Below are 57,671 nucleotides of genomic sequence, written 5' to 3' on the forward strand. Positions count from 1 at the left end.
GATAATGAAAATCAGACCCTTGTGATGCCGCTAGTTCATATTGAATTGCATAATCGGCAAGAACTCGACGCTCTTGAACACCTTGTTGAGGTAGAGCAACTTCCATTGCATCCCCTTTTGCTTCAACAAATGCAGCTAATAATCGCTTCACCCATTTTGCGGTCAACTTATAACGACCAGGATGAGCAAGTACAGCTGTTCCTCCCGCGTTATGAATGACCTTAACGGCTTCTTCGATTGAACACCATTCTGGTGGAACATAGCCTATGTTATTGCGTGTTAAGAACTTTTTGAATACCGCTTGCATCGTTTTCGCATGGCCTTGGTCAACTAACCACTTGCCAAAATGAGCTCGGGTTAGTGAGCCTCCATCAGCCAGTGCCATTGCGCCTTCTAACGCCCCGACATAACCCGCTTTTTCAAGACGTTCTGCCATTTTTCGAGCGCGATCATCTCTACGTTGCGCTTGTTCTTCTATCAATGCAATTAATTCAGGGTGATTTACATCAATATTAAGGCCAACAACATGAATATCCTTGTTGCTCCATAATGTTGAAATTTCAATACCATCAATTAAATGCATTGGTAATGCTTTTTCTTTAATCGTTTGATGCGCTTCAGCTAATCCTGCAACGGTATCATGATCAGTAATAGCAAGTACTTTCACATCAAAAGTAACCGCTCTTTCTACTAATTCAGCAGGAGACATGCGTCCATCTGACGCTGTTGTGTGACTATGTAGGTCTATTTTCATAATAATTCTTGACTTTTACCTCTCGCACTAGTTTACTAGTACGCAGTTAAACGCTTTCTCACCAAATTTAATATTGGTCTTTGTTTTAATAGTAGGTACTTTATGTCACAGCTTAGCAAACAACAAGCATTCTTAAAAACTAGCGTGATGACAAAACGATGGTGGCACTACTTCGGGTAGTGTTTTTGTGCTGAATTAACGATTTTGACATAAAAATTATTACCCGCATTTAAGCGGGTTTTTTTATGCCTAAATGTACCAGCACCCTCAATGATAGATGAAAATCTAAACAGTCAGTCATTCAGCTCTCACAAGTTTTAAGAAAAGAGTGGCAACAAAAGTGAAATATGCGACTATGAAAACTAATAAAAATGTAACATCAATTCAACGCATTAGCATGGAGGCTGGAATGCAGTCAGTAATATCCAATGATGGTCAGCTAGAAGTTCTTTCCCTTGACGTTCCATACGTTTCCGATCCAACCCAACTTTACTCTACGTTGTGTGAGAATAAAGAAATGAGCTTGTTGCTCGAAGGGGCTGAAGTAAACTCTAAGCAAAACATTATAAGCTTAATGCTGATTGATGCGGCGGTACGAATTCATTGTTTTGATAAAGACGTTACCTTAGAAGCCCTAACAGTGAATGGGGAACGTTTATTACAGACCTTAGCGCAATCTCTCCCTTCTTCTTTGATCACTCTTTCTTCTCAAACGCTACTCACGCTGCACTTTCCAGAGATTAACCAAGATCTTGATGAAGACAGCCGTTTACGTGAGCTTTCTTCTTTTGATGCTCTGCGTTTTATTCAAAATCACTTTGATGTAACAGGCTTACCCTCTAATGCACTATTTTTAGGCGGTTTATTTGCTTATGATTTAGTGGCAAATTTTGAAAACCTTGGTAATGCAGAAACAACCAATAAGTGTCCTGACTATGTGTTTTATGTAGCGGAATCGCTTTTGGTTATCGACCATCAAACAGAGTCTTCAGTACTTCAAGGCTCACTGTTTAATTCTGATGAGGCTATCAAAAGCAGTGTTTCTGATCGACTCATTGAAATTAAAGAGTTTTGCTCAGAGCCACATACTGTTCCTGCTGCCCCAACACTAGAAAATTGTGAAGCGGTTCCAAGTGTCTCCGATGAAGATTTCTGTCAAACCGTATTAGATTTAAAAGAATTTGTTATTAAAGGCGATATTTTCCAAGTTGTTCCTTCTCGTCGATTCACTCTTCCTTGTCCTGCGCCATTGGCGGCTTACCGTGAACTAAAAATTGGCAATCCTAGTCCTTACATGTTTTATCTGCAAGATCGTGATTTCACCCTGTTTGGTGCCTCACCTGAATCAGCATTGAAATACGGAAAAGACACAAATCAAGTCGAGATTTACCCAATAGCAGGCACACGTCAACGTGGTAAAAATAGCGATGGGTCTATCAATAATGATTTAGACAGCCGCATTGAATTAGAACTGCGTTGTGATACCAAAGAAAACGCAGAACACATGATGCTCGTTGACTTAGCGCGTAATGATGTAGCTCGTATTTCAGAAGCAGGCACTCGCTATGTCGCTGATTTATTAAAAGTCGACCGCTACAGTCATGTTATGCATCTAGTTTCTCGTGTTGTAGGGCAGCTTCGAGGGGATCTTGATGCCCTTCATGCTTATCAAGCTTGTATGAATATGGGGACATTAACTGGCGCACCAAAAATTCGTGCGATGCAACTTATTCGTGACGTAGAAAAAACACGCCGCGGCACTTATGGCGGTGCTGTTGGTTATTTAACAGGCGATGGCAACATGGATACTTGTATTGTTATCCGTTCAGCCTATGTTGAAGACGGTATTGCTCAAGTTCAAGCCGGAGCTGGTGTGGTGTATGACTCTGACCCACAAGCTGAAGCGGATGAAACTCGTGGTAAAGCCCAAGCGGTGATCTCTGCAATTCAAAAAGCGCACTTAGCTCAACCAGCAAGCACTAAGGAGAAAAACTAATGGCTCATATTGTATTACTCGATAATTTCGACTCCTTTACTTATAACTTGGTTGATCAATTTCGCTCTCTTGGCTATCCAGTTACTATTTACCGTAATAGCTTATCGGCAAGTGCTTTTGAAGAAGCGGTAAACAAATTAGATAACCCGGTAGTTGTACTATCTCCAGGACCAGGCGCACCATCAGAAGCCGGCTGTATGCCTGAAGTCATTCAACGCTTAAAAGGTAAAGTACCTATGATTGGGATTTGTCTTGGTCATCAAGCGATTGTAGAAGCGTATGATGGGATAGTTGCAGGTGCGGGTGAAATCGTTCATGGTAAATCTGCAATGATGAATCATAACCAGCATGCTATTTTTGATGGTTTACCAAACCCACTCTCTATTGCCCGTTACCACTCTTTAGTGGCGACGAAGGTAACAGAGCAATTAACCATTACTGCTACCGTTGATGATTTAGTCATGGCGGTGATCCAAGAAGAAGATAAGGTTTGTGGATTCCAATTTCACCCTGAATCTATCTTGACGACTCAAGGCGCTGGCCTATTAATTAATACGTTGAATTGGGCTTTAGACTCTACTTCAAGCCATTCAGATAATAAAGAATAAGGATATTCTCATGACTCAAATTGAAGCCATTTTTAATAAATTATACGATCAAGTTTCTCTTTCAGAAGCTGAGAGCCAAGTCCTTTTTGATGCCATCATTAAAGGCGAGTTAGATCCTATTCTACTTACCGCCGCACTGACTTGTTTAAAAGTCAAAGGTGAAACACCAAACGAGATTGCAGGTGCAGCAAAAGCATTGCTTGATAACGCCAATGAATTCCCTCGTCCTGATTACGATTTCGCCGACATTGTAGGCACAGGTGGTGATGGTTCAAATACAATCAATATCTCCACCACTGCAGCATTTGTAGCAGCAGCCTGCGGATTAAAAATCGCAAAACATGGCAATCGCGGCGTATCAAGTAAATCAGGTTCATCTGACTTATTAGATTCATTTGGTATTAATTTAGCCATGTCAGCAGAAGACACACGAAAAGCGGTTGATGATTTAGGCGTTGCTTTCTTATTTGCGCCTCACTATCACGGTGGTGTTCGTCACGCGATGCCAATTCGTCAAACCATGAAAACACGCACCATCTTTAATATTCTTGGTCCTTTGATCAACCCCGCTCGTCCAAACATTGAATTAATGGGTGTATACGATGAGTCTCTGGTTCGCCCTATCGCAGAAACCATGGTGAATATGGGAATGAAACGCGCAGCGGTTGTCTTTGGCTCTGGTTTAGATGAAGTCGCGATTCATGGTCCAACAACCGTTGCTGAAATCATTGACGGTAAAATCAAAGAATACACATTAACGCCTGAAGACTTTGGTTTAAACACGCACCCGCTTGAAGCAATTAAAGGCGGAGAGCCAGAAGAAAACAGAGCGATTATTACAGATATTCTAACAGGTAAAGGCACAGACGCCCAACTGGGTGCAATTGCAGTTAACGTTGCTCTATTAATGCGTCTGTTTGGTCATGAGGATTTAAAAGCCAATGCACAAAAAGCAATCGATGCGATGAACTCAGGTAAAGCATTTGAGTTAGTTCAACAACTAGCGGCACGAGGATAAGAAAGATGACACAACAATTGTCTGAGCACATCTCAGTAGAAAATACCCAAATGGCTGAAGTGCTTGTAAAAATTGTCAAAGATAAAGCGATTTGGATAAATGAGCGTAAAGAAACACAGCCTCTTGAGACCTTTAAGAATGGCCTAACCAACTCTGACCGCAGTTTTTACCAAGCATTAAAAACGGGAAAAACTGAGTTTATTCTTGAGTGTAAAAAAGCATCGCCATCAAAAGGATTAATCCGACAAGATTTTGATCTTAACTACATTGCTTCAGTCTATAACAAACACGCCAGTGCGATTTCTGTGTTAACGGACGAAAAGTATTTTCAAGGCAGTTTTGATTTCTTACCAATTATTCGTGACCAAGTTAATCAGCCTATTCTGTGCAAAGATTTTATGATTGATGCGTACCAAGTCTATTTAGCTCGCCATTACGGTGCTGATGCCATTCTACTCATGCTTTCAGTGCTTAACGATGAAGAATACAAAGAGCTTGCAGAAGTCGCTCATTCATTTGGCATGGGTGTACTTACTGAAGTCAGTAATGAAGAAGAGTTACACCGAGCGGTCGCATTAGAAGCGCAAGTGATCGGCATTAACAACCGTAATCTACGTAATTTATCCACTGATTTGAACCGCACTAAAGAGCTTGCACCACTACTGCCAAAAGGCACAACCATTATTTCTGAGTCTGGTATCTATAACCATCAGCAAGTAAAAGATCTAGCAAAACATGCAACGGGATTTTTAATTGGCAGCTCATTAATGGCAGAAGAAAACCTAGAGCTAGCAGCACGAAAAGTGATCCTAGGTGAAAACAAAGTATGCGGCTTAACGTCTGTAGAAGATGCAAAAGCAGTTTATGACTCTGGTGCCGTATATGGCGGACTTATCTTTGTTGAAAAATCACCGCGTTTTGTTTCATTAGAGACAGCAAAAGCCATCACTCAAGCCACCACATTAAATTATGTAGGCGTTTTCCAAAACGAGACTGTATCTACGGTTGCACAACGAGCGAATGAACTATCTCTTGCGGTGGTTCAATTGCATGGTTCTGAAAGCGAAGAATACATTACAGAGCTAAAACTACTGCTACCAGCGGGCTGCCAAGTGTGGAATGTTATTTCTGTGTCAGGTGACGCACAAAGTATTTCCCTTCCTCAAAGCCTTGCTGATAAGGTATTGGTAGATTGCAAAGTTGGCTCACAAGAAGGTGGCACTGGCGTAAGTTTCGATTGGAGTAAACTACCACATAACGACATTATGCTAGCTGGTGGCTTATCACTCGACAATACCAAACAAGCCGCGCAACTTGGCTGCTACGGATTAGATTTCAACTCTGGGGTCGAATCGGCACCAGGAAAAAAAGATCATACAAAATTACGCGCCGTATTTAGCGCATTACGAGATTATTAAGGAAAATATCATGGCAAAATTAGATGCCTACTTCGGCGAATATGGTGGTCAATACGTTCCACAAATCTTAGTTCCTGCTCTTGATCAATTAGAACAAGCATTCATTGATGCACAAGCAGATGACGATTTCCGCGCTGAGTTTATGACGTTACTGCAAGAATACGCAGGTCGTCCTACTGCCCTTACCCTTTGTCGTAACCTAACCAAGGGCACTAAAACGAAACTGTATCTAAAGCGTGAAGACTTACTGCACGGTGGCGCTCACAAAACTAACCAAGTATTAGGTCAGGCGCTACTTGCAAAACGCATGGGTAAAAACGAAATTATCGCAGAGACTGGTGCAGGCCAACATGGCGTTGCGACTGCTCTTGCTTGTGCTCTACTTGGCTTAAAATGTCGTGTTTACATGGGCGCTAAAGATATTGAACGTCAAAGCCCGAATGTATTCCGTATGGAGTTAATGGGTGCAACAGTGATCCCTGTTCATTCAGGTTCATCAACGCTAAAAGATGCGTGTAATGAAGCACTACGTGACTGGTCTGCAACTTATGAAACTGCGCATTACCTATTAGGTACAGCCGCGGGCCCTCACCCATTCCCAACGATTGTTCGTGATTTCCAACGAATGATTGGCGAAGAAACAAAAATGCAGATCCTTGCACGTGAAGGTCGTCTACCAGACGCGGTGATTGCTTGTGTTGGTGGCGGTTCAAACGCCATTGGTATGTTTGCTGATTTCATTGAAGAAGAAGATGTGAAATTGATTGGTGTTGAGCCTGCCGGTAAAGGTATTGATACCGACCAACATGGCGCGCCACTTAAGCATGGTAAAACGGGTATATTCTTTGGTATGAAAGCGCCATTGATGCAAGATGAACATGGTCAAATTGAAGAGTCTTACTCTGTATCTGCTGGACTTGATTTCCCATCAGTTGGTCCACAACACGCACATTTGAATGCCATTGGCCGTGCAGAATATGGATCAGTTACCGATGATGAAGCGCTAGAAGCATTCCAAACCTTAGCAAAAGGCGAAGGTATTATTCCTGCATTAGAATCGTCTCACGCTCTGGCTTATGCACTTCAGCTAGCCCATGCTGAACCAGAAAAAGAACAGCTGTTAGTTGTTAACCTATCAGGCCGTGGTGACAAAGACATCTTCACTGTTCATGACATTCTAAAAGAAAAGGGAGAAATCTAATGGATCGCTATCAAGACCTATTTGCTAAATTAGCAGACAAAAACCAAGGTGCCTTTGTTCCTTTTGTAACCATTGGCGATCCAAACCCAGAGCTTTCTTATCAGATCATGGAAACGTTAGTTGAATCAGGAGCAGATGCACTTGAATTAGGCATTCCATTTTCAGATCCTCTAGCGGATGGCCCGACAATTCAAGGCGCAAACATTCGTGCATTAGACAGTAAAACAACACCAACAGTTTGTTTTGAATTAATCGCTAAAATCCGTGCTAAATACCCTGAAACACCAATTGGTCTATTAGTTTACGCTAACCTAGTGTTCGCTAATGGCATCGACACTTTTTATACTAAATGCCAACAGGCCGGTGTAGATTCAGTGTTAATTGCTGATGTACCAACCAATGAATCAACAGAATTCAGAGCAAGTGCACTTAAACATAATGTTCACCCTATCTTCATTGCTCCACCATCGGCATCAAATGAAACATTAGAAACGGTGGCGAAACTAGGTGGCGGTTACACCTACCTTCTTTCTCGTGCTGGTGTTACTGGCGCAGAAACTAAAGCAGGTACGCCTGTTGCTCAACTATTAGAACGCTTAAACCAATTTGATGCACCACCTGCTATCTTAGGTTTTGGAATTTCAGAGCCAGCACAAGTTGAAGAAGCGATTAAAGCCGGCGCAGCAGGCGCTATTTCTGGCTCTGCGACCGTAAAGCTCATTGAACAACATCAAAATAATCCAGCCGCTTTACTTAAGGCTCTTTCATCGTTTACTTCTCAGATGAAATCTGCAACACAAAAATAACATTTAACATATTACCCCACTCCAAAAGAGCTCATCACGAGCTCTTTTTTTATTCCTCCCTTTCTCTGTTCGCTTTATTACGTTAAATGTTAATTAGAGTTTATTTATCGCATAAGTAATAACAAAGCATTGTAATGCACAAAAAAGAAACAAACCTCCTACACAAAACCACATAAGTTGAGATCTATTTAATAAAAACGTTGATAGATGTAAACATTACGTGTAAAAAGACCCCCAATACATTTAACTAACAAATGCATATTTAACAAGACATAAGAACTACAACGTATTATAAAAACAATACAGAGGTAATTAAATTGTTACAAAAAAAAGGACTTCTCAACAATATCGGTATTCAAGTCGTTATTGCTATGATCGTAGGTACGATGGTTGGTGCAACAATGGGGCAATCTGCCGCGATGTTCGCACCTTTAGGCACCATATTTATTAACCTAATCAAAATGCTAGTAATCCCACTGGTTGCTGTTGCTCTAATCTCTGGTGCTGCTGGACTAGGTAATAGCAGTAACGCAGGTAAAGTGGGGTTAACTACTTTAGGTTATTTTGGTATCACTTCAGCACTTGCTGTTGCACTTGCACTCTTCATGGGAGAGGTTTTTGAGCCGGGTAAAGGCATTGACCTCTCTGATGTTGAAGGAATGTTTTCATCTGCTTATGCCGCAAAAGGCGAACTTCCAACCTTTTGGGCTACCATTACAGGAATGATCCCAACCAACGTTTTCCAATCACTAAATGAAGCAAACATCCTTCAAATTCTCGTTTTCTGCTTATTTTTTGGTATTGGTCTTTCTAAACTAGAAAAAAAGCGTCGTGAACCAATGCTCAATGCGGTTAATAGCATTGTTGATATTATGGTTTGGATGATCAATAAAGTAATGATCATCGCTCCTATCGGTGTATTTGGCCTAATGGCTGAAGCGGTAGGCACGTTTGGTTTTAGCGCACTGATGGTTGTATTCAAACTGTTCGTTATTTACGTTGCTGCAATTCTTGTATTTGGTTTTATCGCTTACCCGTTAATGGTAGGCCTATTAACTAAAACCTCAGCCAAAAAATTCCTTATTGCAATGAAGAAACCACAAGCCGTTGCTCTATCTACTGCCTCTTCAATGGCAACGCTACCAGTTACAATGGAAACCATTGAAAAAGAGTTAGGTGTTCGTAACTCTACCGCTTCGTTTGTATTGCCTCTGGGTGCAACAATCAACATGTCTGGTAACGCGATTTACTACGGCTTAGTCGCTATCTTCTTTGCTCAACTATTCAACATTGATTTATCAATTGGCGCTTATGTTGCGATTATTGTTACCTCAACGCTAGGCGCTGTAGGTCAAGCTGGCGTACCAGGCCCTTCTTTCCTTGTTGTTGCGGTTCTGCTTGCTGCAGGTATTCCAATCGAAGGTCTACCACTTCTATTCGCTCTAGACCGTATCTTTGACATGATCCGTACCGCACTAAACATCACTGGTGATGCTGCGTGTGCTGTGATTGTTGATGCTATAGTTGAAGAAAGCTCTATTAAAGAAAAACCAGATTCAGAACAAAAACACGCTTAAAATTAAGCTTATCTAAAACTAAAAAGCCTGCTTTCTTATCTATTAAGAACAGGCTTTTTTATTTAATAACCTCCAACCAATTATCTCTTACAAAAAGAAATGAATAGGTAAAATGTAACAAGCAATTTTTAGCGATTCCCTCCCCTACAAATATTAGTTACACTCGCTGCATAATTAACTATTTGGCTCAATATATAAACATGAAACAGATTTTAGATTTTATCCCACTGATTATCTTTTTTACATTGTACAAAATGTACGATATCTATACAGCAACGGGCGCTCTTATCGTAGCGACAGCCATTCAACTTGTTGTGACTTATTTACTTTATAAAAAAGTAGAAAAAATGCAGCTAATCACCTTCCTTATGGTTACTGTATTTGGTGGGATGACCATATTTTTACACGATGATAATTTCATTAAATGGAAAGTAACCATTGTTTACTGTGTCTTTGCTGCTGGTTTAATGGTTTCTCAGATCATTGGAAAGCCTGTAATCAAAGGTATGCTAGGCAAAGAAGTGACGCTTACTGACTCCCAGTGGAACAAGATCAACTACGCTTGGATCTTATTTTTCACCGTATGTGCAATTGCCAACTTATACGTAGCATTTGAAATGCCTCTTGATGTATGGGTTAACTTTAAAGTATTTGGCTTACTTGGTTTAACTTTCTTATACACTCTATTTACTGGTATGTACGTTTATAAACACATGCCAAAAGAGAAAAAAGAAGAGCAGGAATAGTCAAAAGCTCAGACAAAAAGACATAAGCCGTGCTGTTTTATCGCACGGCTTTTTTATATCTGTTTTTTTGTGATAAACTCGGCATAATTTCATTTTTAGTTGTATTGGAAATCAATTTGACAACTCCATCACCTCTTGGACAAGCGCCTAAAGGCCAACTCCTCTTACGTACTCTTTCTATGCCAGCAGACACCAACGCCAATGGTGATATCTTTGGCGGATGGATCATGTCACAACTGGATTTAGCTGGTGGTATTCTAGCCAAAGAAATTTCTGGTGGTCGTATTGTGACCGTTTCAGTATCTAGTATTACCTTTAAAAAACCGGTTAAGGTTGGCGACGTCGTATGTTGTTATGGCGAATGTATCAAAATTGGTCGCACTTCAATGACAATAAACCTTGAGGTATGGATCAAGCCTGTAAAAGAACACGGTATCGGCGATCGCTTCATGGTATGTGATGCCACTTTTAATTATGTTGCGATTGATGCGAAAGGAAAACCTCGACCAATACCTAAAACTGCGTAGTTATTACAATTTTTCTTATTAATTATTAAAAAGCTCTGGTTTATCGCTAGGGCTTTTTTTATGATGGCTATATCAATGATGATAAAGAATAAAAGGATTCAACTATGTGGTACGTAATTTTTTCTCAAGATGTTGAAAATAGCTTAGAACGTCGTTTAAGTGTTCGAGAAAAGCATCTAGAGCGCCTTACTCAACTACAAAATGAAGGTCGTTTATTGGTAGCAGGACCAATGCCTGCAATTGACTCTGAAAACCCAGGAGATGCTGGATTTACAGGCTCAACAGTTATTGCAGAATTTGATTCTTTGGATGCTGCAAAAAAATGGGCTAACAATGACCCATATATTGATGCAGGGGTTTACGCTAATGTAATCGTAAAACCATTCAAAAAAGTACTTCCTGCTTAATATTAATGATATGAATTTATAGTAAATATAAGCTCAAAAACCATAAAGAACTATAATGAAAAAACTTATTATTACTGCGTTAAGCGTACTTGCTCTTTCAGGGTGTGCTTCTAACGAACAACAACAAGAAATAGAGATGCTTGCCGATTATCGTGCGAGTATCCTTGCAAGTTCACTCCCTCTTGAAATGGGACAACTTACCTTAATCCAAGTGAAAGAAAAACAAGGCGTGGTTGAGATGGTATTTTTAGATAGTGGTAACGGTGAAGTTAGCACAAACCAACTCATTGAAAAAAGCATCACTACTTATTGTGGAAGCAAAGAAATCCGCCCAGTGTTAAAGAAAGGTGTCGCTTATCGCTACCTTATTCGTAACGCTCGAGGGCAAAAGCAGAATGATATTTTTGTTAATGAGCAGTCTTGCATAGATCGTGAACCAGCCGAAGAAGAGTAATACAAATACAAAATGGCCTAACATTTATTCAAATGTTGGCCATTTAAGTTGCGACTTTAATTTCTTTACTACCACCGCTCCCTTTGTACATATCAATACCAAGTCATATCAATAACATTACCTATATATTTTCCATAAATAACAAGATCTAACACCTATTGTTAAAATACTTAATGACAAGATTAATAATAAGAGTTACCGTTAATGAAAATGAAAATGATTATCACTAACAAGAATTCATGACTATAACACACAAAAATTATTCTAAAATTGCTTTTCCATTCATTATATCAACCGTCACTCAACCTTTATTAGGTGCTGTTGATACGGCTGTTATTGGGCAAATGGGCATTGCTGAGTTAATTGGAGGTGTAGCCATAGGTACGGTTATCATGAACACCATCTATTGGCTATTCGGATTTTTTCGTGTCAGTACGACAGGACAAAGCGCAATAGCTTTAGGAAAAGGATGCCAGTCAAGTTTAATCAATAGCTTAATGAGACCGTACATTCTTTCGGCATCTGTCGGCCTTATCTTTATGATTTTCCAATCATTCATTTGGCAAGGGGCACTTTGGGTAATATCACCAGACCCTATTGTTGCAGAACAAGCTCATTTGTACTTTAGTATTCTGATTTATGGCGCCCCTTTTGTGTTAATGAACTATTCAATTATCGGATGGTTAATGGGGCAGGCAAAAGCAAAAGAGACTCTTTACACGCAGGTTTTCGGTAACATATTAAATATCGTTCTTGATGTGATCTTTGTTTTCTACTTTGACCTTGGGGGCGCTGGCGTTGCTTACGCTAGTTTAATTGCTCAAATCACAACCTTTATTATTGGAATAACCATCGTACTAAAAACAAGCAAAATCCCGGTATCTGCATTTTTACAATCCACAAAGCTCAGTAAACAAGATTTATCCGTCATTATTTCATCTAATTCTGATTTATTAATACGTACTATATGCATATTAGTCTTCTTTAATATGATCGCTCGTATAGGCTCGCAACTTGGTACTGACGTACTAGCAGCCAACGCAATTTTAATGCAGGTTACTTTTATTATTAGCTATATGTTTGACGGTATCGCTAATGCCTCAAGTGTATTCGCTGGTAAATCCATCGGACAAAAAGATAAAACAATGTTCAACCAAGTAGTAAAACTCAACGCACAATGGACTACTGGGCTCATAATTACTCTTACACTGGTGGTCATCTTATTCAAAAATAGCCTTATTTTACTCTTTACCGATCAAGTTGAACTCATCACTATTTATGACAATATGACACCGTGGTTAATCGTTTTTCCACTCGTTGCAGGATTTGGCTTAACTATCTATGGCATTTTTACTGGAACAGGAACAACCCGCCCAGTGAGAGACTCTAGTCTAGCCACGCTATTATTATTTTTGATTACACAAATATTCACCGTCAACTGGTGGAGAAATCATGGTCTATGGCTAGCATTTACCATTTTCTACCTTGGCCGAATCATGTTTTTATACCCATTTATTTATCAAATAAAACAAAAATTGCTTTAATTTAAAAATACGAGACAGAGTCTAATCACTAAATTCCGCCAGATTGAACTGTCTGGTCGACTTTTGGTTGATTTAATGTTAAATCAATCAATTGTTACTCTTCGACACTTTTCATTATTATTTCAAAATGATAGCATTGTTATGTTATAACATACCATTGAGTGAGTTAGTGTGAATTTACCTATCGTTTCAGTTAATCAATTAAGTGTATCAACGTCTTCAAGAGTATTATTTAACGATATTACTTTCGACGTCTCTCGTGGTGAATTATTAGCAATCATGGGGCCTTCTGGTATAGGTAAATCGATGTTATCCCGCGCTATTGCCGGTTTTACTTCAGATACTGTTCAAGTTAGAGGCCATATTTCTCTTTCTGGTTATGACGTATCTAATATTCCTTTACTAAACAGACCTGCAGCCCAACGCCCTGCTTTTATCTTTCAAGACGCTCTTCAAGCCCTTAATCCTTTAGTCTCTGTTGAAGGACAGCTATGTCTTGCATTAACAAGTTCTCAAACGAAGTTAAATAAAGTCACAAAAAAAACGATTATAGAACTTCTTAATAAACTTGAATTTTCAGATCCTGAATCAATTCTCCCTCTCTACCCAGGTCAATTATCCGGAGGTCAACGTCAACGAATATGTATCGCAATTGGCCTTCTAAGCAATGCTGAAGTTTTAATCGCAGATGAGCCAACGAGCGCCTTAGATCCCATAACAGAACAAGAGATCCTAACGTTAATTCGAGAGAATATTAAAGAGAAACAGCTTGCAGGGATATTAATTACTCATAATATTCAAAGTGCTCTTGCTTGTGACAAATTACTCGTCATCGATGAAGGAAGAATGGTTGCGTATGGACCACCTAAAGAAGCTTTAAACGCCAGTCCTCACTCTTTTTGTTGCTCATTAAAAGCGCTCATCGCATGAATAAAATAATCACATCGATTCAATTCGACAGCGTCTCTGTCCATCACTACTCTTTGCCTCGTTGGTTAGGAGGTAAGCCCTTTAAAGCTCTTAATAATATAAACTTATGTATTAAAGATAAAAACCTAGCTATTGTTGGTCCTTCAGGAGCAGGGAAATCAACCTTAATTGAATTATTATTTGGACTACGTAAAACAACGAGCGGCCATATCACACTCTTTGGGAATTCTTTGCCAATAAGCTCACGTAAAGCTCAAATCAGTGTATCTAAGCGAATGCAATTGATACCACAAGAACCACATACAAGCTTAAATCCTTACTACACTATTTATCAAATCTTGCGTGAGCCTCTTTTAAACCTTAAGGATAAAAGTGATCATACAGCAAAGATTAAAGAAACCCTCAAAGAAGTCGGCTTATCAAAGAAACTGCTGTCATTAACCGCACAACAGCTTTCTACAGGTCAAGCACAACGAGTTGCTATTGCTCGGGCATTAGTCGTTAAGCCATCAATTCTTATTGCTGATGAGCCAACCAGCAGCCTCGACCCTGTTAGTCGTCAAAAGATACTTGATTTATTAATGTCATTAAAATCACGCTTAAATATGCGCCTTATTTTAATTACACATGACTTGCAAGCAGCACAAACGTTATGTGATGACATTTTAGTCCTAGATCATGGAAAAGTAGCTGAATTTGGTCCATCTAACCAAATTATAACGGCGCCTAACCACCCCACCACTCAAGCCTTGATTAATGCTCAATCTCTAATCATACCTAATCAACCAACACAACTACTGGAATAAAACATCATTATGCGTCTCTATACAATAAAGCTAGCTTGCACGCTTGCATTGACTCTACCTTTGGCTGGCTGTTTTGATGCTAAAGTCGATGCTGATAAAGAAAATGTAACATCAGAAATTAACATTGCCATGATGCAACCACCAAGGACTGGTCTATCCCCTTTATCTGATGATGCGTTCAAGTTATCTCGATGGAGTACAGCAGAAACTCTAGTAAACTTAAATGCGCAATCTAACGCAGAACCAATGCTAGCAACAGCATGGGAACAAGTTGATCCTCTTACTTGGCATTTTACTGTTCGACAGGGTGTTACTTTTCATGATGGTTCAACATTAGATGCATTTGCAGTCACTAACTCTTTACAAAAAGCATTAGAAGCTGCGCCTAAACCTCGTATTCTTGATGGTATTGATTTAAAAATAAAAGCACTAAACGATTCTACTGTCGAGATTGGTACTACTTTTAACGACCCACTTTTACCAAACCGTCTATCTAGTCCTCAACTGGCAATTCTAGCTTCAGATGCTTATAAAAAAAATGGCCAAGTCGTACCTACTGGGATGGGAACTGGCCCATTTGAGCTAATCAAAATTAATGGTAGTACAAGTGCTAAACTTCATCGATTTGATGGTTATTGGGGTGAGAAAGCGCAAATAGATACTGTTAATGTTGAATATGTTCCAAACGGCTTCTCTCGTGCTGCCGCTCTGCGAACAGGTACCGCAGATATTGTTGAGGCCGTTCCTGTATCACAAATAGCCACAATTGATTCTGAATTACTTTATGAAGTAGCGATGCCAAGAACAAATACACTCTACTTAAATAACAAATCAAAAGTTTTCAGCCAAATCGCACTACGTAAAACCGCAGCAGCAGCTATCAATAAGCAACAAATAGTCGAAATGGTTTATGAAAACCATGCAGATATCGCTCAAGGCTTATTTGGTCCAGCACTGACTTGGGCCGCACCACTTCGACCAGAAACACCGCTTTTAGATAAAAACCTAAAAGCTAACGGAGAAACCATTGTCATTGGTACTTTCACTGACCGTGCCGAGCTTCCAGAAGTCGCAGCACTTTTAAAGCAGCAATTTGAAGCGGTCGGTTTTAACGTTAAGCTTGATATCCGTGAGTATGCTCAGATTGAAAATGATGCTTTAGCGGGTAAATTTGATGCATTTATTCTTTCTCGAGCAACAGTACTTGATTCGGGTGATCCTGTTGCTTACATGATGAGTGATTTTGGGTGTAAAGGTTCATATAACTTAGGTCATTACTGCTCAAAAGACGTTGATAGCGCGCTTTATCATGCCGATTTACAATCTTTAGGGGCGAAACGACAACAAGCCATTATTGATGCTGAACAAAAAATACTAAACGACTTTGCTGCTATTCCTTTATTACATGAACGTGTTATCCAAGGCGAAAGCAAAAGCATGATGAATGTAATCCGTGATCCTAGTGAACGTCGTTTAATTAACCAACAAACGCAGGTTAATTAAAGTAAATGTTTTCTGTTTCAACAATACGTCCAGCATTAGCAATATTAACCCCATGGTTATCCCGACTAATCTCACTTACTGCGGTGGTGATTTTAGTTGGTTTAATACCAGAAATTGCGGGCATAGATCCAAGCCAATCAATTCTTAGGGCACGGTCTGGTCAACAGCAATTGTTAACGGCTGAATCTTTGCAAGCGGTACGAACAGATCTTCAACTGGATCGTAGTGGTTTTGAACGATTAGTGGATTGGTTTTCTGGGCTAATAAGAGGTGATTTAGGTGTATCTTGGATAGATGGGTCTTCGGTGATCTCAGCAATCCAAAATGCACTATCTACCTCTCTATTTTTAATGTCTACCGCATTAATGTTGACTGTTATCCTTTGCAGTATAACTTTAATGAATACATTAAGACTTTGGAAAAAAGGAAAATTAAAAAGCAGTCATAACTCTTTAAGTATTGTTTTTATATCACTACCTGAATACGTTATTGCTTCTTTATTAATTTTATTTTTTGCTATCTGGCTTGGTTGGTTTCCCCCTTATGGTTGGCAAAGCTGGCAAAACGTTTGGTTACCCAGTTTAGCCCTCGCTTTACCTGCAAGTGGATTATTCAGCCGATTATTACACGATAGCTTAGTGCGAGTATTTAATGAACAATGGATCACAACTTGGTTATGCGCGAATGTACACACAAGCCAAATAATTCGGTTCGCCCTCAAAAAGGCACTCAGTAGTCTGCTCCCTCAAATTGCAATGATTATCATAGGGATCACTGGTGGGGCGGTTGCAGTAGAGCAAATTTTTTCGATTCCTGGAATTGGTCGACTCATTCTTAGTGCAACAAAAGCACAAGATCTGCCCATTCTTCAGGGTGGGTTATTAGTGCTATTGTTTTTATCTATTATGATCAGTAGTTTTGGGCTTCTATTACAGCAATTAATATTAGGCCATAGCCTTAAAAGCGGAAAATTAATTAGTAATCATTCAGCATTTCAATTTACTAAAAGCTTACCAAAACGATTGATCGCATTTAGTATTTTTTCATTCTTATTACTAATTGCTATTTGGTCATTATTTAGAGACCCATATTCTAGCCAGTTTGCTCGCTTAGCTTCAGCTAATATGCAAATTCCGTTAGGTGCCGATGGTATAGGTAGAGACTTATTGGCTCGTATTGGCACAGGCATGGTGTCAACATTTCAAGCTGGAATTTTAGCGACATTTCTAAGCTTATTGACAGGTATTATCATGGGACTTAATAGCCGCTTTACTCAAGGGCTTATTGAGATCACAAAAGGAGTTCCGTACATCGTTGCTGGATTATTAGTAGCTGGCATTTCAGGTATGAATGCGAACAGTGCACTCATCGCTATTGTTTTAGTGTCATGGGCACCACTGGCTGCACATTGCTCAAGCTTAATTTCTGAAGCTAAAGCCCAACCATATACTCATTTAGCGCCTACTTGGGGCACAAATAAGTTAAAAATTTTCCGTTTTTACTTATTGCCTTATATCCTGCCTCCATTATTACGACATACTCTATTAAAGTTACCTGTAATAACATTAAGCTTAACTTCTTTAAGTTTTATTGGATTAGGTGCAAAGCCACCGGAACCAGAATGGGGATTAATGATAGCAGAAAACCTTCCTTATATAGAAAGAGCTCCGCAAGGTGTCTTAGGTCCAATAGTTGGACTTATTCTTATGGGAGTGGCAATTAACCTATTGTTCGATGATTAATAGAAGCCCTCTTATCACAAGAGGCTTCTAATATAACGCTTACCTAACGCGTAAAACGCATCACTTTTAAGCCGCTTTCAGGATTAATATCTGCAAACTCTGGCGGGTTATCTAAACGCTCTACAAACTTCAGCTCTGGCGCCTCTTCAGCCATACCATCAATCAGGAAGTCCGTAGATACCGCTGGCGAATTCACACAAGCTAACACGTCACCCGTTTCACTCAATAAACTTGGTAAACGACGCAAGATCTTCTGATAATCTTTAGTTAAAGCAAAACTGCCCTTTTGAAAGCTAGGTGGATCAATAATGATGAGATCATATAGACCTAACTTCTTAATCTTACCCCACGATTTAAAAATATCATGACCTAAGAATTTTACTTTTGATAAATCATGTTCGTTTAAACGGTGGTTATCACGACCGCGGCTCAGCGGCCCTTTCGCCATATCTAAATTAACTACTTGAGTTGCTCCACCCGCAATCGCAGCAACAGAAAAGCCACACGTATATGCAAACAAGTTTAATACTGATTTGCCTTCACTGTGCGCTTGAACCCATTTACGACCATAGCGCATATCTAAAAATAGCCCCATATTCTGGTTCTTTTTAAGCTCTAACTGATATTTTAGGCCATTTTCAATAGCTACAGGGAAAGTCTCTTCACTACCCCAAACCACTTGAGTAGGTGCTAATTCTTGATAACGATGTTGTAATAAAATAGCTTGGCCTTTGGCATTTTTCCATGTATCAGATCCGGCAAACACGTGTAGCTTTGATTCTAGAGCTTCAACAAAAGTAGGCTCTTGCTCTTTAAATAACGCCACCACTAGTTGACCTTGAGAGCTCTGACTTTGAGAACCCTGACCTTGAAGCCAATCAACGGTAAGCTGTTCTAAGCCTTCAAAGCACTGACCACGGCCATGAAATAAACGACGAAGCTCATTCTGTGGTGTTGCTAGCTGTGCTTCTAAGTGAGTAAATAACGTATCTAATGCTTCTATCTTCATGATTTCTTCTTAATCTCTGGCCAAGTTAATGTCCACGGTGTTTGCCACTGCGCTAATCCTGCTTGAATGGTGTCATCTTGCCATTCATCGCCTTGTTTTGGGACTTCTACAAATTCAAACGCTTGCTCTTGATAAGTAAAGCGTAAAGCATACGCATGAAGATAACCACGATCTGCTTTAGATGAGCTATAAATTGAATCACCCAAAATACCCGAGCCGACACTTTTTAATGCAACTCGAATTTGATGAGTTTTACCAGTATGAGGCTTACATAAAAACAGGCGATTACCATTATGTGCAGCCGTTGAGAAAAACTGAGTAATTGCAGGGTTTTCTTTACTGTTGATCAGTTTCCATGACGCTCTACGTGAACGTTCCATATCGCCAATAACCAGACCTTGTTTTTTCTTAGGCTTTTTATCACCAATAGCGAGGTAATATTTTTCAACCAAACGCTTTGCGAACAATTGTGATAATTCACTTGCAGCAGACTGATTACGACCAATCAGCAATAGCCCTGACGTCATCTTGTCTAAACGATGAATTAAATAAAGCTGCTTATCACCAGTAACTTTAGCCAACTCAATCAATAATGAGGTTTCACCATCATCTTTATGAACACTGATGTTTGGGTGCTTATTTATAACAAGAAAATCTGAATTTTGATAAAGGATATCGAACATTGGCGCTCCTAAAATTGAGCGCAGAGTATAGCGAGGATGGTATCTCAATTCCAATAAAAACGCCGATCAGATGACCGGCGTTGAGTTATTATTTGTAATTAAAGAGGCTTACTTATGGCGTTCTTTCAGTTTATTGATCACATCATCGAACGATAGACCTTGATCTTGAAGCAGAACAAACAGGTGATACATTAAATCGGCTGATTCACACACTAACTCCGCCTTGTCACCCGACGTCGCTGCAAGCGCGACTTCAACGCCTTCTTCACCAACTTTCTGCGAAATACGTTTGGTGCCACGGGCATAGAGACTTGCTGTGTAAGATGAGTCAGGATCAGCATTCTTACGCTCGGCAAGTAGCTGTTCCAACTGATGAAGCCACACCAATTGCGTTTCTTCGGTTTTATCGCCATCCCAACAGGTGGTTGTTCCTGTGTGGCACGTTGGGCCTACTGGATTAACTTTAATAAGCAAAGTATCGTTATCGCAATCTAGAGAAATATTAACTAGATTCAAGCTATTGCCAGACTCTTCGCCTTTGGTCCATAAACGATTTTTAGTTCGAGAGAAAAACGTAACCTTCTCTGTTTTTAATGTTTTCGACAGTGCTTCTTGGTTCATGTAACCCATCATCAATACTTGGCTCGAACCAAAATCTTGAATAATAGCAGGCACTAACCCATCCACTTTTTCCCAATCAATTCGTGTTGCTAATTCTTGTTGGCTCATCGGCGCACCTCTACATCCTGTTGGGCTAAATATTCTTTTAATTCACCAATATTGATGATTTGTTTGTGGAATACCGATGCTGCTAATGCACCGTCCACGTTTGTTTTTTTATAGGCATCGGCAAAGTGAACCATTTCACCTGCACCGCCTGATGCAATTAATGGCACATGACACACTTCTCGTACCATTTTTAATTGCTCAAGATCGTAACCGTTACGCACACCATCTTGATTCATCATGTTCAATACAATTTCACCCGCACCGCGTTTTTGAACTTCTTGCACCCAATCTTTAGTTTCCCATTTGGTTGCTTTGGTACGCTCTTCATCGCCGGTAAATTGGTAAACTTGGTATTTACCCGTTTCTTTATCAAAGTAAGAGTCAATTCCTACAACAATACACTGAACACCAAATTTATCGGCAAGTTCTGTGATCAGCTCTGGGTTCGCCAGTGCTGGTGAGTTAATTGATACTTTGTCAGCACCAAATTCTAAAATCTTCGCAGCATCTTCGGCGGTTTTAATACCGCCTGCCACACAGAATGGAATATCAATCACTTCAGCGACGCGTGCGACCCAGCTTTTATCGACTACGCGGCCATCACTTGATGCGGTAATATCATAAAATACCAATTCATCCGCGCCTTCTTCGGCATAACGCTGCGCTAACGGAACGATATCACCAATAATTTCATGGTTACGAAATTGAACGCCTTTGACCACTTGTCCATCTTTAACATCAAGACAAGGAACTATTCGCTTTGCCAACATTGGAATGCCTCCCCTGCGGTAAACTTGCCATCAAGCAGTGCTCGACCCACAATCACACCTGCAACACCTGAGCCTTTCAACGCGGCGATATCATCCAGTGACCCTATGCCGCCAGAAGATTGAAATTGCACTTGTGGATATTGTTTGCATAGGTCTACGTAGAGTTCTACATTCGATCCTTGCAGCGTGCCATCGCGTGAGATATCAGTGCACAAAACATGCTTCAAACCAACCGTTAGGTAATCTTCAAGCAGCGCTTCAATCGTTACGCCTGAGTCTTCTTGCCAACCTGAAATAGCAACGTTACGTATGCCGTTTTCATCAATGTTGATATCTAGCGCTAATACGATTTTTTCTGCTCCGTATTTTTCCATCCAACCTTTGACTAATTCTGGCTGCTTTACTGCTGTCGAACCTACAACTACACGTTGTGCGCCTGCATTCAATAAATCTTGTACGTCTGCTTCATTACGTACACCACCACCAATTTGAATATTGGCAGGGGTGCTTGCTAACAAACGAGCAATCAAATCTAACTGACGTGCTGTTGTGTCTTTTGCACCAGTTAAATCAACAAGATGTAGCCAATTTGCACCTGCTTGGTGATACAGATTAAACTGCTCAGCCGGATCAACTTTATATTCTGTTACTTGCCCGTAGTCGCCTTGAAACAGACGAACCACTTGGCCTTCAATTAAATCTAATGCTGGAATGATCATAAATATCCTTATTAACAGAGCCGAGAACATTCGCTACGCTCATTACGAGATCCGAGGGACGAGTAAGAGCCCTAAAACCTCGAAGCGAAGCGACCTCGCACCTCGTCCCTGCTCTTATAGCTCCAAAAAGTTCTGAATAAGCTTTGAACCCACTTTACTTGAGCGCTCTGGATGAAACTGAACTCCGTAATAATTACCCGCTTGTAGTGCGGCGGTAAACGGCTGTCCGTAATCACAAGAAGCAATCGTATAATCACCTACTTGCATGCCAAAGCTGTGTACAAAGTAAAAATAACTGTTCTCTGGAATATCTTTAAACAGCGGATTTCCATCGACAGGCTTAATTGTATTCCACCCCATGTGAGGCAGCGGTAAATCACCGGTTTGAAGCTTACGAACTTCGCCGTTACACAAGCCTAAACACTCTACAATTTGATCCGCTTTTTGGCCTTTCTCTTCAGAAAGCTTACCCAAAAGTTGCATTCCTAGACAGATACCTAATAGTGGTTTTTCAACTTGTTTAACCAGTTCGATAAGATCACGTTCAGCCAAGTTTTTCATCGCTTCACTTGCGGTACCTACCCCTGGTAAAAACAGCTTATCTGCCGCTAATACCACTTGAGGATCTCTGCTTATCGTAACGGTATAACCCAAACGCTCAATCGCAAATCTCACCGACGATACGTTAGAGCAACCTGTATCAATAATAACGACATTTTGATTTGTCATAGTCACTCCTACAATACGCCTTTTGAACTTGGCAGTTCATTACCTTCCACTTTAATCGCTTGGCGTAACGTACGGCCAAACGCTTTAAATAGGCTTTCAATAATGTGGTGATCATTATGCCCTGCAGAAGAAAGGTGTAGAGTACAAGCAAGAGTATCAGTTAGAGAGCGGAAGAAGTGAACCACCATTTCTGTTGATAAATCCCCCACTTGATCACGACTAAATTCAGCATCAAATTTCAGATATGGACGACCTGATAAATCCAGCGCACATTGTGCTAAACACTCATCCATTGGTAAGCTAAAACCAAAGCGGCCAATACCACGCTTATCACCCAAGGCTTCTTTTAACGCTTCGCCTAGTGCAAGCGCCGTATCTTCAATGGTGTGGTGATCATCAATATGTAAATCACCTTCTACATTGATCTTCATTTGGAAACCGCCGTGCGTAGCAATTTGATCAAGCATGTGATCAAAGAAACCAAGACCAGTACTGATCTCATTGCCACCTTGCTCATCCAAATTAACAAACACTTTAATGTCCGTTTCTTTGGTTGTACGTATTACTTCTGCAGTACGTGCATTTACGGTCAGATCTTTTAAGATCGCAGGCCAATTCATTGTCTCAGGATGATATTGAATACCACGGATCGCCATGTTCTCAGCTAGTTGAAGATCCGTTTGGCGATCACCAATCACGACTGAGTGTTGAAAATCCACTTTCCCACCTTGAAGATACTCTTTTACCATGCCTAACTTTGGTTTGCGGCATGAGCAGTTGTCTTCTTCAAAGTGAGGACAGATCAGTACATCATCAAACTTCACACCTTGAGATTCAAAAAACTCCATCATCATATTGTGTGGCGCATCGAACTCATCTTGTGGGTAGCTATCTGTACCTAAACCGTCTTGGTTGGTTACCATCACTAAACGGTAACCGGCATCTTGAAGAGAAAGTAGAGAAGGAATAACCAAAGGTTCAAACTTTAGCTTATCTAAACGGTCTACTTGAAAATCCACCGGCGGCTCAACAATTAAGGTGCCATCACGGTCAATAAATAAAATCTTTTGTTGTTTGCTCACAGGAACGTCCTTTTAATTCTTCTTTTTTTTAATTTTATCCCCAACGCCTTATTCCTAAGCTTGAAGGATAAATGATACCAATCACAGTAATTGATTACGGATAAAGCCCAATGTTTTTTCACATTCTTCGCGGTTACCCACACTGATACGTACACAGTCTTTAATTGGTGAATTACGTAAAATAATGCCGTGATCCCATGCTGCTTTAAATATTGCATCGCCATCAGAGAACTGCACTAATAAATAGTTACCCCAACCCTCATGGACAGTGACACCATTCAATACCATTAACCCTGCGTGTAAATAAGCACGGTTAGCACTTAAATCAAGCATTTGGTATTTCATACGAGCTAACCCTGCTTCTGATAAAGCTTGAGTCGCAATTTCAGCTACAGGAACTGGAACTGGGTATGGCGCAATCACTTTAAGTAATACATTAATCAGTTCTTCATTTGCTAATGTAAAACCACAACGTAAGCCAGCCAGTGCAAAGGCTTTTGACAGCGTACGTAAGATAGCAAGGTGTGGATAATCAGCCAGTAAATCGACCGTAGACTTCTCTATACAAAAATCAATGTAAGCTTCATCCATAACAACAATGGCGCGATCTTTTGTCATCTCAAGCAATGAAAGAATGTCTTTACGATTAACGATGTTGCCCGTTGGGTTATTTGGACTACACACAAATACAACTTTGACATTTTCTAAGCTTGCTTCTATTGCTGGAAGATCTAGCTGCCAATCAGAAGTAAGTGGCACCGTTTTAGTCTTTACACCAATCGTTTCTGCACTGATTGAGTACATGCCATAAGTTGGTGGACAATATAAAATCGCATCTTCATTTGGCTCACAGAACGCACGAACTAATAACTCAATGCCTTCATCAGCACCGCGTGACGTTAGCACTTGCTCTGACCTTACATTTGCGTAAGCCGCATAAGCATTAATTAGCTCTGGTGGTTGACATTCGCTGTAACGATTAAGGCGTGCAAAATTGAATTTGTATTCATTATCAAATGGAGATTCATTGGCGTTTAACCACACATCCCCTGTACCACCAATACGGCGGGCAGAAAGATAAGGCGTTAATGCTTGCACTTGTTTTCTGGCTAACTTTTCCATCATGAATTCCTATTGATTCGTATCTAGCTGATTAGCTTCTAACTTAGCTAACTTTTCAATTCTGATTGTAACCGCTCGTTTGTGCGCATCAAGTCCTTCTGCATCTGCCATTGTGACTACCGTTGAAGCTAACCCTTTTAAACCATCTGCTGTTAATTCTTGCACTGTCATACGTTTAGAGAAATCCGCAAGACCTAAGCTTGAATAGGTTCTCGTATAACCGTAAGTAGGCAATACATGGTTGGTCCCTGAAGCGTAATCCCCTGCTGATTCTGGTGAGTAACTTCCTAAGAAAATAGACCCCGCATTATCAAGTAGCGGCAACAATTCACGTGGACTTTTAGTTTGAACAATTAAATGTTCAGGACCATAAAAATTTGAAATAGAGACACATTGTGTTAGTGATTCTGCAATAATTAACAAGCTTGAGCCTAGCGCTTGACGTGCAATATCAGAACGAGATAACTCTTTCAGTTGCCTCTCTATTGAATCTGCCACTTGATCTGCGATGATCGGCGATGGCGTAACAAGAACCACTTGTGAGTCCGGGCCGTGTTCAGCTTGACTTAATAGATCCGCAGCAATGAAATCAGGATCTGCTGTCTCATCTGCAATAACCAAAACCTCAGATGGACCTGCAGGCATATCAATTGCTGCACCACGGAAATCATTAGATACCTGACGCTTAGCTTCAGTGACGTATGCGTTACCTGGACCAAAAATCTTATCGACTTTAGAAACCGACTTAGTGCCATACGCCATAGCAGCAACCGCTTGAGCGCCACCAATGTTGTACACTTCATCAACCTTACACAGTTTAGCAACATACAAAATTTCATCAGCGATTGGCGGAGGAGAACACAACACCACTTTTTGACAACCAGCTATTTGCGCAGGAATACCTAACATTAATACGGTTGAGGGTAATGGCGCACTGCCACCTGGAATATACAGACCCACTTTATTAATCGGCATTGTGATTTGCTCACACACGACACCTGGCTGTGTTTCTACTTTAATTGGCTGTGGTTTTTGAGCTTTGTGAAACTTAGAGATATTGCTGTACGCTTGTTGTAGTGCCGCTTTCATCTCTTCAGATAAACGTTCACTCGCCGCATCAATCTCTGATTTAGATACCCGAATTGATTCTGGTCTCACCCCATCAAATTTTTCAGTTAATGCTAATACACCGGCATCACCGTCTTGCTTAACAGTATTAATGACACTGGTTACTGCTGCTGTGATGTTCGCGCCTTCGGTAATCGCAGGGCGTTGTAAGACGGTATCTTGTTGTGAATCACTTAATGATTGCCAAACTAGGGTCTTCATAATGGTTACTCCATCATCTTCTCAATTGGCAGAACAAGAATAGAACTCGCACCCAGTGCTTTTAGTTGTTCCATTGTTTCCCAGAATAGATTTTCAGTACTTACTAGGTGAACCGCTACTTTTGCACCATCACTCGATAGAGGAAGAACTGTTGGATCTTCTGCCCCCGGAAGTAGTGATTTAATCGCTTCTAATTTATCTGTTGGTGCGTGTAGCATGATGTATTTAGATTCTTTGGCTTGAATACAGCCTTGCATGCGTGTCAGTAACTTTTCAATTAGTGCGGCTTTATCTGCATCAAACTCGCCTTCACGTTGAATTAATGTTGCTTTTGAGCGGAAAATCACTTCAGCTTCTTTTAGACCATTAGCTTCAAGCGTTGCACCTGTTGAAACTAAATCAGCAATCGCATCAGATAGCCCAGCACGTGGGGCTACTTCAACAGAGCCGTTTAGGATACAAGTTGAGAATGGAATACCTTTTTCATCCATAAAGCTTTTAAGCAATTGTGGGTAAGTCGTTGCGATACGTTTACCTGCAAGATCTTGTGGTCCGTTGTACGTTTCATCTTTATCGATAGCGATAGATAAACGGCAACCACCAAAGTCTAAACGACGTAGAGTAGTAAATGCTGAAGGCTCACCAAGCGCTTTACGCTCTAGACGCACTTCTTCTAATTCATTTTCACCAATCACACCTAAATCAACCACACCATCCATGATTAAACTTGGAATATCGTCATCACGAACTAACAATAAATCAATTGGCATGTTTTCAGAATGAACCACTAGGCGCTCACCCGAGATGTTAAATTTCATGCCGCAGCGCTTAAATAGCTCTTGGCACTCTTTAGATAAACGGCCTTTCTTTTGAATCGCGATGCGTAAACGTTGTGCTGACATAATCTCTTCCTTGTAAAAATGTAATTCTAAATTTGCTGTTAACTATCAATTGCTCAATTCTTTGGTCATAAAACGAAAAAACCCTCAGAAGTTTTACCTTCCGAGGGTTTGAAATTGTATTCATCGGAAGGAAATTCTAATTGCCTTCCGGATATGCATATCCTCCCGAAAGACTACTCAGGATGATGGTGATGATGATGAATGTTCAGACCTTGAATACGCATAATTATAAACCTTTAGTAACAAATTGATTTTGTTTTTAACCTTGTAAACACATTATCAAACTGTGGTTTTATTTCAACAAAAAAGATCATATTTTTTAAAGAAAATTTGTTCAGCATTAAAAGTTCAAGATCTTGCTCTGATAACTCTCTTTATTCAGACGAAAAAAAGCCAGTCATAATGACTAATGCCACTCGCTTAAGGGCGAGTGGTATGTTTATTAGGATATTTGACTGCCTTTTTTAAAACTGCTCGGGGATATGGTTTCCTATTCCGTTTCTTGGGGAGAATAAGCCGTTTCCCACTTTCCCTGAGAGCCTTTAAGTTTTTTGGTATCGCTCCAGGGCTTCGTGTATCACTCGCCCAAATCATCTCGTCCATAATTAAAAATAGTGCATTGATAAAGCTGATCCGCAGGGGCTCAACTTCGTGCTGTTTAGCCATTTCAGCCATTTCCAGCCTTACTATGTTGTAGCTGGTTAATATTCCCCATAACTCCTGATATACGCCAACTTTTTTCTTGCTTCGTAATACTGGCTTGTTCTGCAACTGATACTGCTTGAGCTCTCCGTAACTGCGCTCGATTTCCCAACGCTCCCAATACACTTTAACCAATGTATCAAATGGGTAGCGTTCCGGACATAGGCAAGAAGTAATAAAGCCTTTGATTTCACCTGTAGGCGTTGGGATAAGAATAAGTCGAGCCTACCACTTTTTATCAAGATAAGGAGCAAGCTTTTGAGCTTGTGGTGAAACGGGCATATCAATGAGATGATCATGTTCAGTATAACTCTCAACGATGTCATAACGCATCTTAGCCTTGATTGGTGTTAACCAATGAGTGTTACTGCTTGCGCCACGCCAGGTGGTAAATAGCTCTGCAGAAGTGAACCCTCTATCAAAGAGTGTTAATGAATCATCAGGTGCTGAGCCCACTAGTTGTTGAGCATAGGATATTTCACTATTTGTCACTGGCCCAAAAGCAGCATCAGAGACAAGATGGCTGCGTGTTGACATCAATGTTACCGCCAGTACACTCGGAAGCGATGCCCCTTTTTGAGCAAAGCCGAAATGTTGATTTTCTTCTGTATTATGAGTTTTGAAATGTGTGCCATCGACACTAAGAAGCTTCAAACCGCAAACTTCATCAAAGTCTGACTGTTGCTCCCACTGTTGTGCTGTAGTTTTAAATAAGTAGCGCATAGGTTTATCACCGAGACGTTCTTTTCCCTTGATAATACTGCTTGTTGCCATAGGCGTGAATTTGCCATCCACATCAGGGAATGCCAACTCCAACTTATCACAGACATCTTGAATGGAGCGATTACGCTGGAGCCCAATCCCTAGAACTAGCCAAACAGCTTGTTCAGCGGGTAGTCGGCGTTTTCGGAGCGATGTTCGTCCCGTTTGTTGAATCGCTTCTTCAACCCACTCTAAAGGAATATGTTTACTGAACACATCGATTGGACGTTCGTGGCAAAACTCTGCGGTAATTTGTAACTCTTTTGAAAATTCAGACATAAAAAATCGGCCGTAACTTACGTTACGACCGATTATGAGGCATCTGGAGGATCGTTCAAGTAGCTAAACGATCGGCATTAGTCATAATGACTGGCTTAATAATTTGATTTACTTAAATCAAGAGATTAGAAGTAGTAGTAACCAGCTGCGAATACGTAAGTTTCTTCGTCATCACCGCCAGCATCAAGGTCTTGACGTACGTCGATACCCATATCCATGTTCTTAGCTAGCGTGTACATTGCTGCAACGTTCACGTAAGAATAGTCAGTATCAACATTAGCTTCTTCTTCCGTGTTGCCCGCGTAACCAGCTGCTAGAGTTAGGTCTTCAGATACTGTGTAACCTGCAGATACATAGTAACCAGTGTTAGTCATATCTTTAGCCGTTGTATCTGTTTCTTCGATCCAGAAGTTAGCACCAAGTTTAACTGCACCTAGCTTAACGTTACCTGTTACAGTGTATACATCGTAATCAGAATCACGAGTTTCGTAACCAGCGTATACATTGAACACTTCTTGTTCGATACCAACGTAACCATTCACGCCTTTTTCAGCAGCTACATGAACATCATCAGTTTCGAAGTAAGAAACACCGTAAGCGAAGCCATTTGTTGCGCCTTGGAATTTAACTACGTTGAATGCATCAGATGCATCGCCAGCAGAAGCACCGAACTCGTATGTAAAGTCACCAGCACCATCTACAGCATCTAATGCCGTGTCATTTTCCCAACCGTAAGAAGCGATACCAAAACCAGTATCAAAACCTAACCAAGCTTTATCTACGTCAGTAGCAGGACTTGAATTCTTCTCAGTAGAAGATGCTGATTTCTCTTTGCTGTCTGTTGTGTAGTTCAACATAAAGTCAGTTTCAAAGTAACCAACAACACGGTTGTTACGGTAGTTAACTGCTAGAGTTAAACCTGTAGCCCAGTCATCATAAAATGCTTTAGTACCAGTGTCGTAGTAACCACCAACACCAACAGAACCAGATACTGAGAATTGGTCTTTATGCATTGCATCAAATGCAAACATGTCTTCGTTTTTACTGTTTTGGCTGCTTGTATCAACAGCAAATGCTGATGCTGAGATACTTGCGATTGCAAGCGCTAAAAGAGTCTTTTTCATAATAAGTCCACTGCCTTTTCTTAGAAAGATTTGGAAATCCGTTTTCCGGTTCCCTTTTTTATATATCTGGATTGCTACAGAAGCATCTTAATGTGCAACTTGTTAGCATCTCGATTTCTGGAGAGTACTTTGCTAAATATTTCTCATGGTGTCAACGCGTAAAGTCAAGAAAAGTAAAAATTAATAAAGCGATGTAATACAGCGAGTTACAGGGGGACGAGGTTATTTGTGACGAAGATCAACACCAAAAACATAAAAAACCATAAAGCAAAAAAGAGAAAACTAAGAACCAAACATCACAACCAATTGATAAATAAACCTATTAAATAAAAATAAACATAAACCACAAAAAGCAAAGCCATACTAAAGCTTATTATTTACAAATAAAAACTGAGAACAAAAAAGGTTAAAAATAATTGATGTTTTACTTATATTTTTTCTATTTTTAAGAATGACAATACAAGATTTATAAGAAAGACTAAAAATCAATTGTGACCTACTTCCCAATTTTTACTTCATAAAAAGAACCAATAAATGTCGAGCCTAAATAAAGAGCAAAAAAAAGCTAGCGATTAAGCCAGCTTTGATTGTTATATATTCACATTAGAAGTAGTAGTAACCTGCTGCGAATACATAAGTCTCTTCATCTGCCGCACCGGCTTCAAGGTCTTGACGAATATCAATACCCATATCCATGTTTTGAGCAAGCGTATACATTGCAGCAACGTTCATGTAAGAGTAATCAGTCTCTACTTTTGAAATTTCTTTGGTATTAGCAGCATAACCAGCAGCTAGTGTTAGATCTTCACTTAACGCATAACCAGCAGATAGATAGTAACCAGTATTCTCTTTATTAGTTAGGTTTTTACCTGTTAAATCTTTAGCATCTCCATCTTCAATCCAGAAGTTAGCACCAAGCTTAACAGCACCAAGTTTAACATTACCAGTAACAGTCATTACATCATACTCAGCTTCATCGCGAGTTTCATAACCAGCGTAAACATTGAAGATTTCTTGTTCAATACCAACGTAACCATTCACACCTTTATCGGCAGTAACATGCGTATCACCTGTTTCAAAGTAAGATACACCATAAGCAAAACCACTTGTTGAACCCTGGAACTTAACAACGTTAAAACCATCTGATGCATCACCCGCAGAAGCACCAAACTCATAAGTGTTATCACCCGCGCCATCTACAGCATCAAGTGCCGTATCATTTTCCCAACCGTAAGAAACAATACCAAAACCAGTATCAAAACCTAACCATGCTTTATCTACATCAGTAGCAAATTCAGAACCTTCATTTAAAACAGGTGACGTCTTGCTATCAGTTGTATAATTCAACATGAAATCAGTTTCGAAATAACCAACAATACGGTTATTACGATAGTTAACAGCAAGTGTTAGACCAGTCGCCCAATCATCATAAAGTGCTTTAGATTTTGTATCGTAATAACCACCAACACCTACAGAACCAGAAACAGAAAACTGATCTTTATGCATTGAATCAAATGCAAACATTTCATCATTTTTACTGTTTTGGCTGCTTGTATCAACAGCAAAAGCTGAAGTCGAGATACTTGCGATTGCAAGTGCTAAAAGAGTCTTTTTCATAATAATCCACTGCCTTTTCTTAGAAAGATTGGAAATCCGCTTTCCGGTTCCCTGTTTTTATATAATTTTACCCTGCATAGACCAACACATCTAACCGTGTGATTAATCAATGCTTTTGAATTCGAGAGCTACTTTGCAAAATCTTTCTTCTTATGTCAAATTCAAACCTAAAGATCCATAAAAACACACAAAGCAATATATAACAACAACTTACAACCAAAAAAGGAGCAACCTCAAGGTTTTATCTATTTCAAAAAACACAATTTATAAATATTTATTTTCAGCCATAAAAGAATATAACACTATAAATACTCACAGATTAACCACACTAAAAAATAAAACACTTCAAAACAACAAAATAAATTTATTTACCTCGATCCAAACCTTAACATTTATATTTTTTTTGTTCTCATATCTTGGTTTCGTGACGAAAGTCTCTAATTTATTACACAAGAATCTATTTTTTGCAGGAGATCACATTTAGGCAGGCATGCTACAATGTTTTTTTCTATTCGATTGAGTCGATTCATGTTGAACAAAGCTGTTACTGATTGCATTCGCGAAAGCTATAAAACACTGCAAGACCAACTTCCCGGCTTTATACCTCGCCGCGCACAAAACTATTTAGTAGCAGAAATCGCTAAATCACTTGCTGGTGAATATAGTGAGACGCATCGCATGATTGTAGCAGAAGCAGGAACAGGAATTGGTAAATCCTTAGCTTATCTGCTAAGTGCAATCCCTTTCGCTAAGTTGAATAATAAAAAAGTAGTAATTTCAACCGCGACAGTTGCACTCCAAGAACAATTGGCACATAAAGACTTACCTTTTTATCGCAGAATCTCACCGCTACCCTTCTCTTTTATTATTGCTAAAGGACGTCAGCGTTATTGCTGTAGCCATAAACTGGCTTTATTAGTTGAAACGAACCACGAAGAAGATAAACAAGCAGCCTTATTCACAGAAAAACCTAAAAATAAAGATTTAGAACTTTTGAGAAGAATGAATAAAGCGCTTTCTGAAGGGAAATGGGATGGCGATAGCGACGGTTGGCCAACAACCATCCCCTCTTCTATATGGCAATCGATTGTTTCAGATAAATATAGCTGTCATAACGGCTTGCCAATGCATCGTGACTGTCCCTTTCAAAAAGCACGAGAACATCTAGATAAAGCAGATGTAGTGATCGCTAATCATAGCTTAGTTATGGCAGATATTGACTTAGGTGGCGGGGTCGTGCTCTCTGAACCTGAACAAACGATTTATATTTTTGATGAAGCGCACCATTTACCTCATGTAGCCCGAGAACACTCATCAGCCGCAGCAAATTTAAAAGGAACCGCATCTTGGTTAGAATCGCTAAACAAATCCGTAAGTAAGTTTTGTAATCTTGCCGATCAAAAGCGCGTTAATCGTTTTCAAAATACGCTCCATGAAAACTTACAAGAATTAATTCCCTCTTTGAATCAGCTAAGCAAGCAATTTGATCCCACCTTATTTAACGATGATGGTATTTATCGCTTTGAACATGGTGAAATCCCAACATGGCTTGCGGAACAAGCTAAAGATTTAAAAGAGCTCTCAACTAAAGCAAATCAAGCCTTAGCTAAAATTAGTGATTTAATTTCTGAACGAATGAAAGATGGAGAGCTTGCACCAAGAATGGCTGAGCCGGCATTAGCAGAAATGGGGTTCTATCTTCAACGATTGGAAAATTTGGCTCAAGTTTGGTTCTTAATGGCAAAACCTAATAACGACAAAGGAGCTCCCCTTGCTCGTTGGTTAGAAAAAAGTAAAGACAGAGAAAGTGACGTTGTAATTAATGTATCTCCTCTTGAAGTCGGTTGGCAATTAGATCAAAACCTATGGAGTCGAGCAGCGGGTGCCGTTATTGTATCTGCAACCATGCGAGCTTTAAATAGCTACTCCTTCTTCTGTCGACAAGCAGGTATTTCAGAGAAACCTGAAGATGGTGTTCGTTTTCTTTCTTTAGCCTCACCATTTAATTACCAAGAAAATGCACAACTAGTGATCCCCAAATTACCTATGGAACCTTCTGCTCCTGGTTTCACTGATCTACTAATCGAAGAATTGCCTTTGTATCTAGCAGATCAAACATCAAGTTTGGTTTTGTTTTCTTCTTATTGGCAAATGAATAAAGTTGCTGAAAGTATAGAAAAAATAGCAAAAAAACAAGGATGGAGTCTATTGGTTCAAGGTCAAGAATCTCGCCAAGAAATAATTAAAAAGCATAAGAAATTATGTGAAGCTAACAAAGTCAGTATTTTATTTGGTACTGGCAGTTTTTCTGAAGGCTTAGATTTACCAGGAAATCTATTAACCAATTTAATTATTACAAAAATACCCTTTGGTGTTCCAACCTCTCCTGTTGAGGAAGCGCATTCTGAATATATTGAAAGCCGAGGGGGCAACCCATTTATGCAGATCAGCGTTCCAGAAGCGAGTAAAAAATTGATTCAATCCGTTGGGCGATTACTGCGTAAAGAAGAAGATTCTGGTAGAGTTGTGCTGTTTGATCGCCGCGTTATAACCAAACGTTATGGCAAAGCGCTTTTAGATGCATTACCTCCTTTTAAGAGAGTGATAGAGTAAGCTTTATTACGAAATAATCGCACATTGCGATTCTACTACTAATGCCAATAATTAGATTATTTTAATAGTGCTCAATTATTGGCATTAATACCATTATACATATCATTATATAAGAGCCTGTATGGAATTTCTTGAGCCTAGTACCCTGATTGTTTTGGGATTAGTTGCCTTTATCGCTGGATTTATTGATGCTGTTGCTGGTGGAGGGGGAATGCTAACTGTACCCGCTTTACTTTCAATTGGTTTACCGCCACATATCGCTTTGGGTACAAATAAACTTGCAGCTACTTTCGCGTCATCAACAGCAGCATTGACTTATTTTAAAAAAAAACTATTCGACCCTAATTTTTGGAAAGCCTCTTTTATTGCTACACTTTTTGGCGCAACCTTTGGCACATTACTTGTAAATTACATTTCAACTGAATGGCTAGAGAAAGGCCTGCCTTTAGTTATTTTAGCTGCCGCCCTTTATACCATTTGGCCAACTCGTGTTATATCAGACCAAAATGTACTCCCAGAGAAAACACCTAAGTTAAAAAAACAGCAGATCATACAAGGCTCAATATTAGGGTTTTATGATGGTGTTGCTGGTCCAGGTACAGGTGCATTTTGGACAGTAAGTAGCATGGCAATGTATCGCCTTAATATTTTACTTGCTTCTGGTTTAGCAAAAGCGATGAATTTCACTAGTAATTTTACCTCATTAATTACGTTTGCTATCCTTGGCCATATCAACTGGGCCTTAGGCCTTACTATGGGCGTATGTTTAATGGCAGGAGCATTTATTGGCGCTCACTCTGCTATTCGTTTTGGTTCTAAGTTTATTCGTCCTGTATTTGTAACAGTTGTTTGTATTCTAGCCGTCAAATTAGCTTTAGATGCTTGGTTTTAAAGCCACTCTGTTTATGCCGAGGTTCATATGACAAATTTTAGTTCTATTGAAATCATGCTTGAGCAACTGGGTAAAACGGCTGCTGAAATAGATCGTCGTCGCGGTGAGCAACGTTTACCTTTATTTGATGAACGATTGTTTGGCTGCCGAAGTCGTTACCTTGTTCCATGTATCAATGAAACAAAAGAAACACTCAAATCAATACAGCGTGAAGAACAATCAAACATTCTCACAGCACAACGCGCTGAATACTTAACTCAAATGCTTGTCTCACAGATCCAAGCCGTTCAGCGCGAAGTAGCAACTCAACGTATTCGCTCTAATGAGCCTCGTCCAAAAGGCAGTTATAAAAAACCAATTAGTGATATGTACCAAGACTTAGCCCAACATCAAGAATGGGAGCGTCGATTAACTCAAATGGTACGCGAGCAAGAACATACTGTGAATCAGTGTAATTCATTTGCTCAACAACAAGGATTACAAAAAACACTCTTAACCACAGAAAAGCGATTACAACGCTGTAAAGAAGCAATGAAACGCCTAGAGCAACAAATAACTTATCGAGAGCAGAATGACTAATAAACCTAAACTAACAAAAAACACAGAGACTATTGTGGGTGCAGAAAAAACAAATAGTCCTCTTGATAACGCTCCTGATGACATAAAACTCGCCGTAGATTTAATTTATTTATTAGAAAATAATAATGTTGAAATCAAAACAGCAATTAGCGCGTTAAAAATAGTGCTTAATGATTTCGAAAATAAATAGACATCCGACTCATTTTTGAGACGAGTGCAACCTAATCAAACCTTTATGAAATAGTTCTATTTGATTTGTTTTCATAAAAATTAGATCTATTTCCCAATTAATTTTCATCGAAAATTATTCCTCTTTATTATTTTATTTTAGCCATTTAATATTTATATATAAATAGATTTGTAATAACAATCAAATCAATAATAAATAATTAAAACGTCATCATATCAGTATTGATAAAAAGCAATCTAATGCTTACATCGACTGGTATTAGCTAGGGTAAATATGTTTTCTTATAATGAAATCCTCACTGACATATCAGAAGAGGATCGCTTAGGCATAGATTTTACTTATGAACCTGAGTTTGAATCTATTGAGAATGAAATAAACAAAGCCACAGATCTTTTTGCCACAAGCAAAACAGACTGGCAGGTGGTTCACGTTAATTCATTGAATTTAATATCAAAAAACAGTAAAGACTATCGTGTACTTTATTGGATGTTACTTTCATTTCAGCATATTTCATCATCTATTGATTATATTTCTCTTTTAACATTAATTAATGAATTCATCATTAAATATAGAGATAACATTTACCCAAAAAGAGCAAAACAACAATATTCCTCTATTAACAAAATAGTTAATGTTATTAATGAAGAAACTAAATCAATAACTAGCAATATGCTAGACATTGAAATTATTGATAATCTAATAGATATTTTATTAAAGTTAGATGAATCAATAATTTCTATTTTCGAGTCAAAAACAGACACTCTTTCTTTATTAATAAGCCACGTTAATAAACATAAAAAACGAGTAACATCAGAGGCTACACCATCAACAATTGAACCAATAAAAACACCTTCAACTCAATCCATTAATACTATATCTCACTCAACAAGCATTTCATTATCACATGCAGATATCGCTAATGAACGTGATGCAAATAAAGCATTACGTCATCTGCAAGAGGTCACTCGTAATCTTTCAAAATATTGGCTTAATCAGAACATTGGTGACGAAAAAGCTTATCAATTAAGTCGTACATTAACCTGGGTCACTATCACTCAAACGCCGTCAAGTAACGACGATAACATCACGGCGCTCAAACCTGTTCCACAAGCAAGACAACAGCATTTAATTCAACTAAAAAATCAAGCAAATCATACAGCCTTGCTTATAGACCTTGAAGAGAGTCTATCTAAGTCTCCTTTCTGGCTTGATGGCCATTTCATGGCATGGGAAACCTTGTCTGAATTAAACTATCACGATGCCGCTCAATCTGTAACAGATCAGCTTTCCTTACTTATCAAGAAAGCCCCTAAAATTACAGATCTTAAATTTGATGATGGTTCTGAATTTGCTAAACCAGAAACACAAATATGGATCGAACAACATTGCTCTCAAAATACAAGCCAAACCCAATCAAAACCACAGTTTACCGAAAGAAACACATCAAGTGAGTGGGACTTAGTACTCAAAGAAGCATTACCTTTATTAAAACAAGAACCTTTAAGTGATGTATTACAGCCTCTTATTATTGGGCATCACCAATCTCGCTCTGCACGAGAAGCTTTCTTTTGGCAGTTTTCACAAGCAACACTGTTGTTACATGCAAACAAATACGAACTCGCAGCCCCTCTTCTTCGTTGGTTAGATAATCAATACTCACATTCTGTATTAACATTGTGGGATCCCTTACTTGAAGAACGTTTATTAGATCTTTGGCTTACCTGTCAAAGCAAACTTCCTGTGAAAAAACAAGATACCCAATTAATAATAACCTTACGTGAACGACTCTGTTGCTTAAATCCAATACGAGTACTTAATGACTAAACAGTTTATATATTTGAGCTGTTCTTAAATTACAAATCTAGGAGCTCCCATGTCAAAAGATGGATCTGTCGCGCCAAAAGAGCGTGTAAATGTGACATTCAAACCAGCAACCTCTGATTCAGCCGAAGAGCTTGAATTGCCACTAAAAATGATGGTACTGGGTGATTTCACTCTTCAAGACGATGAACGACAACTCGAAGACAGAAAACCATTCAGTGTCGATAAAAGCAATTTTAATGATGTCATTGAAAAGCAGAATCTGAATATTTCATTTGGTGTAAAAAACCAACTTCAAGATGGCGAAGGCCCTGAAAAAATAGCGGTCGATCTTTCATTTAAAAAAATCAATGATTTTGATCCTGCCAGCATTGTAGAACAAGTGCCTGAATTAAAAGGCTTAATGGATTTACGTGAAGCTCTTGTATCTTTAAAAGGCCCATTAGGCAATGCACCTTCATTTAGAAAAGCGATTGAAGATGCTCTAGTTGATGAAAGTGCACGCGAAAAATTACTAAACGAATTAGGTTTAGCAAAGGAAAAGGAATAATTCATGTCAGATACAAGCACAATACAGGAAGCACAAAGTGAAATCACTATAGGCCTTCTTGATCAAATCGTTGCTCAAACTAATTTAACACCAGAAGATGAAACCTACGGTATTGCTAAACGTGGTGTCAGTGCTTTCATTGAAGAGCTACTAAAACCAAAAAACCAAGAAGAACCGGTTAAAAAAGCACTTATCGACAAAATGATTACCGAAATCGACCAAAAACTAAGTCAGCAAGTCGATGAAATCCTACATCATGAGTCATTTCAACAGTTAGAATCTTCATGGCGAGGATTAAAATTACTAGTTGATCGTACCGATTTTCGTGAAAACATTAAAATTGAAGTCATTAGCATATCAAAAAATGATTTATTAGAGGATTTCGAAGATGCCTCAGATATTACCCAATCAGGTCTCTACAAGCATGTCTATACTAACGAGTTTGGCACGTTTGGTGGTCAACCTGTCGGCGCTATTATTGGTAACTATCACTTTGGCCCTTCTGCGCCCGATATTAAAAATCTACAAAACTTGGCTTCTGTAGCAGCAATGGCTCATGCTCCCTTTATTTCAGCAGCCGGTCCTAAATTCTTTGGTTTAGACTCTTTTGAAGGATTACCAGATTTAAAAGATCTAAGTGATCACTTTGAAAGTCCACAATACACAAAATGGCAAAAATTTCGAGAGCAAGAAGATTCTCGCTTCGTTGGCTTAACCTTACCTAGATTCCTATTACGTCAGCCTTATGACCCAGAAGATAATCCTGTTAAAACATTTAATTATCATGAAAACGTCTCTGCAACTCATGAAGATTATTTATGGGGCAATACTGCCTTTACCATGGCTACCCGTATAACCGAAAGTTTTGCTAACTTCCGTTGGTGCCCAAATATTATCGGACCACAATCTGGTGGTGCAGTTGAAGATCTCCCCCTCCACCACTTTGAAAGTATGGGCGATATTGAAACCAAAATCCCAACCGAAGTATTGGTATCAGACCGTCGTGAATACGAACTGGCTGAAGAAGGCTTTATTGCGCTCACTATGCGCAAAGGATCTGATAATGCCGCATTCTTCTCTGCAAACTCAGTTCAAAAAGCTAAATTTTTTGGTAATAGTGAAGAAGGTAAAAATAAAGAACTTAACTATCGCCTAGGAACTCAACTTCCATATCTGTTCATTATTAGTCGTCTAGCTCATTACATTAAAGTATTACAGCGCGAACAAATTGGCAGCTGGAAAGAAAGAACCGATCTCGAGCAAGAGCTCAATTCTTGGATCCGCCAATACATCGCCGATCAAGAAAATCCACCAGCAGAAGTTCGTAGTCGCCGACCTCTACGAGCTGCAAATATCGAAGTGTGCGATGTTGAAGGAAGCCCTGGTTGGTATCGCGTTAACCTATCTGTTCGACCTCACTTCAAATACATGGGATCTGATTTCACGCTCTCATTAGTTGGTAAGTTAGATCAAGAATAATAGAGTTTCCCCCTCTGTATTTATCACTCAGAAATAGATACAGAGGGTTTTAAATAATTGATATATAAAATTATTTATACGTTAATACAATTTAAAGGATTAATTATACATGGCAGCACAACGATTATTTGAACGATTATTAACAGGAGCAACGCAACACAATCTTGTCTCTACATCATTCGACATTACTGAATCTATTCGATCTCATGTAGCTCAATTATTATCAACTCGACAAGGTGATGCACTTATATGCCCAGACTTAGGTTTACCCGATCTCAATATGTCTCATATGACCCCTCATGACGCGATCATCCATGTAAAAAGAGAGGTTGAAAGAGTTATCCACCATTACGAAAAACGCATCACCAATATCAAAGTCAATTATTTAGGAGATATCCATAGTCCACTTCACCTCTATTTTGATGTTCAAGGTGACATTACACTCAATGGTAAATGTGTCCCTATTTCATTTACAACCCATGCCCAAACAAGTGGTCAAAAATCTATTCACCATAATATGCAAGGTGCTGCATGAGTTTTAACCAGCATTACCAATCAGAACTGGTTGCCTTACGAGAGCTTGGGAAGTCTTTCTCTGAAGAAAATCCAGCGTTAGCTCCCTTTCTTGGACAAGAAGGATTAGACCCTGATATTGAGCGTTTATTTGAAGGTTTTGCATTTTTAGTTGGTCGCTTACACCAACGTTTAGATAATCAATTACCGGAATTAACTCATTCACTTATGCGATTGCTTTGGCCAAATTACGTCCAAGCTATACCTGCAATGAGTACATTAAAATTTACTCCTACCAGTGAATTAACACAAAAGACACGAATTCCTCGAGGAACAGAAGTATTAAGTCAGCCTATTGATGGTATTCAATGCCAATTCAAAACGTGTTATGACATTGATATTTATCCTATTTCTATTCATTCTTCGTCATTTACGGCAAATGGAAACGGAGGAATATATCAACTTCGTCTGAAACTGGCCTCTGGTATCAACCTTAATTCATTAGGTATGTCACAACTTAAAGTTCATTTTAATGGTGATAAAGCAAGCTGCCTTTCTTTAATCATGGCCTTACGCTCTGCTACAACTCAAGCTGAATTCTGTGCATTAAATGATAACCAAGAACTAATTAATCGCAGTACTTTTCCAACAGAAAGCATTCAATCGGTTGGTTTTTCTACTGATCAAAATCTCTTTGATTACCCGCTAAACACATTTGAAGGTTATCGTCATATCCAAGAGTTTTTTTGTTATCCTGAAAAATATTACTACATTGACTTAACCGAGTTGCCAGTTTGGCCAGCTTCGTTTAGTGAAGGCTGTAAATACGTAGATATCAAATTCACTTTAGCCAATATTACTCACCAACCTTTTTATGCTAATCGCGTACAACCAGAACTGTTTTGTACACCGATTGTAAATTCATTTAAAACAGATACGCAGCCACTTTTATTAACACATCGTAAAGATCAATATAAGATCAAGCCCTCATCATTAAATGACAATCAAAGCACTATTTTATCGATTGAAGAAGTCCATGGCTGGAACCCTGGTCAAAAAGGACGTATAGATTTTTATCATTTCGAATCTTTTGAACATAACGATTCTGATAAATATTCAAACTATTACAGTATTCGACAAGAAAAGAACATTGTAACTGGGCATTTTGATACCTATTTATCATTCCGTTCTCAGTATACCTTTACCAATAATATAACAGTTTCCCTTGGTGTTACTGCATGTAATGGCCCTTTAGCCCAGCGTTTAGCAATTGATTCGATAACCCAAACCACATCGCAAACGGCAGGCTCTGTCGAGTTTACCAACATTCGTGCCGTCACTCCTTGTTATACGCCCCCCATTGAAAAAGATGGACTCTGGTCTTTGATCTCAAATATGTCTCTCAACTATTTATCGCTAACAAAGCCAGAAGCATTCAAGCGTATCTTATTGGCTTATGATTTTGCAGGGCAGCAAGATGATGCTAAAGGGAAAAAACACCAACGATTGATTGATGGCATCGAAAACATAACCACAAAACCAAGCGATATGCTTTATGAAGGTGCTCCTGTTCGAGCAATGAATACGCATTTACAGCTCAATAGTAAACACTTTCTATGTGAGGGTGAGCTGTATTTGTTTGCCAGTGTTATCAATGAATTCCTTTCTCTTTACACCAGTATGAATTCATTTAACCAACTTAACGTAACAAGTACTGATGGAGGAGACTATTCATGGCAACCACGAATGGGACAGCAACCTCTAATCTAATGCTCAAACAAATAACAACTCTTGTGGAAGATCTTGATATTTCGATCAAACACATCGGCCATTTATCACTAATGAAAGCGTTGGATCATATTTGCCACCAATTGAGTCTGCATTATGATTTACCTCATGATCTAGCGTATGAGCGCATTCAATTTATTGCGAATGCTTCACAGGGCTTTGCGCCACGAGAAATCCAATCGGTGTCTATCGCAATACATAGCGATAAATTACCAAAAGTGACTCTAACGCTAAACATGCTTTCTCTGATCGGGGCATCATCGCCATTACCCCATTACTATAATGATTATTTATCACAAGATGAGAATAATGTTCTTAAGCCATTCTTAGATATTTTCCATCACCGCCTCCATCGCCTCATTCGAACCGTATGGCAAAAATACCGATATAACGCGGCATTTAGAGAAGGAGCTAATGACCCTTTCTCTCAGTATATCTTTGCATTATTAGGATTAAAAAGTGAAGAACTCAGAGAAGACCAATCCATTAATTGGCCACGACTTTTTCCTTATTTAGGTCTGCTTAGTCAACGAGTGCGTTCAGCCAATACGATTGAAGCGTTATTACGTTACTACTTTCAACATTCTGATATCTACATTGAGGAGTGTATTTTGCGTCACTGTAAGATCCCGACAACGCAACTCTGTGCTTTAGGGCAAAGCAACGCATCATTATCAAGCAGCTCAGTACTCGGAGACAGCGCTCCTGATCGTGCTAATAAATTTCGTATCCATATTACGCAATTAACATGGGAGCACTTCCATTCATTTTTAATCGATAAACCGAACTGGATTACCTTAAACAGATTAGTTCAATTTACCGTCAAAGATCCACTCGATTTTGATATTCAACTTCATTTAAAAAACGGAGAACCCCGTCCATTAACACTATCAGACAGCAATGAATGCTGCTTAGGTTGGACGAGCTGGCTAGGTTCAAGTGCTAATGAAGGCCGTATTACACTTTCAGGAAAGACATTATGATTAACGTAGAATTACCTCAACTCATTAAAACATTAGATAAAGAATCACACTTAGCCTTAGAGCAAGCGGCTCAACTCTGTGTTACTCGTGGAGGAAATGAAGTGCTTTGCGAAGATTTTATTCTTGCAGCACTCAATAACCCCCAAAGCTTTTGGAACAAAGCCTGTCTGCAATATCATGTCCCTACCGAGCATTTAATTGAAGCACTTCAACACGGTAGAAAAAGCACCTCTTCAGAAAGTAATCATCCTGTACTTTCTACCGCTTTAATTGAGTGGCTACAAGAGAGCTACTTATATTCCATGCTTGAAATGCAACTCTCCGAAATACTTGCAGCTAATTTATTATTAACCTTGCTTACTCATCCTAATAAATATGGACACACACCCTATTATCGAGAACTAAGTGTTATTCCAGCCACATCATTAAAACAACAAGTCGAAGGTTTAATTAATTCCGCAGAACAAAAAAAATGGACGAACAATGAGCACCAAAGTGCGCTTGAATCCTATACAACCAATTACACTCAATTAGCAAAAGAAAAGAAAATAGACCCAGTTCTATGTCGAGACAGTGAAATAAGACAAATGATCGACATCTTAGCTCGTCGCCGTAAAAACAACCCAATGATTGTCGGCGAAGCAGGCGTTGGAAAAACCGCACTGGTTGAAGGTTTAGCCATAAAAATAGTACAAGGTGAAGTTCCTGAATTATTAGAACATGTCTCTCTTCTATCGCTCGATTTAGGGTTATTGCAAGCAGGAGCAAGTATTAAAGGTGAATTTGAACGTCGGCTCAACTCCGTTATTACCGCAGTACAAGAAAGCCCTACCCCCATCATTCTTTTTATTGATGAAGCACATACGCTTATTGGGGCCGGTGGCCAAGCAGGAAGTAATGATGCAGCAAATCTACTAAAACCAGCTCTTGCCCGTGGAGAGCTTCGCACTATTGGTGCCACTACATGGTCAGAATATAAAAAATACATAGAAAAAGATCCTGCATTGGCACGACGTTTCCAACCAGTGAAAGTGAATGAACCGACCGTAGAACAAGCCGTAACTATATTACGCGGATTAGCTGGATGCTATGAAGAAAGCCATGGTGTTTATGTTCGAGACGATGCAATTATTACCGCAGCTGAATTATCAGCCCGATACATTAGTGGTAGACAACTACCAGACAAAGCCATAGATCTTCTTGATACGGCCTGTGCTCGCGTCAAAATCAACCTAAAAGCCAAGCCTGAATCATTAGAAGCCCTTTTACATACCATTGCCATTACTCAACGTGAACTAGATTACGTTATAAGAGATCAGCAAGCTGGCCTTTCTATTGATACTAATATTATTCTTAATCTTGAATCCACGCTGACTCAAACCCAACATCAAGCTGAAGAGTTGGAGCAGCAATGGTCAATTCAAAAAGAGTTAGCAGAGGCTCTATTAACATCAAGAATTGATATATCACAATGTGCTAATGATAAAGACCGCGAACGTTTAATCTACAATCAACAAGAGATTTACCAACAACTTATTGAAGCCCAATCATCAGGTTCTTTAGTTAATTACGAAACTTCTCCATCCCTGGTTGCTGAAGTGGTCTCTCACTGGACTGGCATTCCTATGAGTACTTTACAACGGGGTCAAGCCACCCAAGTATTAAATATCAAAGCACAACTTAAAGAACAAATTAAGGGTCAAGACCAAGCCGTTGTCGCTTTAGAAAAAGCAATCCAAGCAACCGCAGCCGGACTTAATAATCCCAATGCACCTACCGGAGTATTCCTATTTGTTGGCCCAAGTGGCGTAGGTAAAACACAAACAGCCCAAGCTATTGCTGATTTAATGTATGGCGGAGAACAATTTCTTACCACGATCAATATGTCAGAATTTCAAGAAAAGCATACCGTCTCTCGTTTAATTGGCTCACCTCCAGGCTACGTTGGTTATGGTGAAGGCGGCGTATTAACCGAAGCGGTACGTCAAAGACCCTACTCCGTAATTTTATTAGATGAAGTAGAAAAAGCAGACCCTGAGGTAATGAATATTTTCTATCAAATTTTTGATAAAGGAACGGCTAATGATGGTGAAGGTCGTGAAATAAACTTCAGACAAACATTAATCATAATGACATCTAATCTCGCTTCAGATCATATTGAAGCTCTTTGCAATCAAGAAGATAAACCGACAACAGAAGCGCTTACAAAAGCCATTCGCCCAACCTTAAATCAATATTTTAAACCGGCGTTAGTTGGTAGAATGAATGTCGTTCCTTTCTTTCCCCTTGATATAGAAAGCATGGAAGCACTAGTTGCTATTCGTCTAGAGCAACTAAAAACACAACTGACGAAACAGCACATAAAGCTTAGTTATAAAGAAAATATCATTCAGCACATCGCAAAAAGTTGCACCTTAACTGAAACAGGCGCCAGAAATATAGATGCGATTATCAATACTCAGCTAAAACCAGCATTCTCATCACAGATCTTACTCGCACTAGCTCGACAAGAACCTCTAAAACAAATATCTATCGACATTGACGACGATGGACACGTCTTTTGTGAATTTGGGGAATGATCATGTCAAAACAAGGGCAGGACATCATCAATGACCAATACGACGAATTGGGTGAATTTACTCAGTGTTGGTTAACTGGTGTTCTTAAGCATAGCAGTGCTCAAAAGGTAATTTGTTTCTTATCTCAAGTATCAGGAACACAACTCTTTAAAATGGCAGAGGGTCATACTCAACGTAATGAGCAACGTATAATTAAGTTAAGCTATTTAGAGCATAACCATATTAGAAACAAGCGTATTAATACCGACTACCGAGAATTCAATACCTTAACTCTTTGCATGGCAGAAGGACGCAATTTTAATCTTCATTTTAGCCAATGCAGCGAAGAAATTAAGGATTTGCTTTTTGAACAATCAGAGCATTATTCATTAACCGATGGTGAAGTCGAATTTATGCCCTTAAAAAATACTCAACAGCGAGTCTCGGGTGTATTGATGTTCTACTATCCAAGCTTTTCTTCCTATAAACAAAGTGACCGACAAACCATCCATACTCTGAATTCTTTAGCGGTCGATCGCTTAGCCTCTGCGCTAAAGAAACAACAAAAATCATTAGAAGAAAGACTGACATCACATGGTAGCAATACCCATATACCTTCAGACCTCAATATTATTGGTAACAGCCAAGCCATAAAAACAGTTCGTTTAACCATATCTAAAGCATTGCATATTAATCGAAATGTCTTAGTAACAGGAGAAACTGGCAGCGGTAAAGAGCTTATTGCCAAAGCTATCCATCAATTTGGTAATCGTAGAAATGAACCTTATGTCGTTCAAAACTGTGCATCTATTCCAGAGCACTTATTAGAAAGCGAGCTATTTGGGTATCAAAAAGGCGCATTTACAGGTGCAGATAGAGATTACATAGGACTAATACGCTCGGCAGATAAAGGCATTCTTTTCTTAGACGAAATCGGGGATATGCCAAGTTCATTACAAGCAAAATTACTTCGTGTACTAGAAGAAAAAAAAGTAAGACCTCTTGGATCCACCACGCTTTATGATGTGGACGTAAAAGTCATTTCAGCAACACATCAAGCTTTAATAAAGAAAATAGAGCAAGGAGAATTTCGCCAAGATCTCTATTTTCGATTGGCTCAATTCCCTATTGCGCTTCCAGCTCTAAGACAAAGAGAAGGTGATGTCGCATTACTCAGTCATTTCTTTGCCAATAATTATTCACAAGAACAACACCAAGCCACACCAGAATTAACCAAAGAGTTTATTGAATATCTAACAACCTACTCTTTTCCCGGTAACGTCCGTGAATTAAAAAATATCATTGAGCGCTGCTGTATGGAGGCACCAGAAAGCAAGAAACTGGACAAAAACGTTATCGTTCAAGTCTTAAACGAGCTCATGATGATGACCCCCCAAAGACAGAATGAAAACCAACAAACTGGCAGTCTTTCTTCTCAAATAGAGCAATTTGAAAAAACGGTCTTAATGGCTTATTTAGAAAAACACCAAGGACACCTGCAAACCGTCGCAAATAGATTAGAGCTTTCAAAAGGCTCTCTCGATTATCGATTAAGAAAATTCAATTTATCCGCCAAGGAATGGAGATATTAAGCATGTTGTTACGCTTTTCACTACTCATAACAATTTCACTGCTTTCAGCATGCAGTAATTACGATGATTACCGTCCTGTTGGCGATCCTGAACCACAAGAACAAACAACCCTAGTTTCAGAGGAGGAATAACATGGAACTGGCCTTTGATATAATTCAATCACACGATCTTCCTACCGATACGTTGCCAACATTTACGTTCAAAAAAGCAGGTGGCACCATCGGTCGTAGTCCTAATGCCGATTGGTACATTGCTGACTCCAAACGTCAGCTCTCCAATGTTCATGTCTCTATAAGCTATGACGACGACCAATATTTCATTACCGATAACAGCACGAATGGCACTTATTTTAATGGACAAGATGCCTCTTTAAACAGTGGTGAATTACATCCAGTATCTCACGGCGATGTATACGAACTGGGTTTCATTAAAATTAGAGCTCGCATCCTTCAAGATCCGACTAATTATTTATCGCCTGAAATAAACAACAACAGCAGTCTAGATCCGTTAGCTAATCACGGAACCGAACAAAATCCATCAGTTTTTGACATGATTCCTGATGACAGTTTTTTAAGTAACACTCCAATCGAGGAACTACTAAATAGCGATGAAGAAATACTTCTAAAACAAGTTGAAGATACCGTTCCATCTCAAGCAACTGTTGATGACACTTTACTCAAAGAGCAATTCATTTCACCTGTATTCAAAGACGACATCATCAATGAAGATATTGAGCTTGAAGCACAACCCATCGAATCATATGACTCAGAAAAAGTAGAGACTAAAAAGTCACCACAAAAAACTGAGCAAACTAAGATAACGCCAACAGAAAACCATAATGATGCTTATTTAGCAGCCTTATCAAAAGGGCTTGGTATCGAATTAGCAAATTTAGAAAATCCAGAACAAACTCTATTTGATATTGGATCGGCATTACGAAGTTCTGTTAATGGTATTCAGCAATTACTTCGCACCCGAACTGAAATTAAAAACAAACTGACTGCTAATGCGACCACAATTCAAGCACAAGGAAATAATCCTATTAAATTTAGTCATGATGTCAATGATGCCTTAAATGTCATCATTAATCATAAACCTGGCTATTTACAAGGTATCGAAGCCATCAACCAAAGCTGTAAAGACATCCAAGCCAATCAACTCGCCATTCATGACGCTTGCCAGCACACCTTAGATGCTTTGATTGAAAAGTTATCACCGCAAACCTTGATATATCGTTTTGTTCAGGATGGTGTACAAAACCGATTCGGCAAAGCAGATGCTCAATACTGGCAAGCCTATACAAAATTACATGAAAAAATAAGCAAAGATAAAGATTGGCGAAATGCCTTATTAGAGCAAGATTTTGCTAAACAATATGAGTCTCAATTACAGATGCTATCCGCAGCGCTTCGCGTTTAATAACCAAATTATGAGTGATAAAAAGGACGTAACTATCATGAAAAAACTGTTTTCTCTCATCACCCTACTTTTTATAAGTGCGTGCAGCAATACTCCTGCTCCAACCTATGTTGCATTAACACTTAATGCATCTGCAAATCTAAACCCAGATCATGTCGAACGCCCGTCTCCACTGGTCGTCAAAATCATTGAAATTTCATCAATAACCAGTTTTGAAAATGCCGAATTCTTTGATTTATATAATAATGCTAAATCAACACTTGGCTCTGATTTTATCGCCCAAGAAGAGCTAATTCTAAGACCAGGAGATAAAAAAACCATCAAGCTAAAATTAGACATCAAAGGTCAATATCTTGCAGTGATCGGAGCTTATCAAAATATCGAAAGTGCAGATTGGTATTACATTTATAGCGTAGAGCCTGAAGAAGCACAAAAAATAGAATTAATCGCAACAGACAGCGCCATTGTAAAACTAGAACGAGTAAAAAAGAAACCAACACCATCCAACAATAGCACGCGTATATAGAGGGCTGATAAATGCAAAAAGTAATCTGGAAAGAAGGCATGCTATTGCGCCCTCAACACTTTCAGCAAAATGATCGCTATTACCAACATCAACTGCAAGTCAGAACACAGCAGCAGCATAGATTCAATTGGGGATTTCACTCATTAAGCTTTGATAATCATCATTTATCAGTGGGGAAAATTGTCATCAATCAAGCCTCAGGTATTCTACCGGATGGATCTTTATTTGATATTCAACATCAAACAAACCCTATTATTTGGGAGTCCGACGCACCAGCAACCAATCTAAATCTGTATTTGGTTATTTCACTATCTACAATAAATAGTCCTGAAGCTCGTACTGAAAAAGAAACCGAAATAAACACACGCTACGTCTCTTATGACCTAACCGTTTCTGATAACAATGCACAAGTCCAAAACCTACAAACAATCAGCTGCGGCGAATTAGATTTCCATATTATTACCGAAAAGGAAATAGATAATCATTGGGTAAAACTAAAACTGTGTGAAATCAAACAAGTTACACCTGAAGGTGCGATTCAACTAAACCCTAATTTTGAAGCTAGCTTTATCAATGGTTTACACTCTTCATTAGTGCACAGATCATTACGAGAAGTGCTTACTTTAGTAACCCATAAAGCAGACATATTGGCAGAACGTATAACTCAATCAGGGCACGCGACATCAGAAATAGGTGATTTTTTATTATTACAATTACTAAATAAATACGAGCCTCACCTTAATTATTTAAACAAAAGCTCTTACTATCATCCCGAAGAACTTTTCTTACTTCTTGCGTCATTACAAGGTGAACTCTCAACTTATGACTCAACTCATCGCCGAGCGAACCTTGAACTCGCTTACAATCACAAAGAACAAGGTGACGCTTTTGAGAAAATATTATTCCAACTTCGTAAACAACTAAACCAATCGTTAAAACAAAACGCGTTTGAAATCCCACTTCAAAAACGTAACCACGGTGTACTGATCGCGCCAATATCAGATGATACTTTATTACAAGAAGCGACCTTTATTCTGGCTGCACGCTCTCACACCGATGCAGAAACCCTACGTAAGCAATTACCACCACAACTAAAAGTAGGGCCAGTTGAAAAAATTCGCAACTTAGTAAACCTACAACTGCCAGGAATAACATGTCGCTCTCTCTCTGTCGCACCAAGACACGTTCCATTCCATGGTGACTATTGTTATTTCACCTTAGATTTAAACGCGAATGATCGCTCACAACTCACTCAATCTGGTGGGTTTGCCTTTCACATTGCAGGCGACTTCCCTGAACTTTCACTCTTCTTCTGGGCAATAAGGAATCGTTAATATGAACAGCAGTAACATGGATGACCGCACTGTTCTTATCACGCAAGAACCGCATCAAATTAATCCTGTATTAACTCAGAACACGAGTGCACCCAAATTTGACCAGTTACAAGACCGTATGGTTTATGCAGCCCGCATAAAACCAGAAGAATATAATTTTGCAGGGAATAATCCACTGATCAGTGCCGCTTCTTCCCTGCTTTGCATCACCTGTGATTTAAAGAAGGAAAGCTATCAAGACATTGAACTTCTAAAACCAAAACTAGTTGAAGAACTGAAGTCATTTGAATTTCAGGCTTTAAATTCAGGAGTAGAAAACAACTACGTTGCACTGTCTCGTTATTTATTATGTTCATTTGTTGATGAAATAATTGTTACTACTCCTTGGGGTTCTGAAAGTCACTGGGCTTCTCAAAGTATGTTGAGTAGCTTTCATAATGAAACTTATGGTGGTGAAAAATTCTTTCTTTTATTAGAAAAGCTTAGTCGTAACCCGGCAAAGTACTTAGACCTCTTAGAATTAATGTACTTATGTTTAAGTCTAGGATTTGAAGGGAAATACCGAGTTTTATCAAGAGGGTTGGTTGAACTTGACGCGATTAGAGATTCCTTATATCGACAAATCCGTTCACTCCGAGGTGATGAAAAGTCAAGCTTATCTCCAAACTGGGAACCGAAACAAGTCCAGCGGCATAAACTCACAAGACAAACTTCATGGGTTGGTATTGTCTGCGTCGTAACTATTTCGTTATGCGCTATTTATGGTGGCTTTTACTACGTTTTAAATCAGCAATCAGAACTCGTTATTCATGCTTTTCAGCAAATTAAATTATAGGATTTTCACGGATGAAATCATTTTTTAACTCATTAATAACCATTTTAAAAAAGACATGGTGTTGGAGCTTACTTTGCTCGTTACTTATCGCCTTGGTTCTTTGCCTATTTGGTAAGCATATTGCTATCGCCAATACCCCGCTAATCGAAACTACTACAGGTAAAGTACTTACGGTTTTTATCTGCTTATTATTATGGGCCTCATTCAACCTTACCCTTTGGTGGTTAGCTAAACGCGAAGCACAAAAAGAAGAAAATAAAGAAGCGTATGAAGCAGCTCAATCAGATCTCGCCTATATACAAGAGCATACATTCACATTAAAGGAAAAATTAGATACTGCTATTGCCACTATAAAACGAGCTGGATTGTATGGAAAACTAAGCAATAACGTCAAATATCAACTTCCTTGGTACATGGTCATTGGTCCTCAAAACAGCGGAAAAACAACGCTACTAGAATGCTCTGGTCTAGATTTTCCTCTTAACCAAACAGATGGCCATTACACAAGAGATATTCAAAACAGCCAACATTGCGAATGGTATTTTGCCAATCATGCAGTATTACTTGATGCCGCAGGTCGTTTTTTTGATCTACATGAAAATGAATTAAATAAACCTATTTGGAACCGTTTTTTAAAAGCATTACACAGCAAGCGCCGTCGTCGTCCACTTAATGGGGTAGTTTTAACAATTGATATCACCACCTTACAATCCCCCGATGAAAGCAGCATTGAAGTACAAGCTCGTTATGTAAGAGAGCGATTACAAGAAATAAGGCATGAACTTAATTCAGATATGCCAATTTATTTCTTACTGACCAAAATGGATAAAGTCGAAGGGTTTGAACCCTTTTTCTCCTCGCTTTCTCGTGAAGAAATGGACCAAGTATTTGGAATTACATTTAATGAAGGTGAAGGACAGCAAGCCGATAAAATCAAACAAGAATTTGAGAAGTTAATTCTGCGTATTGATTCACAAGTTATGTCTAGGTTACATGACGAACGTGACGTAATGAAACGTGCAGAATTATTGCAATTCCCAAGACAACTCAGCTTTCTTGCTGAACGTCTGGCATTATTCGCTGAACTTGCCTTTACCAAAACGCGCTACCATCAAGCTTCTCACTTACGTGGCTTATATTTAACTTCTGTGCCTGCACCGACAAATATACATACCGACTCTAGCACTTCAAATATAGGACAAAATCTAGGTATAAGTTCACGAGTATTGCCAACTTACCAACACCAACGTGGGTTCTTCATTCGTAAGTTATTAGATGATGTTATCTTCCCAAACAGTGAATTATCAACACTCAACGAGAGTTATGAGAAAAAAGTTAAACTTAAAAATATTGCAATCTACGCAAGTTCATTTGCTATGGTTATTGGGCTTGGATCATTATGGGCAACTAGCTTTTTAAATAACCATAATAAACAACAGCAACTACTTGAATTAGCCGGTGACTATAATCAAAACATTGTCCACCTTTCTCCGTTAGCGCCTTCAATTGAGCTATTACCAACACTTGACGCTTTACTAAAAGCTACCCAAATATACTCAGAAGAAGAGGATAAGTTTCCAGAAAATATAGCAGGGTTACAGCAAGGTAATACACTAAGAACAGCCGCAAATAGTGCTTATCATCTGCAGTTAATTGAACTACTGCTACCTAAAATCACTAGCGAACTGGAGTATCAAGTAACTAATAATCAAGATAACCGTGAGTTTCTTACTCCTTCCTTACGCGCTTATTTAATGTTAAATCTGCACGAGCACTTAGATGCTAGTTATTTAAAACAGTGGATGGGGCTCCATTGGTCTTATGTATACAGTGGATCTGCAACAGAACAAAATTCACTACAAACTCATTTTGCAAATTTACTCGATATTGGTTTCGCTCCAGTCTCTTTAAACGACAATTTAGTCGCTAAATCACGCAAGTACCTCAGAGAAGCAGATACATCTGCATTGGTTTATCAGCAATTAAAACAAGATGCAAAGGAGATGGATTTACGAGACATTAAACTAAGCGATCACCTTGGTCCAAATCAAAATATATTTAATCATACCAATACATTAATCCCTGGTTTATATACACAAGAGGGGTATCAACGTGTATTTCTAAATAAAGGCCTCGATCAGGTCAAACAATTAATTGATGAAAATTGGGTCATCGGATTATCTAGCGATTTAAGTACCAACGAGATCCGCGCATTATATGCCGAAGTAGAAGACCTTTATTTTCATGATTACATTCGCTATTGGAAAGAAGCCGTTGATCAATTACAAATAAAACCCGTTAAAAATATAGACGAAGCAATCCTTCAAATCGCTAATATGACAGGATCAAGCCAACCGGTTTTAAAGTTGTTAAATTTGGTACGTGAAAACACTACTTTTATTGACCAAGCTCAACTGGCATCTAATGCCGCAAAAACGACAAAGAAACTACCGATTAATACTAAACTCAAAAAAGTAGCATCTCTTGGGTTGCATAGTGTTGAAGAGCGCTCACAAAGTGCTAGAAAAGCGGTAAGTAACCAATTTGAGCCACTAAACCTACTATTAACAGATAAAGCACAAGCAACCATACCTCTTGAAGATGCCTTAGTGGTTATCAATGAACTCAGTGGTCGCTTATCTATGGTGAAGTTCTCTCCCAATCCTGATCAAACAGCATTTAAGATAGCAAGAGATCGTATGCAAGGGATACCAAACGAATTAAACGATATTCGAGTCATGGCAGAGACTCTTCCTCAACCATTACAGCAATGGTGGAAACAAATCTCAAATAACGCTTGGGGAATCACCTTACATCACTCGCGAGACTACATTCAAATGGTCTATCACGATAAAGTAGTTACTCATTATGATGTAGCATTATCCGGCCGCTATCCATTTAAAAACAGTAATCAAGACGTAAACATTGCTGATTTTGACGAATTTTTCCAAAATGGGGGAATTCTCGATTCTTTCTTTGATGCCTATTTAGCTTCATTCGTAAATAAGCAAAAAGGAAAGTTTGAGCAGAAAACATTACATGGTCATTCCCTTGGTTTATCTCGTTCATTTTTAAATCAATATAACTACGGTCTAACCATTCAAAGAATGTTTTATGGGTCTAAAGGCAAAGAAGCCAATGTCTCTTTCCGTATCGCTCCATTTGAATTAGATGCTAGCGCACTTCAATCAACTTTCTATTATGGAAAGAAAAAATTTGCTTATCGTCATGGCCCAATTCAAAAAAAGCGCTTTACTTGGCCTATCACAAATCAACGTCAGTACGTAAGTTTTGTCCTTCAAGACTTAAGCGGAACAAAAGTCGTTAACCAACAGAACTCTGGGGCTTGGGCTTTTTTCAGAGTACTTGATAAATTTAGTGTCAATAGATACCGAGGAAATGATGTCATTAAACTCGATTTAGAAAATAAAGGAATGAAAGCAAAATACTTAATTTACAGTGATCGCACTCCTAATCCATTTAATCGAAAAATATTAACTAATTTTTACCTTCCAAAAAGGATTAATGGATGAGCCAGCAATTTCAAACAGCTCACTTCTCAGAAGAGGGAAAGGTAAGGGACAAAAATGAAGACGCTATTTTGTCCTTTACCGAGCAAGGGATCTGGATTGTAGCTGATGGTATGGGTGGATATGAGTATGGCGAGATAGCCAGCAATATGATCACTGATGCTTTTCAATCTGAGCTATTGTACGGAACGATAGAACAAAAAATTGAAAAAGCAAAACGAATGTTGAGTAAAGTGAACCATCATTTGAGCCAAGAAAAAACCCTTTCTCACAGTGCTGTCATTGGCAGCACTGTCTGCATGCTTATTGCCCATAATGGGCACATTGCTTGCCTTTGGGCCGGAGATTCTCGCTGCTACCTCTTTCGTCATAATAAGCTTTATCAAATTTCACAAGATCATACTCGTGAGCAAAATGGCAAAGAAGCATTGACCCAAGCAATCGGAATGGGAAGTAATTTAACCATTGATCATTGCATTGTTCCCTTGCAGCATCAAGATACCTTCTTACTCTCTAGCGATGGTGTCCATAAATATCTTGCGAGTTCTATGATAGAAGCCTGTATGGCACTCCCTAGCGCATTAAAAGGTTGCTACCACTTAAAAGAACAAGTGTTACTTACCGAAGCAAACGACAATCTATCCGCAATTATGATTAAGGCGAATCGATGACTGAAATGAATATTAACCAGTTTCTTTCTGATGAGTCTGACTTTGACGATGATAACTCACTCTCTAAAAAAAAGCCTTTAAAGCCGATTCCAAAAGTCATCAATGGCCGCTATAAAATAAAGCGCGTTTTAGGCGTGGGAGGAATGGGAATTGTTTATCAAGTAGATGATTTATTATTGAAAAGTATTGGACTAGAACAATATAAATTCGCTATTAAAGTATTAAATAGTGAATCCGCTGAATTTAATGATGCGGATTTACTTTTAGTTAATGAGTACTTACAAGCGAATCAATTACAACACCCGAACATTGTCCCAATACAACACTTAGCATTGTGTGAAGAATCACTACGAGGGTTTCTAGTAATGCCTATGGTAAAAGGAGAATTACTGTCTTTACTGCTTGATTCCCCTTTTGAGAATATCCCTGATGATGCTCGTTTAAAGTACGCATTTATATTAATAAATTGTTTACTTCACTGCCACAAACGAGGCGTTATCCATGGCGATTTAAAGCCCAGCAATATTCTTATCTCTAACAATAATGAGCTGCATCTTTTTGATTTTAGTATCAGCCGAAATATGGACCCAAATAAAAATAATTTTGCGATCAACTTTAATCAAGTTCATGCATGGAGTGGGGATTATGCTGCACCTGAAGTACTTCAAGGCAATGCGCCCACGATAAAAAGTGACCTCTACTCTCTCTCAATTCTACTTTATAAACTCTTACTTCGAACTCACCCCTATCAACAAAAAGAAAGTACCGTCGGGACAAAAACCAAAGAGCAACAAAAGATACATAAATTACTTCTTCAGGCAATGGGGCCAGTACCTGCAGAAAGAATTTTAAACTTTAAAGCCTTAATCTCTGTATTTAAAGAGATTAAAAATAAACAAACTATAGAAAAGAAAAAACCATTATTACAAAAGGTAACTTCCGTATTTTCACGGCATTAAAGTGGATAAAAAATGATATAAATTTAACGCTATGCAATTTGCTCCATTTCTGCAGAACTAAAACTAGAGATCTGATTACGGCCTGATGTTTTTGATTCATAAAGAGCAAGATCAGCACGCTTATAGCTTGACTCACTGCTGGTACAGATGTCCGTAAGACCACCACTGATCGTAATTTTTACACCTTCATATAAATTTATAGCTACTCGTAAACGGTTTAAAATAATATCCGCCTCTTTCAGTGTTGTATTAGGGAGAATAATGGCAAACTCTTCTCCCCCAATACGAGCAACGAAATCAGATTTTCTACCTTCAGAATCTAACATTCTTCCTACCTGGGTAATCACTTTATCCCCAACATCATGCCCATATTGGTCATTAATTCTTTTAAAGTGGTCAATATCAATAATCGCTAAACAAGACTTGCCAATCTCACTGTTCGTCTGCTCTTCATCAACAATAGATAAAAATTCACTCTCGAATTTACGACGATTCCAGCATTGAGTTAATACGTCTTTCTCACTTAAATCTCTAAGTCGATTTTCTAGTTCTTTTCGGGCAGTAATATCAACAAATGACGCAATGAAATACTCCATTTTACCATCGTAATTACAAATCGCTTGAATGCGTAATATTTCGGTCAATAACATTCCATCTTTTCTTTTGTTCGTTATCTCACCTTCCCACAATCCATCAGCTTGAATCGTTTCCCACATTGAAGAATAAAAACTTTTTTTGTGTTTTCCTGACTTAAATATTGATGGCAATAGCCCTAGCACTTCATGTTCTTCCCAGCCACTTAAACGGGTGAACTCTTCATTTACCTTAATGATACGGTTATTTTTATCGGTAATAACAATAGCTGACATCCCATTTAATGCAGCCAAGGCTAATTGACTTTCCAAACTAGTCGTTCTGTGCTTTGCAATATAACGCGCTATCAATACCGATATAAAGATAATAACGATCATTGCCATTATTGATTCATAAATAATAAACGTGAGTTTATGATCTAAATTTGTCACTTGTAATGTATTAGGACTACTCAATATTAAATAAAATGAACGACTTGCAAAATCACCATCAAATATTAATTTTGTATACGAGTAAGCATTTTCCTTAGTTGAAAAAATACCAGAATTTTGAGATTTTATCTTTTCCCATAGTTCAGGGCTTTCAATAGATAAATTATAGCTTCTTCGTTGAGGTATGAGATGGCCCAATGTTTTAGAGCCATCTTTTGA

At 38.9% G+C, this 57,671-nt stretch carries 49 protein-coding genes, 2 pseudogenes and 1 other annotated feature (2 of these 52 cut by a window edge); of the genes and pseudogenes, 36 read left to right on the plus strand and 15 right to left on the minus strand.

The features are described 5' to 3' along the window. Positions 1–754 carry the 5' portion of an RNase RNM gene (rnm, locus tag AC2IP4_RS08290; protein ID WP_486310181.1) on the minus strand. 92 nt of this gene lie to the left of the window's left edge, so only the first 754 of its 846 coding nucleotides appear in the window; the start codon lies at positions 752–754; its stop codon lies beyond the left edge, outside the window. 409 nt (positions 755–1,163) lie between these two features. Here rnm and AC2IP4_RS08295 point away from each other — a divergent pair, with 409 nt between their 5' ends. The 16 genes from AC2IP4_RS08295 (at position 1,164) to AC2IP4_RS08370 (ending at position 18,037) form a co-directional block, all read left to right on the plus strand. Further along, complete coding sequence (locus AC2IP4_RS08295; protein ID WP_486310750.1) at positions 1,164–2,750, plus strand: anthranilate synthase component 1; 1,587 nt, start codon at positions 1,164–1,166, stop codon at positions 2,748–2,750. Beyond that, positions 2,750–3,358, plus strand: a complete 609-nt coding sequence (locus AC2IP4_RS08300) for an aminodeoxychorismate/anthranilate synthase component II (protein ID WP_375322198.1) — start codon at positions 2,750–2,752, stop codon at positions 3,356–3,358. The genes AC2IP4_RS08295 and AC2IP4_RS08300 overlap by 1 nt, the downstream gene beginning before the upstream one ends. A gap of 19 nt (positions 3,359–3,377) precedes the next feature. After that, positions 3,378–4,376, plus strand: a complete 999-nt coding sequence (gene trpD / locus AC2IP4_RS08305) for an anthranilate phosphoribosyltransferase (protein ID WP_375322784.1) — start codon at positions 3,378–3,380, stop codon at positions 4,374–4,376. A gap of 5 nt (positions 4,377–4,381) precedes the next feature. Beyond that, a complete protein-coding gene (gene trpCF / locus AC2IP4_RS08310) occupies positions 4,382–5,794 on the plus strand; it encodes a bifunctional indole-3-glycerol-phosphate synthase TrpC/phosphoribosylanthranilate isomerase TrpF (RefSeq protein WP_375322197.1) in 1,413 nt (470 codons plus the stop codon). 10 nt (positions 5,795–5,804) lie between these two features. Then, a complete protein-coding gene (trpB, locus tag AC2IP4_RS08315; RefSeq protein WP_105054479.1) occupies positions 5,805–6,995 on the plus strand; it encodes a tryptophan synthase subunit beta in 1,191 nt (396 codons plus the stop codon). Then, positions 6,995–7,801, plus strand: a complete 807-nt coding sequence (gene trpA, locus AC2IP4_RS08320) for a tryptophan synthase subunit alpha (protein ID WP_486310182.1) — start codon at positions 6,995–6,997, stop codon at positions 7,799–7,801. Before trpB ends, trpA begins: the two co-directional genes overlap by 1 nt. 371 nt (positions 7,802–8,172) lie before the next feature. Then, positions 8,173–9,378: a dicarboxylate/amino acid:cation symporter gene (locus tag AC2IP4_RS08325; RefSeq protein WP_486310751.1), complete on the plus strand. Its 1,206-nt coding sequence runs from the start codon at positions 8,173–8,175 to the stop codon at positions 9,376–9,378. Between the two features lie 200 nt (positions 9,379–9,578). Continuing rightward, positions 9,579–10,124 carry a septation protein A gene (locus AC2IP4_RS08330; RefSeq protein ID WP_105054476.1) on the plus strand — a complete coding sequence of 182 codons (546 nt, stop codon included), beginning with the start codon at positions 9,579–9,581 and terminating at the stop codon, positions 10,122–10,124. Positions 10,125–10,240: 116 nt separating this feature from the next. Further along, on the plus strand, positions 10,241–10,651 hold the full coding sequence (gene yciA / locus AC2IP4_RS08335) for an acyl-CoA thioester hydrolase YciA (protein ID WP_486317122.1): 411 nt from the start codon (positions 10,241–10,243) through the stop codon (positions 10,649–10,651). A 104-nt stretch (positions 10,652–10,755) separates the two neighbouring features. Next, positions 10,756–11,058, plus strand: coding sequence for a YciI family protein (locus tag AC2IP4_RS08340; protein WP_060990656.1), 303 nt, complete (start codon positions 10,756–10,758; stop codon positions 11,056–11,058). Between the two features lie 55 nt (positions 11,059–11,113). Then, positions 11,114–11,512, plus strand: coding sequence for a GspS/AspS pilotin family protein (locus AC2IP4_RS08345; RefSeq protein ID WP_105054474.1), 399 nt, complete (start codon positions 11,114–11,116; stop codon positions 11,510–11,512). Between the two features lie 239 nt (positions 11,513–11,751). After that, positions 11,752–13,056: an MATE family efflux transporter gene (locus tag AC2IP4_RS08350; RefSeq protein ID WP_486310183.1), complete on the plus strand. Its 1,305-nt coding sequence runs from the start codon at positions 11,752–11,754 to the stop codon at positions 13,054–13,056. A 171-nt stretch (positions 13,057–13,227) separates the two neighbouring features. Then, positions 13,228–13,986 (plus strand): ATP-binding cassette domain-containing protein, encoded by a 759-nt coding sequence (locus AC2IP4_RS08355; RefSeq protein ID WP_375322195.1) that lies wholly within the window; start codon positions 13,228–13,230, stop codon positions 13,984–13,986. Next, complete coding sequence (locus AC2IP4_RS08360) at positions 13,983–14,792, plus strand: ABC transporter ATP-binding protein (protein WP_375322194.1); 810 nt, start codon at positions 13,983–13,985, stop codon at positions 14,790–14,792. Before AC2IP4_RS08355 ends, AC2IP4_RS08360 begins: the two co-directional genes overlap by 4 nt. A 9-nt stretch (positions 14,793–14,801) precedes the next feature. Continuing rightward, positions 14,802–16,295 (plus strand): ABC transporter substrate-binding protein, encoded by a 1,494-nt coding sequence (locus AC2IP4_RS08365; RefSeq protein WP_486310184.1) that lies wholly within the window; start codon positions 14,802–14,804, stop codon positions 16,293–16,295. A 5-nt stretch (positions 16,296–16,300) separates the two neighbouring features. Further along, positions 16,301–18,037: an ABC transporter permease subunit gene (locus tag AC2IP4_RS08370; protein ID WP_486310185.1), complete on the plus strand. Its 1,737-nt coding sequence runs from the start codon at positions 16,301–16,303 to the stop codon at positions 18,035–18,037. A 43-nt stretch (positions 18,038–18,080) separates the two neighbouring features. Here AC2IP4_RS08370 and AC2IP4_RS08375 read toward each other — a convergent pair whose 3' ends face one another. From AC2IP4_RS08375 to AC2IP4_RS08435, 13 genes and pseudogenes are all read right to left on the minus strand, one after another. Continuing rightward, the gene (locus AC2IP4_RS08375; protein ID WP_375322191.1) at positions 18,081–19,046 is read right to left on the minus strand and encodes a class I SAM-dependent methyltransferase; all 966 of its coding nucleotides are present in this window, start codon (positions 19,044–19,046) and stop codon (positions 18,081–18,083) included. A gap of 97 nt (positions 19,047–19,143) precedes the next feature. Beyond that, a pseudogene (locus tag AC2IP4_RS08380) lies at positions 19,144–19,729 on the minus strand (TIGR01621 family pseudouridine synthase); the annotation flags it as partial. 108 nt (positions 19,730–19,837) lie between these two features. Next, positions 19,838–20,458, minus strand: coding sequence for a bifunctional phosphoribosyl-AMP cyclohydrolase/phosphoribosyl-ATP diphosphatase HisIE (hisIE, locus tag AC2IP4_RS08385; RefSeq protein ID WP_486307164.1), 621 nt, complete (start codon positions 20,456–20,458; stop codon positions 19,838–19,840). Continuing rightward, positions 20,455–21,228, minus strand: coding sequence for an imidazole glycerol phosphate synthase subunit HisF (hisF, locus tag AC2IP4_RS08390; protein WP_061002089.1), 774 nt, complete (start codon positions 21,226–21,228; stop codon positions 20,455–20,457). Before hisF ends, hisIE begins: the two co-directional genes overlap by 4 nt. Further along, positions 21,210–21,947, minus strand: coding sequence for a 1-(5-phosphoribosyl)-5-[(5-phosphoribosylamino)methylideneamino]imidazole-4-carboxamide isomerase (hisA, locus tag AC2IP4_RS08395; protein ID WP_375322188.1), 738 nt, complete (start codon positions 21,945–21,947; stop codon positions 21,210–21,212). The genes hisF and hisA overlap by 19 nt, the downstream gene beginning before the upstream one ends. 114 nt (positions 21,948–22,061) lie before the next feature. Continuing rightward, entirely contained in the window at positions 22,062–22,676 is a 615-nt protein-coding gene (hisH, locus tag AC2IP4_RS08400) for an imidazole glycerol phosphate synthase subunit HisH (protein ID WP_486310186.1), read from the minus strand. Positions 22,677–22,684: 8 nt separating this feature from the next. Then, the gene (hisB, locus tag AC2IP4_RS08405; protein ID WP_486310187.1) at positions 22,685–23,758 is read right to left on the minus strand and encodes a bifunctional histidinol-phosphatase/imidazoleglycerol-phosphate dehydratase HisB; all 1,074 of its coding nucleotides are present in this window, start codon (positions 23,756–23,758) and stop codon (positions 22,685–22,687) included. Between the two features lie 81 nt (positions 23,759–23,839). Continuing rightward, positions 23,840–24,880: a histidinol-phosphate transaminase gene (gene hisC, locus AC2IP4_RS08410; protein ID WP_375322782.1), complete on the minus strand. Its 1,041-nt coding sequence runs from the start codon at positions 24,878–24,880 to the stop codon at positions 23,840–23,842. 9 nt (positions 24,881–24,889) lie between these two features. Continuing rightward, complete coding sequence (gene hisD, locus AC2IP4_RS08415; RefSeq protein WP_375322185.1) at positions 24,890–26,209, minus strand: histidinol dehydrogenase; 1,320 nt, start codon at positions 26,207–26,209, stop codon at positions 24,890–24,892. 5 nt (positions 26,210–26,214) lie between these two features. After that, positions 26,215–27,111, minus strand: a complete 897-nt coding sequence (gene hisG, locus AC2IP4_RS08420) for an ATP phosphoribosyltransferase (RefSeq protein WP_122035316.1) — start codon at positions 27,109–27,111, stop codon at positions 26,215–26,217. 72 nt (positions 27,112–27,183) lie between these two features. Next, positions 27,184–27,309, minus strand: a sequence feature (His leader region). 222 nt (positions 27,310–27,531) lie between these two features. Then, positions 27,532–28,854 (minus strand): annotated as a pseudogene (locus tag AC2IP4_RS08425) (IS4 family transposase). Between the two features lie 125 nt (positions 28,855–28,979). Further along, entirely contained in the window at positions 28,980–29,978 is a 999-nt protein-coding gene (locus AC2IP4_RS08430; RefSeq protein ID WP_375322184.1) for a porin, read from the minus strand. 603 nt (positions 29,979–30,581) lie between these two features. Next, positions 30,582–31,595 (minus strand): porin, encoded by a 1,014-nt coding sequence (locus tag AC2IP4_RS08435; protein WP_375322183.1) that lies wholly within the window; start codon positions 31,593–31,595, stop codon positions 30,582–30,584. Positions 31,596–32,123: 528 nt separating this feature from the next. On the opposite strand from AC2IP4_RS08435, the gene dinG reads away from it, so the two are divergent. From dinG to AC2IP4_RS08535, 20 genes are all read left to right on the plus strand, one after another. Continuing rightward, positions 32,124–34,208, plus strand: coding sequence for an ATP-dependent DNA helicase DinG (gene dinG, locus AC2IP4_RS08440; protein ID WP_375322182.1), 2,085 nt, complete (start codon positions 32,124–32,126; stop codon positions 34,206–34,208). Between the two features lie 121 nt (positions 34,209–34,329). Continuing rightward, positions 34,330–35,100, plus strand: coding sequence for a TSUP family transporter (locus AC2IP4_RS08445; RefSeq protein ID WP_375322181.1), 771 nt, complete (start codon positions 34,330–34,332; stop codon positions 35,098–35,100). 27 nt (positions 35,101–35,127) lie between these two features. Next, entirely contained in the window at positions 35,128–35,679 is a 552-nt protein-coding gene (locus AC2IP4_RS08450; protein WP_105054455.1) for a primosomal replication protein, read from the plus strand. Then, positions 35,672–35,869, plus strand: coding sequence for a pleiotropic regulatory protein RsmS (gene rsmS / locus AC2IP4_RS08455; protein ID WP_375322180.1), 198 nt, complete (start codon positions 35,672–35,674; stop codon positions 35,867–35,869). Before AC2IP4_RS08450 ends, rsmS begins: the two co-directional genes overlap by 8 nt. Positions 35,870–36,142: 273 nt before the next feature. Further along, complete coding sequence (gene tssA, locus AC2IP4_RS08460) at positions 36,143–37,693, plus strand: type VI secretion system protein TssA (protein ID WP_375322179.1); 1,551 nt, start codon at positions 36,143–36,145, stop codon at positions 37,691–37,693. Between the two features lie 49 nt (positions 37,694–37,742). Then, positions 37,743–38,240, plus strand: a complete 498-nt coding sequence (gene tssB / locus AC2IP4_RS08465; protein ID WP_105054452.1) for a type VI secretion system contractile sheath small subunit — start codon at positions 37,743–37,745, stop codon at positions 38,238–38,240. A gap of 3 nt (positions 38,241–38,243) precedes the next feature. Further along, entirely contained in the window at positions 38,244–39,719 is a 1,476-nt protein-coding gene (gene tssC, locus AC2IP4_RS08470; RefSeq protein ID WP_486307160.1) for a type VI secretion system contractile sheath large subunit, read from the plus strand. Between the two features lie 109 nt (positions 39,720–39,828). Next, entirely contained in the window at positions 39,829–40,254 is a 426-nt protein-coding gene (gene tssE, locus AC2IP4_RS08475) for a type VI secretion system baseplate subunit TssE (protein ID WP_375322177.1), read from the plus strand. Beyond that, positions 40,251–42,002: a type VI secretion system baseplate subunit TssF gene (gene tssF / locus AC2IP4_RS08480; protein WP_375322176.1), complete on the plus strand. Its 1,752-nt coding sequence runs from the start codon at positions 40,251–40,253 to the stop codon at positions 42,000–42,002. Before tssE ends, tssF begins: the two co-directional genes overlap by 4 nt. Then, a complete protein-coding gene (gene tssG / locus AC2IP4_RS08485; RefSeq protein ID WP_375322175.1) occupies positions 41,966–43,003 on the plus strand; it encodes a type VI secretion system baseplate subunit TssG in 1,038 nt (345 codons plus the stop codon). Before tssF ends, tssG begins: the two co-directional genes overlap by 37 nt. Beyond that, positions 43,000–45,582, plus strand: a complete 2,583-nt coding sequence (tssH, locus tag AC2IP4_RS08490; RefSeq protein ID WP_375322174.1) for a type VI secretion system ATPase TssH — start codon at positions 43,000–43,002, stop codon at positions 45,580–45,582. Before tssG ends, tssH begins: the two co-directional genes overlap by 4 nt. 2 nt (positions 45,583–45,584) lie before the next feature. Continuing rightward, on the plus strand, positions 45,585–47,153 hold the full coding sequence (locus AC2IP4_RS08495) for a sigma-54 interaction domain-containing protein (protein WP_486310188.1): 1,569 nt from the start codon (positions 45,585–45,587) through the stop codon (positions 47,151–47,153). A 2-nt stretch (positions 47,154–47,155) separates the two neighbouring features. Further along, on the plus strand, positions 47,156–47,284 hold the full coding sequence (locus tag AC2IP4_RS08500) for a hypothetical protein (protein ID WP_105054449.1): 129 nt from the start codon (positions 47,156–47,158) through the stop codon (positions 47,282–47,284). Position 47,285: 1 nt separating this feature from the next. Continuing rightward, positions 47,286–48,572, plus strand: a complete 1,287-nt coding sequence (gene tagH, locus AC2IP4_RS08505) for a type VI secretion system-associated FHA domain protein TagH (RefSeq protein WP_375322172.1) — start codon at positions 47,286–47,288, stop codon at positions 48,570–48,572. 37 nt (positions 48,573–48,609) lie between these two features. Beyond that, positions 48,610–49,098 (plus strand): type VI secretion system lipoprotein TssJ, encoded by a 489-nt coding sequence (gene tssJ / locus AC2IP4_RS08510; RefSeq protein ID WP_375322171.1) that lies wholly within the window; start codon positions 48,610–48,612, stop codon positions 49,096–49,098. 11 nt (positions 49,099–49,109) lie between these two features. Continuing rightward, the gene (gene tssK, locus AC2IP4_RS08515) at positions 49,110–50,432 is read left to right on the plus strand and encodes a type VI secretion system baseplate subunit TssK (protein WP_375322170.1); all 1,323 of its coding nucleotides are present in this window, start codon (positions 49,110–49,112) and stop codon (positions 50,430–50,432) included. 1 nt (position 50,433) lies between these two features. Continuing rightward, on the plus strand, positions 50,434–51,267 hold the full coding sequence (gene icmH / locus AC2IP4_RS08520) for a type IVB secretion system protein IcmH/DotU (protein ID WP_375322169.1): 834 nt from the start codon (positions 50,434–50,436) through the stop codon (positions 51,265–51,267). An 11-nt stretch (positions 51,268–51,278) separates the two neighbouring features. Then, positions 51,279–54,800, plus strand: a complete 3,522-nt coding sequence (tssM, locus tag AC2IP4_RS08525) for a type VI secretion system membrane subunit TssM (RefSeq protein WP_486307158.1) — start codon at positions 51,279–51,281, stop codon at positions 54,798–54,800. Then, positions 54,797–55,468: a PP2C family protein-serine/threonine phosphatase gene (locus AC2IP4_RS08530; RefSeq protein WP_105054443.1), complete on the plus strand. Its 672-nt coding sequence runs from the start codon at positions 54,797–54,799 to the stop codon at positions 55,466–55,468. Before tssM ends, AC2IP4_RS08530 begins: the two co-directional genes overlap by 4 nt. Beyond that, positions 55,465–56,427, plus strand: a complete 963-nt coding sequence (locus tag AC2IP4_RS08535; RefSeq protein WP_375322167.1) for a serine/threonine-protein kinase — start codon at positions 55,465–55,467, stop codon at positions 56,425–56,427. The genes AC2IP4_RS08530 and AC2IP4_RS08535 overlap by 4 nt, the downstream gene beginning before the upstream one ends. Before the next feature lie 29 nt (positions 56,428–56,456). Here the strand turns inward: AC2IP4_RS08535 and AC2IP4_RS08540 are convergent, their stop codons facing one another. Beyond that, a protein-coding gene (locus AC2IP4_RS08540) for a sensor domain-containing diguanylate cyclase (RefSeq protein ID WP_486310189.1) crosses the window boundary here: on the minus strand, positions 56,457–57,671 show its 3' portion. It continues 678 nt past the right edge of the window; only the last 1,215 of its 1,893 coding nucleotides appear in the window; the start codon falls outside the window, past its right edge; the stop codon is at positions 56,457–56,459.

This window comes from Aliivibrio thorii, assembly GCF_057368585.1.

Excerpts from the sequence above, each read along its gene's own strand:
- AC2IP4_RS08295 (WP_486310750.1), top strand. The coding sequence starts at position 1,164 with ATGCAGTCAGTAATATCCAATGATGGTCAGCTAGAAGTTCTTTCCCTT.
- AC2IP4_RS08300 (WP_375322198.1), top strand. The coding sequence starts at position 2,750 with ATGGCTCATATTGTATTACTCGATAATTTCGACTCCTTTACTTATAAC.
- trpCF (WP_375322197.1), top strand. The coding sequence starts at position 4,382 with ATGACACAACAATTGTCTGAGCACATCTCAGTAGAAAATACCCAAATG.
- trpB (WP_105054479.1), top strand. The coding sequence starts at position 5,805 with ATGGCAAAATTAGATGCCTACTTCGGCGAATATGGTGGTCAATACGTT.
- trpA (WP_486310182.1), top strand. The coding sequence starts at position 6,995 with ATGGATCGCTATCAAGACCTATTTGCTAAATTAGCAGACAAAAACCAA.
- AC2IP4_RS08325 (WP_486310751.1), top strand. The coding sequence starts at position 8,173 with ATGATCGTAGGTACGATGGTTGGTGCAACAATGGGGCAATCTGCCGCG.
- AC2IP4_RS08330 (WP_105054476.1), top strand. The coding sequence starts at position 9,579 with ATGAAACAGATTTTAGATTTTATCCCACTGATTATCTTTTTTACATTG.
- AC2IP4_RS08340 (WP_060990656.1), top strand. The coding sequence starts at position 10,756 with ATGTGGTACGTAATTTTTTCTCAAGATGTTGAAAATAGCTTAGAACGT.
- AC2IP4_RS08345 (WP_105054474.1), top strand. The coding sequence starts at position 11,114 with ATGAAAAAACTTATTATTACTGCGTTAAGCGTACTTGCTCTTTCAGGG.
- AC2IP4_RS08350 (WP_486310183.1), top strand. The coding sequence starts at position 11,752 with ATGACTATAACACACAAAAATTATTCTAAAATTGCTTTTCCATTCATT.
- AC2IP4_RS08360 (WP_375322194.1), top strand. The coding sequence starts at position 13,983 with ATGAATAAAATAATCACATCGATTCAATTCGACAGCGTCTCTGTCCAT.
- AC2IP4_RS08365 (WP_486310184.1), top strand. The coding sequence starts at position 14,802 with ATGCGTCTCTATACAATAAAGCTAGCTTGCACGCTTGCATTGACTCTA.
- AC2IP4_RS08370 (WP_486310185.1), top strand. The coding sequence starts at position 16,301 with ATGTTTTCTGTTTCAACAATACGTCCAGCATTAGCAATATTAACCCCA.
- AC2IP4_RS08375 (WP_375322191.1), bottom strand. The coding sequence starts at position 19,046 with ATGAAGATAGAAGCATTAGATACGTTATTTACTCACTTAGAAGCACAG.
- hisIE (WP_486307164.1), bottom strand. The coding sequence starts at position 20,458 with ATGAGCCAACAAGAATTAGCAACACGAATTGATTGGGAAAAAGTGGAT.
- hisF (WP_061002089.1), bottom strand. The coding sequence starts at position 21,228 with ATGTTGGCAAAGCGAATAGTTCCTTGTCTTGATGTTAAAGATGGACAA.
- hisA (WP_375322188.1), bottom strand. The coding sequence starts at position 21,947 with ATGATCATTCCAGCATTAGATTTAATTGAAGGCCAAGTGGTTCGTCTG.
- hisH (WP_486310186.1), bottom strand. The coding sequence starts at position 22,676 with ATGACAAATCAAAATGTCGTTATTATTGATACAGGTTGCTCTAACGTA.
- hisC (WP_375322782.1), bottom strand. The coding sequence starts at position 24,880 with ATGGAAAAGTTAGCCAGAAAACAAGTGCAAGCATTAACGCCTTATCTT.
- hisD (WP_375322185.1), bottom strand. The coding sequence starts at position 26,209 with ATGAAGACCCTAGTTTGGCAATCATTAAGTGATTCACAACAAGATACC.
- hisG (WP_122035316.1), bottom strand. The coding sequence starts at position 27,111 with ATGTCAGCACAACGTTTACGCATCGCGATTCAAAAGAAAGGCCGTTTA.
- AC2IP4_RS08430 (WP_375322184.1), bottom strand. The coding sequence starts at position 29,978 with ATGAAAAAGACTCTTTTAGCGCTTGCAATCGCAAGTATCTCAGCATCA.
- AC2IP4_RS08435 (WP_375322183.1), bottom strand. The coding sequence starts at position 31,595 with ATGAAAAAGACTCTTTTAGCACTTGCAATCGCAAGTATCTCGACTTCA.
- dinG (WP_375322182.1), top strand. The coding sequence starts at position 32,124 with ATGTTGAACAAAGCTGTTACTGATTGCATTCGCGAAAGCTATAAAACA.
- AC2IP4_RS08445 (WP_375322181.1), top strand. The coding sequence starts at position 34,330 with ATGGAATTTCTTGAGCCTAGTACCCTGATTGTTTTGGGATTAGTTGCC.
- AC2IP4_RS08450 (WP_105054455.1), top strand. The coding sequence starts at position 35,128 with ATGACAAATTTTAGTTCTATTGAAATCATGCTTGAGCAACTGGGTAAA.
- rsmS (WP_375322180.1), top strand. The coding sequence starts at position 35,672 with ATGACTAATAAACCTAAACTAACAAAAAACACAGAGACTATTGTGGGT.
- tssA (WP_375322179.1), top strand. The coding sequence starts at position 36,143 with ATGTTTTCTTATAATGAAATCCTCACTGACATATCAGAAGAGGATCGC.
- tssB (WP_105054452.1), top strand. The coding sequence starts at position 37,743 with ATGTCAAAAGATGGATCTGTCGCGCCAAAAGAGCGTGTAAATGTGACA.
- tssC (WP_486307160.1), top strand. The coding sequence starts at position 38,244 with ATGTCAGATACAAGCACAATACAGGAAGCACAAAGTGAAATCACTATA.
- tssE (WP_375322177.1), top strand. The coding sequence starts at position 39,829 with ATGGCAGCACAACGATTATTTGAACGATTATTAACAGGAGCAACGCAA.
- tssF (WP_375322176.1), top strand. The coding sequence starts at position 40,251 with ATGAGTTTTAACCAGCATTACCAATCAGAACTGGTTGCCTTACGAGAG.
- tssG (WP_375322175.1), top strand. The coding sequence starts at position 41,966 with ATGGCAACCACGAATGGGACAGCAACCTCTAATCTAATGCTCAAACAA.
- tssH (WP_375322174.1), top strand. The coding sequence starts at position 43,000 with ATGATTAACGTAGAATTACCTCAACTCATTAAAACATTAGATAAAGAA.
- AC2IP4_RS08495 (WP_486310188.1), top strand. The coding sequence starts at position 45,585 with ATGTCAAAACAAGGGCAGGACATCATCAATGACCAATACGACGAATTG.
- AC2IP4_RS08500 (WP_105054449.1), top strand. The coding sequence starts at position 47,156 with ATGTTGTTACGCTTTTCACTACTCATAACAATTTCACTGCTTTCAGCA.
- tagH (WP_375322172.1), top strand. The coding sequence starts at position 47,286 with ATGGAACTGGCCTTTGATATAATTCAATCACACGATCTTCCTACCGAT.
- tssJ (WP_375322171.1), top strand. The coding sequence starts at position 48,610 with ATGAAAAAACTGTTTTCTCTCATCACCCTACTTTTTATAAGTGCGTGC.
- tssK (WP_375322170.1), top strand. The coding sequence starts at position 49,110 with ATGCAAAAAGTAATCTGGAAAGAAGGCATGCTATTGCGCCCTCAACAC.
- icmH (WP_375322169.1), top strand. The coding sequence starts at position 50,434 with ATGAACAGCAGTAACATGGATGACCGCACTGTTCTTATCACGCAAGAA.
- tssM (WP_486307158.1), top strand. The coding sequence starts at position 51,279 with ATGAAATCATTTTTTAACTCATTAATAACCATTTTAAAAAAGACATGG.
- AC2IP4_RS08530 (WP_105054443.1), top strand. The coding sequence starts at position 54,797 with ATGAGCCAGCAATTTCAAACAGCTCACTTCTCAGAAGAGGGAAAGGTA.
- AC2IP4_RS08535 (WP_375322167.1), top strand. The coding sequence starts at position 55,465 with ATGACTGAAATGAATATTAACCAGTTTCTTTCTGATGAGTCTGACTTT.